The 47,328-nt window shown below is 59.2% G+C and carries 41 protein-coding genes, 1 tRNA gene and 1 other RNA gene; 25 read left to right on the top strand and 18 right to left on the bottom strand.

The window, feature by feature from the left end:
- Positions 1-143 precede the first annotated feature (143 nt).
- Positions 144-638: a hypothetical protein gene (locus BF99_RS0105675; RefSeq protein ID WP_156013180.1), complete on the bottom strand. Its 495-nt coding sequence runs from the start codon at positions 636-638 to the stop codon at positions 144-146.
- Positions 639-788: 150 nt separating this feature from the next.
- Positions 789-1,034 (bottom strand): hypothetical protein, encoded by a 246-nt coding sequence (locus tag BF99_RS0105670; RefSeq protein WP_025770110.1) that lies wholly within the window; start codon positions 1,032-1,034, stop codon positions 789-791.
- A 450-nt stretch (positions 1,035-1,484) separates the two neighbouring features.
- On the opposite strand from BF99_RS0105670, the gene BF99_RS0105660 reads away from it, so the two are divergent.
- Positions 1,485-1,682, top strand: coding sequence for a hypothetical protein (locus BF99_RS0105660; RefSeq protein ID WP_025770109.1), 198 nt, complete (start codon positions 1,485-1,487; stop codon positions 1,680-1,682).
- Positions 1,683-1,983: 301 nt separating this feature from the next.
- Positions 1,984-2,121 carry a hypothetical protein gene (locus BF99_RS22800; protein WP_156013179.1) on the top strand — a complete coding sequence of 46 codons (138 nt, stop codon included), beginning with the start codon at positions 1,984-1,986 and terminating at the stop codon, positions 2,119-2,121.
- A gap of 32 nt (positions 2,122-2,153) precedes the next feature.
- Here the strand turns inward: BF99_RS22800 and BF99_RS0105655 are convergent, their stop codons facing one another.
- The 3 genes from BF99_RS0105655 to BF99_RS0105645 form a co-directional block, all read right to left on the bottom strand.
- Complete coding sequence (locus BF99_RS0105655) at positions 2,154-3,761, bottom strand: carboxyl transferase domain-containing protein (protein ID WP_025770108.1); 1,608 nt, start codon at positions 3,759-3,761, stop codon at positions 2,154-2,156.
- 13 nt (positions 3,762-3,774) lie between these two features.
- Positions 3,775-4,839 carry a phosphorothioated DNA-binding restriction endonuclease gene (locus BF99_RS21865; protein ID WP_197019055.1) on the bottom strand — a complete coding sequence of 355 codons (1,065 nt, stop codon included), beginning with the start codon at positions 4,837-4,839 and terminating at the stop codon, positions 3,775-3,777.
- 80 nt (positions 4,840-4,919) lie between these two features.
- The gene (locus tag BF99_RS0105645) at positions 4,920-6,083 is read right to left on the bottom strand and encodes an isovaleryl-CoA dehydrogenase (protein WP_025770106.1); all 1,164 of its coding nucleotides are present in this window, start codon (positions 6,081-6,083) and stop codon (positions 4,920-4,922) included.
- A 415-nt stretch (positions 6,084-6,498) separates the two neighbouring features.
- Here BF99_RS0105645 and BF99_RS0105635 point away from each other — a divergent pair, with 415 nt between their 5' ends.
- The 8 genes from BF99_RS0105635 to BF99_RS0105595 all read left to right on the top strand — a co-directional run bounded on the left by BF99_RS0105635 (position 6,499) and on the right by BF99_RS0105595 (position 15,654).
- Positions 6,499-8,043, top strand: a complete 1,545-nt coding sequence (locus BF99_RS0105635) for an FAD-linked oxidase C-terminal domain-containing protein (RefSeq protein WP_081759123.1) — start codon at positions 6,499-6,501, stop codon at positions 8,041-8,043.
- Between the two features lie 26 nt (positions 8,044-8,069).
- Entirely contained in the window at positions 8,070-9,230 is a 1,161-nt protein-coding gene (gene glcE / locus BF99_RS0105630; RefSeq protein ID WP_025770103.1) for a glycolate oxidase subunit GlcE, read from the top strand.
- A 33-nt stretch (positions 9,231-9,263) separates the two neighbouring features.
- Complete coding sequence (gene glcF / locus BF99_RS0105625) at positions 9,264-10,553, top strand: glycolate oxidase subunit GlcF (protein WP_025770102.1); 1,290 nt, start codon at positions 9,264-9,266, stop codon at positions 10,551-10,553.
- Between the two features lie 68 nt (positions 10,554-10,621).
- Positions 10,622-11,965, top strand: a complete 1,344-nt coding sequence (locus tag BF99_RS0105620) for an O-acetylhomoserine aminocarboxypropyltransferase (protein ID WP_025770101.1) — start codon at positions 10,622-10,624, stop codon at positions 11,963-11,965.
- Positions 11,966-11,971: 6 nt separating this feature from the next.
- Complete coding sequence (locus BF99_RS0105615; RefSeq protein WP_025770100.1) at positions 11,972-12,772, top strand: alpha/beta fold hydrolase; 801 nt, start codon at positions 11,972-11,974, stop codon at positions 12,770-12,772.
- Between the two features lie 87 nt (positions 12,773-12,859).
- Positions 12,860-13,711, top strand: coding sequence for a prephenate dehydratase (locus tag BF99_RS0105610; RefSeq protein WP_025770099.1), 852 nt, complete (start codon positions 12,860-12,862; stop codon positions 13,709-13,711).
- Positions 13,711-14,952 (top strand): pyridoxal-phosphate-dependent aminotransferase family protein, encoded by a 1,242-nt coding sequence (locus tag BF99_RS0105605; RefSeq protein ID WP_051482797.1) that lies wholly within the window; start codon positions 13,711-13,713, stop codon positions 14,950-14,952. Before BF99_RS0105610 ends, BF99_RS0105605 begins: the two co-directional genes overlap by 1 nt.
- Positions 14,953-15,072: 120 nt before the next feature.
- Positions 15,073-15,654, top strand: coding sequence for a nucleoside deaminase (locus BF99_RS0105595; RefSeq protein WP_025770097.1), 582 nt, complete (start codon positions 15,073-15,075; stop codon positions 15,652-15,654).
- Between the two features lie 76 nt (positions 15,655-15,730).
- On the opposite strand, the gene phbB is transcribed toward BF99_RS0105595, so the two are convergent.
- The 3 genes from phbB to BF99_RS0105560 form a co-directional block, all read right to left on the bottom strand.
- Positions 15,731-16,453: an acetoacetyl-CoA reductase gene (gene phbB / locus BF99_RS0105585; RefSeq protein ID WP_025770096.1), complete on the bottom strand. Its 723-nt coding sequence runs from the start codon at positions 16,451-16,453 to the stop codon at positions 15,731-15,733.
- Between the two features lie 122 nt (positions 16,454-16,575).
- Positions 16,576-17,751 carry an acetyl-CoA C-acetyltransferase gene (locus BF99_RS0105580; protein WP_025770095.1) on the bottom strand — a complete coding sequence of 392 codons (1,176 nt, stop codon included), beginning with the start codon at positions 17,749-17,751 and terminating at the stop codon, positions 16,576-16,578.
- A gap of 547 nt (positions 17,752-18,298) precedes the next feature.
- Positions 18,299-19,081, bottom strand: a complete 783-nt coding sequence (locus BF99_RS0105560) for a hypothetical protein (protein WP_025770093.1) — start codon at positions 19,079-19,081, stop codon at positions 18,299-18,301.
- On the opposite strand from BF99_RS0105560, the gene BF99_RS23705 reads away from it, so the two are divergent.
- Complete coding sequence (locus tag BF99_RS23705; RefSeq protein ID WP_231471314.1) at positions 19,073-19,339, top strand: hypothetical protein; 267 nt, start codon at positions 19,073-19,075, stop codon at positions 19,337-19,339. The two genes, BF99_RS0105560 and BF99_RS23705, sit on opposite strands and share 9 nt — an antisense overlap.
- On the opposite strand, the gene BF99_RS0105555 is transcribed toward BF99_RS23705, so the two are convergent.
- Together BF99_RS0105555 and rpiA are read right to left on the bottom strand one after the other, a co-directional pair.
- Positions 19,327-20,592, bottom strand: coding sequence for an MFS transporter (locus BF99_RS0105555; RefSeq protein WP_156013178.1), 1,266 nt, complete (start codon positions 20,590-20,592; stop codon positions 19,327-19,329). The genes BF99_RS23705 and BF99_RS0105555 overlap by 13 nt on opposite strands.
- A gap of 276 nt (positions 20,593-20,868) precedes the next feature.
- On the bottom strand, positions 20,869-21,522 hold the full coding sequence (rpiA, locus tag BF99_RS0105550; protein WP_025770091.1) for a ribose-5-phosphate isomerase RpiA: 654 nt from the start codon (positions 21,520-21,522) through the stop codon (positions 20,869-20,871).
- Positions 21,523-21,668: 146 nt separating this feature from the next.
- Between rpiA and BF99_RS0105545 the strand changes: the two genes are divergently transcribed.
- Positions 21,669-22,139, top strand: a complete 471-nt coding sequence (locus tag BF99_RS0105545; protein WP_025770090.1) for a Panacea domain-containing protein — start codon at positions 21,669-21,671, stop codon at positions 22,137-22,139.
- Between the two features lie 191 nt (positions 22,140-22,330).
- Positions 22,331-23,860, top strand: coding sequence for a threonine ammonia-lyase, biosynthetic (ilvA, locus tag BF99_RS0105540; protein WP_025770089.1), 1,530 nt, complete (start codon positions 22,331-22,333; stop codon positions 23,858-23,860).
- Positions 23,861-23,996: 136 nt separating this feature from the next.
- On the opposite strand, the gene BF99_RS0105535 is transcribed toward ilvA, so the two are convergent.
- The 4 genes from BF99_RS0105535 to BF99_RS21860 form a co-directional block, all read right to left on the bottom strand.
- Positions 23,997-24,479, bottom strand: coding sequence for an EVE domain-containing protein (locus tag BF99_RS0105535; RefSeq protein ID WP_025770088.1), 483 nt, complete (start codon positions 24,477-24,479; stop codon positions 23,997-23,999).
- A gap of 18 nt (positions 24,480-24,497) precedes the next feature.
- Positions 24,498-25,196, bottom strand: a complete 699-nt coding sequence (locus BF99_RS0105530; protein ID WP_081759121.1) for a 5-formyltetrahydrofolate cyclo-ligase — start codon at positions 25,194-25,196, stop codon at positions 24,498-24,500.
- A 109-nt stretch (positions 25,197-25,305) separates the two neighbouring features.
- Positions 25,306-25,486: non-coding RNA, 6S RNA (gene ssrS / locus BF99_RS24045), on the bottom strand.
- A gap of 2 nt (positions 25,487-25,488) precedes the next feature.
- The gene (locus tag BF99_RS21860; RefSeq protein WP_025770086.1) at positions 25,489-26,121 is read right to left on the bottom strand and encodes a cell division protein ZapA; all 633 of its coding nucleotides are present in this window, start codon (positions 26,119-26,121) and stop codon (positions 25,489-25,491) included.
- A 208-nt stretch (positions 26,122-26,329) separates the two neighbouring features.
- Between BF99_RS21860 and BF99_RS0105520 the strand changes: the two genes are divergently transcribed.
- From BF99_RS0105520 to BF99_RS0105500, 4 genes are all read left to right on the top strand, one after another.
- Positions 26,330-27,643, top strand: a complete 1,314-nt coding sequence (locus tag BF99_RS0105520) for an aminopeptidase P N-terminal domain-containing protein (RefSeq protein WP_025770085.1) — start codon at positions 26,330-26,332, stop codon at positions 27,641-27,643.
- A gap of 93 nt (positions 27,644-27,736) precedes the next feature.
- A complete protein-coding gene (locus BF99_RS0105515) occupies positions 27,737-29,242 on the top strand; it encodes an FAD-dependent monooxygenase (protein WP_025770084.1) in 1,506 nt (501 codons plus the stop codon).
- Positions 29,239-30,513, top strand: a complete 1,275-nt coding sequence (locus tag BF99_RS0105510) for an FAD-dependent monooxygenase (protein ID WP_051482794.1) — start codon at positions 29,239-29,241, stop codon at positions 30,511-30,513. Before BF99_RS0105515 ends, BF99_RS0105510 begins: the two co-directional genes overlap by 4 nt.
- Positions 30,514-30,711: 198 nt before the next feature.
- Positions 30,712-30,891, top strand: a complete 180-nt coding sequence (locus tag BF99_RS0105500; RefSeq protein ID WP_025770082.1) for a hypothetical protein — start codon at positions 30,712-30,714, stop codon at positions 30,889-30,891.
- 133 nt (positions 30,892-31,024) lie between these two features.
- On the opposite strand, the gene BF99_RS22400 is transcribed toward BF99_RS0105500, so the two are convergent.
- From BF99_RS22400 to BF99_RS0105480, 3 genes are all read right to left on the bottom strand, one after another.
- On the bottom strand, positions 31,025-32,986 hold the full coding sequence (locus BF99_RS22400; protein WP_025770081.1) for an ATP-dependent helicase: 1,962 nt from the start codon (positions 32,984-32,986) through the stop codon (positions 31,025-31,027).
- On the bottom strand, positions 32,979-34,916 hold the full coding sequence (locus BF99_RS0105490; RefSeq protein ID WP_025770080.1) for an ATP-dependent nuclease: 1,938 nt from the start codon (positions 34,914-34,916) through the stop codon (positions 32,979-32,981). The genes BF99_RS22400 and BF99_RS0105490 overlap by 8 nt, the downstream gene beginning before the upstream one ends.
- 289 nt (positions 34,917-35,205) lie before the next feature.
- Positions 35,206-35,281 (bottom strand) — tRNA-Lys (locus tag BF99_RS0105480).
- 268 nt (positions 35,282-35,549) lie between these two features.
- Between BF99_RS0105480 and BF99_RS0105470 the strand changes: the two genes are divergently transcribed.
- Complete coding sequence (locus BF99_RS0105470; RefSeq protein ID WP_081759119.1) at positions 35,550-37,250, top strand: DUF262 domain-containing protein; 1,701 nt, start codon at positions 35,550-35,552, stop codon at positions 37,248-37,250.
- The gene (locus BF99_RS23700) at positions 37,226-37,408 is read left to right on the top strand and encodes a hypothetical protein (RefSeq protein ID WP_231471316.1); all 183 of its coding nucleotides are present in this window, start codon (positions 37,226-37,228) and stop codon (positions 37,406-37,408) included. Before BF99_RS0105470 ends, BF99_RS23700 begins: the two co-directional genes overlap by 25 nt.
- A 40-nt stretch (positions 37,409-37,448) precedes the next feature.
- Here BF99_RS23700 and BF99_RS0105460 read toward each other — a convergent pair whose 3' ends face one another.
- The gene (locus tag BF99_RS0105460; protein ID WP_038097432.1) at positions 37,449-38,849 is read right to left on the bottom strand and encodes a multicopper oxidase family protein; all 1,401 of its coding nucleotides are present in this window, start codon (positions 38,847-38,849) and stop codon (positions 37,449-37,451) included.
- 230 nt (positions 38,850-39,079) lie between these two features.
- Here BF99_RS0105460 and BF99_RS0105455 point away from each other — a divergent pair, with 230 nt between their 5' ends.
- From BF99_RS0105455 to BF99_RS20290, 6 genes are all read left to right on the top strand, one after another.
- Positions 39,080-41,866, top strand: a complete 2,787-nt coding sequence (locus tag BF99_RS0105455) for a BPTD_3080 family restriction endonuclease (protein ID WP_038097430.1) — start codon at positions 39,080-39,082, stop codon at positions 41,864-41,866.
- An 11-nt stretch (positions 41,867-41,877) separates the two neighbouring features.
- On the top strand, positions 41,878-42,411 hold the full coding sequence (locus BF99_RS0105450) for a hypothetical protein (protein ID WP_197019054.1): 534 nt from the start codon (positions 41,878-41,880) through the stop codon (positions 42,409-42,411).
- Positions 42,412-42,628: 217 nt separating this feature from the next.
- On the top strand, positions 42,629-43,960 hold the full coding sequence (locus tag BF99_RS0105440) for a YjgN family protein (RefSeq protein ID WP_025770073.1): 1,332 nt from the start codon (positions 42,629-42,631) through the stop codon (positions 43,958-43,960).
- An 80-nt stretch (positions 43,961-44,040) separates the two neighbouring features.
- Complete coding sequence (locus tag BF99_RS0105435) at positions 44,041-45,138, top strand: M48 family metallopeptidase (protein WP_025770072.1); 1,098 nt, start codon at positions 44,041-44,043, stop codon at positions 45,136-45,138.
- Between the two features lie 91 nt (positions 45,139-45,229).
- On the top strand, positions 45,230-46,504 hold the full coding sequence (locus tag BF99_RS0105430) for a YjgN family protein (protein ID WP_197019053.1): 1,275 nt from the start codon (positions 45,230-45,232) through the stop codon (positions 46,502-46,504).
- Positions 46,505-46,884: 380 nt separating this feature from the next.
- Positions 46,885-47,328: hypothetical protein (locus BF99_RS20290; RefSeq protein ID WP_038097420.1), on the top strand; the 444-nt coding region annotated here is incomplete at its 3' end.

Raw genomic sequence — 47,328 nt, 5'->3', positions numbered from 1 at the left:
ACTTCTTTATAAACGAATCCGCCGGCGATCCCTTGCTCCGGATGGGCCAATCGATAGTAATGGGAATTATATCGAATAGTGCCGAAGGATAACCGAAGAAAAGGGGCTCGTACGGAGCCCCATTCTCGGACGCCTATGATGGATTAGTTGCACCCCGTCCCGCCGTTCGTGATTGCGCATACCGCCCCGTATACGAACACGGCAAACAAGAAAGCCGTCTGTTCCGGTGTGCGCACCACGGTCGCATCGTTGTTTGCATAATTGAAGCAAGACCACGGGTCGGTATCGCAAAGCGGGTCGGTGTCCAACTGCGGTTTCAACATCGCACCACCTTCACCGCTCCACGGGTCGGATTGCTGGGAATCGTCGTAGGCCAGCATCGTCGGTTGCTCGGTATCAATGGACGCCTGCCCGCCGTGAAACTTCTCGCAAGTGTCGTAACAAGACTGCGACCCGTCTTCGTATTCGTCGCACTGCCACTTGCATTGACTCAACTGACTACCCGCCGTCATCATCGGCGACTCTTGTTCAACCGAAGCCTGATACTGGATTCCGCCTTGACTCGTCGCTTCTTGCGGGGCGGCATACACCGCACCGACGAAGCCGAAGAGCATCGCAATCATCGCTATCTTTTTCATGGCTACTTCCTCCGTTGTTATCACTTGTGTACCCGTTCCTATACCCTTACTTTATTTCGATCGAAATGTCAAGATATATTTCTCGGCACTATCCGATATAATTTCCTATTTTTACGCTATCGACCGCTTGGGGGCGGGCACCCCTGAGGGTCACCCCGCTCGGTGTGTGGTTGTGTTCGGGTGGATATTCACATGCGCAGCAAGGATGCAAAGGATGCATGGGTCCAACCGACCTTTGATATACCCGACTTCGGCTTTCAGGTTCGCTAGGTCATCCTTGACCGTATCGATGCGCCCATCGACTGCTCGAATTTCTGTGATGACCCGCCAAAAACCCACGATGAGCGTGATGACGATCCCCCCAATACCCCGATGGTTTGCCAATCCATAACGCATCCTGCGCTCGATAGGTGGATGAGTGCAGGTGCTCCGAACGCCCGCGCTCGACTTCGATCATAGGATATCCCAAACGCATTTGTGTGCAGGTAGCATTTTAGATTGCATGGATTTCCCCGGCAAACGCCGACGGAAGCGGGCTAACGCTCGGGGGCTGAATGCGGGTAATCGAGGCGGAGCCGGGACGCAGGTGACACCATCATCGATCGGGGGGTCAGTCGGTCGAGCGGGTATCGAAAACGATATCCATCCTTGCGGGTGCGCTCGATGCGGTATCGGCCCACCTGCACCTCCATCCGTTCGAGTGCGTCCACCTGCGCTATCTGATATAGCGTACAATCATGCTATGAAATCGTAGCACTGAGGGGCGCAGGTACGGGCGGGGTATCGTTGGGTTTCACCTGCGCATCCATACACCGAGCCGAGAGCACCGAGCGAAGGGAGGGCGTTATGGATTTGCGAACTTTCTTAGGGTATGTCGGTGCGATTGCTATTGCGGTCGGGTCGGGGGTTTGGCTCATCAAGTCGGATCTCGACGCGGTCAGGTTGGATATCCGTGATAGCGAACTTCGCATGATCGCCCGCATCGATGCGGTGCGGGTGGACATATCCAACCTTCGATCCGATGTTGACGTACTCAAGGGTTGATTGGACCCGTTGAAAATTGCGGGAGGCGAAGCGGAATAGCACCCCTATCCATCCACCGACCCACATCGATCGAAGGTGAACGCCGCCCGCCGTGACCGCTATGCAAACGACCCCGAGTACCGAGCGGCGAATGCCTCGTCTCGGGCGTGTATGCGCAAACGACGGTCGAAGGCATCGAGCACCTGCGCTGATTGACTGGACGGGTGAGTATCCGCCCACCCTTCGCCAATCCACCTCGTAGCCTGCACCCATCTGCCAGCGCAAACGCCCGCCCCGTGCACTCGACGGGGCGGATGGCTCCATGGCTTCAAGGAAAGACACCTGCGTTGCGACCGAAGCGCTCGACAAAGCCTGGATGATGCGCCGGCGGCTATGGGAAACCGGAAAAGGGCGGCGGTGGGATGGCCTGTCATCCGGGGATTGGTGCTTTTCCGTATAACTGCCTTTTTATCGAGAGCGCTTTTTTCGATATCACATGCGAAACACGCCGTAGCGGGTCTTTTCGATCGGGGCGTTGAGCGTGGCGGAAAGCGAAAGGGCCAAAACCTCCCGGCTCTTGGAGGGGTGGATGATGCCGTCATCCCACAGGCGGGCACTGGCGTGAAGGGGACGACCCTCGCGTTCGAAGCGCTCCTCGATGGTGGATTTGAAGGCCTCTTCCTCGGCTTGCGACCACTTGCCGCCTTGGCGTTCGAGCGATTCCCGCCGGACGGTGGCCAACACCCCCGCCGCCTGCTCGCCCCCCATCACCGAGATGCGGGCGTTCGGCCATGTCCATAAAAAGCGCGGAGAGAAGGCCCGCCCGCACATCCCGTAGTTCCCGGCGCCGAAGGAGCCCCCGAAGATCAGCGTGATCTTCGGCACTTGGGCGCATGCCACCGCCATCACCAATTTGGCGCCGTCTCGAGCGATGCCTCCCGCCTCGTATTTACGCCCCACCATGAAGCCGGTGATGTTTTGGAAAAAAACGATCGGGATGCAGCGCTGCGCACACAGCTCGATGAAGTGCGCCCCCTTTTGTGCGGATTCGGCGAAGAGGATGCCGTTGTTGGCGAGGATCCCGACGGGGATCCCCTCGATATGCGCAAAGCCGCAAACCAGCGTCTGCCCGTAGAGCGCCTTGAACTCGTCGAGACGAGAATCATCGACGATGCGGGCGATCACCTCGCGCACTTCGAAAGGCCGGCGCACATCATCGGGGACCAAGCCCGGGATCTCGCAAGGATCGTAGCGAGGGGGCACCGAGGCTTGCATCGGCAAGCCGAGGGGTTTGGTCCGGGCGGTGCGATGGACCGCGCGTCGGGCCAGATCGAGGGCGTGGGCATCGTCGAGAGCGAGATGATCCGCAACCCCCGATTCACGCACATGGAGGTCGGCACCGCCTAGTTCCTCGGCGCTGACCACCTCGCCGGTGGCGGCCTTGACCAAGGGCGGGCCGCCCAGGAAGATCGTGCCTTGCTTGCGCACGATGATGCTCACATCGCTCATCGCCGGAACATAAGCGCCGCCTGCGGTGCAAGAACCCATCACCGCGGCGATCTGGGGGATCGCCTGCGCCGAGAGCCGGGCCTGGTTGTAGAAGATGCGCCCGAAGTGATCGCGATCGGGAAAGACATCCTCTTGGTTGGGAAGATTGGCGCCGCCGGAATCGACCAGATAGATGCAGGGCAAGCGATTTTGCGCGGCGATCTCCTGAGCGCGGAGCTGCTTTTTGACGGTCATCGGGTAGTAGGTGCCGCCTTTGACGGTGGCGTCGTTGCAGACCACCATGCATTCGATACCCTCGATGCGGCCGATACCGGTGATGATGCCCGCCGACGGCACCTCTCCTTCATAAAGATCGTGCGCGGCGAACAGACCGACCTCCAAAAAAGGAGATCCGGGGTCGAGCAAGCGAGCGATGCGCTCTCGGGGCAGAAGTTTTCCGCGCCGCCGGTGGCGATCGCGGGAGGATTCCGGACCGCCTTGCATGGTCCGCTCGGCGGCGACGGCCACTTCGTCGATCAACGCCGCCATGCGTCGGTCGTTGGCGAGAAAGACTTCCGAGTTCGGGTTGACCGAAGAGGAAAGGACGCTCATCGTTCGCTGGCTCTCATGGCAAAGGCTCCGATGCGAGGGGGCGGCGCCTTCTCGATCTGAAAACCCGATCCAGATGCCATTCCAGATGATCGGGATCCGGTCGATCGTCGGCATTGTAGGGAAGGTGGATCTCCTTGCCCCGAAAGCGATGGAAATATCGCTCGCAGCTATCCCGATCGCCGTTGACATGATCCGAGACCATCACCCTCATCCCCTCGTCGATTCCGATCGCACCGTTATCGAGCGCCCGGTGGTGGATGGTACAAAGCGCCAATCCATTATCGATCCGATCCGGGCCTCGATAGGCGTGCCATCGGATATGGGCGGCCTCGACCCCGAGGGATGTATTGCCGAGTCGAATGTTGTAGTCGCATACCGCACATCGATAGCCGTAGGCGACCAATACCTCTTCTCTAAATCTCGGATCTCGGGGGCGACGCTTGACGATAGCCTCTCGATGGTCCATCTCGTCGAGCGCCTCGTCGAGCCCCACCCGAGCGAGGATATCGGCGTGCAGGGTTTCGGGGAATTCCTTGTCGAGCAGGCGTCGGGCGATTTGGAAGATCAGCCGGTGATTGCCTTTGAGGAGATGGTAAACGGGGGCGGTGAAGCCCGCTTCGACGTCGTGTTTTTTCAACCGGGAAGGGCTTCGAATGAGCATCAAGGGGGATTGGTGCTCGATCTTTTCTCGGGTTGCCGGATCCTCTTTCAACCTTCTTTGGATCTCGTCCCAATCCCGAATCTCCCATAGCCTGCCTTGGCCCGCCCTGTCACCGGAAAGGTGGGTAAAGGGCAGGCAGGGATCGGGCTGCCTTGCATTCAGCCCGTAGTCTTCGATCAACGAGGTGCCCGGTCCTTGGATGTCGCTATAGGCCATGAAACGCCGATCGCCTCGAAGGATCCTTCCCAATGCCAAGAGCACCATCAAGGGTTTATGCGGCGAGGGTCGTTTGGCCGAACGATTTTGGCGCAGGTGATCGAAGGCATGGAGGAGATCTTCGGCGGTAAGCCCAAGATCGCCTTTCGAATCCGACTTCTTCGAATCCGATTTTTTCGAAAAGGGATGTCGATCGTTCATGCTCTTCGTCTCGCCAAGCCTTTTATTTCGCATTGCATTTCGATCGTATCCGCAGGGCGCTTCGCCCTCGCCTTGCCCTTTCAGCCGCTTTCCTCGAAGAGCTCGCGGCCGATCAGCATCCGGCGGATTTCGGAAGTCCCGGCGCCGATCTCGTAGAGTTTGGCATCGCGCAGCAAGCGACCGGCGGGGTAATCGTTGATATAGCCATTGCCCCCCAAAAGCTGGATGGTATCGAGGGCGATGCGGGTGGCTTTTTCCGCGGCATAGAGGATGCAACCGGCGGCGTCGAAGCGCGTGACCTCGCCGCGATCGCAAGCGGCGGCCACCGCATAGACATAGGCGCGGCAGGCATTGGCCCCGGTGTAGATATCGGCCAGCTTCGCCTGCACCAGCTGGAACTCGCCGATGGAGCGACCGAACTGCTTGCGCTCGTGCACATAAGGCATCGCCAGATCGAGGCAGGCGGCCATGATCCCCAAAGGTCCGCCGGCGAGCACCACCCGCTCGAAGTCGAGCCCGGACATCAACACCTCCACCCCCCGACCCTCCTCGCCCAAAACGTTCTCGTAGGGCACCTCGCAATCATCGAAGACCAACTCGCTGGTATTCGAGCCCCGCATCCCGAGCTTGTCGAGCTTGGGAGAAGCGGAAAAGCCGGGGAATTCGCGCTCGACGATGAAGGCCGTGATGCCGCGCGCGGCGGCCTTCGGGTCGGTCTTGGCGTAGACCACCAGCACATCGGCATCGGGGCCGTTGGTGATCCACATCTTCGTGCCTTGCAAGACGAAGCGATCGTTATGTTTCGAGGCGTTGAGCCGCATCGAGACCACATCCGACCCGGCACCGGATTCGCTCATCGCCAGCGCCCCGACATGCTCGCCCGATATCAATCGAGGAAGGTATTTCCGGCGCTGTTCAAGGCTGCCGTTTCGCCGGATCTGATTGATGCAAAGATTGGAATGGGCACCGTAGGAAAGGGCGACCGAGGCCGAGGCGCGGCTTATCTCCTCCATTGCCACGACATGGGCGAGATAGCCCATCCCCGCCCCGCCCGAGTCTTCTTCCACCGTGATGCCGTGCAAACCCAGCGCCCCCATCTCCTGCCAAAGGGCTTGAGGAAACTCGTTGCGGGCATCGATATCGGCGGAGATGGGGGCGATCCTCTCGAGCGCAAATCGGCGAACGCTCTCCCTTAGCGCCTCGATCTCCTCCCCCAAACCGAAATGCATGCCGGAATCGAACATCGAAGCGGGCTCCTTTTGAAAACGAAGGCAAGGACGAGGGGGAATCCGATGCGTATTATCGATCGATGCGGACAATGCGGCATCGCAAAGGCGGGTTGCCGATGGCCCTTGACCGGGTGAACCTTATCACTTGCCATGCGGGTTTTTCATCTCTTTTGGCATCTTATCGGGATCTGTCGGGGCAATCTCTTCGAGTAGGCGAGGCGATCAAGGCGCTGGTCTCATCGCCCATCCCATCGCCCATCCCATCGCCCATCCCATCGCCGCTCTCATCGCCGCGCAAGGATTCGATGTGGATCCGGATGCTGCGGGCAATCATCGCTCCCACCTTTATACTTCGCTTTGCTGCGCACATTGTCTTGACCTTTCGAATCTCGATCTTTCGATGATCAATCCGAAAAGCCACCGAAAAACGATGAACCCCTCTCATTCGACCACGCTCTCACCGGGCAAATCCGCATCGGGCGCATCGCCTCTTGGCACCCCCCCCGATTTCGATCGGAAGGAGCGTCGCCTCGCCTTGCTGCATGCCTTTCGCCGATTCCTGCCGGAATCGTGCCTGATCCACGAGCCCGAGGCCCTCAAGGTCTATGAGTGCGACGGGCTGACCGCCTACCGCCGACTGCCTCTGATGGCGGTGCTCCCCGATACGGTGGAGCAAGTCAAAGAGGTGATGCGCATCTGCTCCAAAGCCTCGGTGCCGGTGGTGGCCCGGGGTGCGGGCACCGGGCTTTCGGGCGGGGCTCTGCCCTTGGAAGACGGGGTGCTGCTGGTCTTGGCGCGCTTCAATCGCATCCTCGAGGTCGATCGAATCAACCGCACGGCATTGGTGCAACCGGGGGTACGAAACTTGGCGATCTCCGAGCATGTCGCACCCTTGGGCCTTTATTACGCGCCGGATCCCTCCTCGCAGATCGCCTGCAGCATCGGCGGCAACGTGGCGGAAAACGCAGGCGGCCTGCATTGCCTGAAATACGGCCTCACCGTCCATAACATCTTGGAATTGAAGGTGATCACGATCGCCGGCGACGAGATCACCGTCGGCGGCGAGGCACTGGACTCCCCCGGCTACGACCTGCTGGCGCTGATGACCGGATCCGAGGGGCTGCTCGGGGTGGTGGTCGAGGTGCGAGTGAGGCTGCTGCCGAAACCCGCCTGCGCCAAGGTGCTGCTGGCGGCCTTCGACGATATTCAAAGCGCAGGCCAAGCGGTGGGGGAGATCATCGCCGCCGGGATCATCCCCGGGGGATTGGAGATGATGGATAACCTCGCCATCCGAGCCACCGACGATTTCTGCAAAGCCGGCTACCCGACCGAAGCCGCCGCCGTCCTCCTTTGCGAGCTCGACGGTATCGAGGAGGAGGTCATGGATCAGATCGTCGATGCCAAAGGGATCTTCGAGGCTTGCGGGGCCAGCGAGCTGCGGATCGCCGAAGACGATGCGGAGCGCGCCCGCTTCTGGGCCGGGCGCAAGGCCGCCTTTCCCGCCGCCGGTCGAATATCGCCGGATTATCTTTGCATGGACGGCACCATCCCCAAGCGCGAACTCCCCAAGGTGCTGAATGCGATGCAGGCGCTTTCGCAAGCATCGGGTCTTCGCATCATGAATGTCTTTCATGCGGGGGACGGCAATCTTCATCCGCTGATCCTCTACGATGCGAACAAAGAGGGGGAACTCGAAAAAGCCGAGGCGGTCGGGGCTCGCATCCTCGAAATCTGCGTCGAGGCCGGGGGAACGATCACCGGCGAACACGGGGTCGGGGTCGAGAAAATCAACCAGATGTGCGTACAGTTCGAAACCCTCGAACTCGCCCAATTCCACGCCCTCAAGGCGGCCTTCGACCCCGAAGGGCTGCTCAACCCCGGCAAGGCCATCCCCACCTTGCAACGCTGCGCCGAATACGGGGCGATGCATGTGAAAGGCGGAGTGCTTCCCTTCGCCGATATCGAGCGTTTTTGAAGGCAAGCAGCGGACGATCTTCGAAAATGGACGGCGATTCGAGCGAGTACCTGAAAGAGCGAGTGCTAGCCGCCGTTTCCCAAGGGGCGCCGCTGTCGATCATCGGCGGCGGCACCAAACATTGGTTGGGAAGCACACCTTCGGGCGAGGCCTTGCCGGTCGGGGATCATCGCGGAATCGTCTCTTATGAGCCCACCGAGCTCGTGCTCACCGCTCGGGGAGGCACCCCTTTGGCCGAGGTGCGAAGCGCTCTGGCCGAGCGCTCTCAGATGCTGGCCTTCGAGCCCCCGGCCTTCGGAGCCGATGCCACCTTGGGCGGAACCGTCGCCGCCGGGCTCTCCGGTCCCGCCCGTCCCTATACGGGGGCGGTACGCGATTTCGTGCTCGGCACCAAGGTGATGAACGGTCGGGGCGAGATCCTTCGCTTCGGGGGTGAGGTGATGAAAAATGTCGCGGGCTACGATGTCTCGCGCCTGATGACCGGGGCTTGGGGCACCTTGGGGATCCTGCTCGAAATTTCCTTGAAGGTCTTGCCGAGACCGAAGGCGATCCGCACCCTTTCTTTCGAGATGGAGGCCGTCAAAGCCATCGAACGCTGCAATGCGTGGGCGGCGAAGCCTTTTCCGATCTCCGGGGCCTGCCATAGCCGAGGGCGTCTTCGGGTGCGCCTTTGGGGAAGCGTGCGCGGGGTCGAGAGCGCGGCCAAGATCCTCGGCGGGGACGATATCGGCGATGTCATCGACCATGAAGGATTCGAGATCGATCTCGATCCCGCTTCCGATCCCGCATGCGAATCCGCCGTCGAGCCCGAAGGGGAGCATTTTTGGGCCGCCCTGCGCGAGCAAAAACTCCCTTTTTTCGCAGCGAGCGATCCCTTGTGGCGGGTATCGCTGCCGCCGGGCACCTCGCTTTTCGATATCGGCAACGGTGATCGATCGCAAGGCGAATGTCTCATCGACTGGGGCGGGGGCTTGCGCTGGATCCGTGGCGGCGCCGACGATGGAAAGGATATCCGCCTCGCCGCAAAGCGGTGCAAAGGGCATGCAACGCTCTTTCGGGGCGGCGATCGCAGCGGTGATATCTTCGATCCCTTACCTTCCGATCTTCGCCTTCTCCACGAGCGGATCAAGGCCGCCTTCGACCCCGGCGCCATCTTCAACCGCGGTCGGATGTATCCGGGGATCTAAGGCCTTTATCATCGATTGAGGAGCCCGTTGTCGATGCGCACTCGTCTTGCCGCTTTCATCCGTGACACCCCCGAAGGGCAAGAGGCCGATGCCATCTTGCGCAAATGCGTCCACTGCGGATTTTGCACCGCGACCTGCCCCACCTACCAGTTGCTCTTCGACGAACTCGACGGACCCCGAGGACGCATCTATCTCGTCAAAGAACTCTTGGAGGGAGCGCCCGCCGGCGAGCGCACCCGCACCCACTTGGATCGCTGCCTAGGCTGTCGCGCCTGCGAGACCACCTGCCCCTCGGGGGTGCGCTACGCCCGCTTGGCGGAGATCGGCAAGGATGTGGTGGAAAAAAGGCTCGATCGCCCGGCGATGGATCGACTCCGACGACGCCTCCTTCTTTGGCTGATCCCCTACCGCCGCCGCTTCGCATTTTTCCTTGGCATCGGGCGGCTCCTGCGCCCTTTCTTACCGCGCGTTTTTGCGCGCCGCATTCCCGCCGCCCGAACCGCCGGACACTGGCCGCCGCCGGTCCACCCCCGGCGAGTGCCGGCTTTGGCGGGATGCGTGCAGGGCCCGGCGGCCCCGGAGATCGATGCCGCGGCGGCGCGGGTGCTGAATGCGCTGGGGATCAGCTATCTTCGGATGCCGACAACGGGCTGCTGCGGGGCGGCGAGCCGCCATTTGGGGGCGCACGAAGAGGCATTGGAGATGATGCGGCGCAATATCGATGCGTGGTGGCCCGAGATCGAGGCCGGGGCCGAGGCCATCGGGATCAGCTCCAGCGCTTGCGCCGCCGAGGTCAAGGAATACGGGCACAGTCTGGCCCACGATCCCCGCTACGCCTCCAAGGCCGAGAGGGTCTCTTCGCTGGCCAAGGATTTGAGCGAGATCTTGGCCGCCGAGGATCTCCTCGGATCGGGGATCTCTCCGAAGGCGATAACGAAAACGAACACCGAGGAAAAGCCGAATCCGGCCGAGACGGCAACGCCGTCCCCTTCGAAATCCGGCCCCCGACGCATCGCCTTCCACTGCCCGTGCACCTTGCAACACGCCCAGCGATTGAACGGCGTGGTCGAGGATATCCTCGTTCGCGCCGGTTTCGATCTCGTCCCCGTCGTCGACGGGCATCTTTGCTGCGGCTCCGCCGGCACCTACTCGATCCTGCAAGCGAAGATCAGCGGCGAATTGCTCGGGCGTAAAATCGCAAGACTCGAGGCCGACGAGCCGGAGGCGATCGCCACCGCCAATATCGGCTGCCTGCTGCACCTTCGAAACGCGGCCAAGGCCCCGGTACGGCATTGGATCGAACTGCTGGACCCCGGCGCGTGATCGAAAAACCCTATCTGTAGATTTTCCGATTTTGCGCGATCAACCCAATAGCGAAGGAGAACGGCGCGATGAGCGCACCCAAACCCATCCGCTTCGATACCTTGAGCCTGCATGCCGGTCAGCAGCCCGATGCCGCCACCGGAGCCCGCGCGACCCCGATCTACCAGACCGCCTCCTATGTCTTTCGCGATTCGGATCATGCCAAGGCGCTGTTCAATGCCGAGCGCCCGGGGCATGTCTATTCGCGCATCACCAATCCCACCACATCGGTGCTCGAAGAGCGCATCTGTGCCCTCGAGGGCGGGGTCGGGGCCATCGCCACCGCCAGCGGACAGGCGGCGCTGCATCTCGCCATCGCCACCATCGTCGGCGCCGGTGAGCATATCGTGGCCTCCTCGGCGCTTTACGGAGGCTCGCATAATCTGCTCACCTATACGATGCCGCGCTTCGGCATCGAGACCACCTTCGTCAGCCCCCGCGATCCGGATGCCTTTCGAGCCGCGATCCGGCCCGAGACCCGCTTGATCTTCGGCGAGAGTCTGGGCAACCCCGGGCTCGATGTGCTCGATATCCCTGCGGTCTCCGCCATCGCGCACGCTGCTGGCCTGCCCTTGCTGATCGATTCGACCTTCACCACTCCGTGGCTCCTGCGCCCCTTCGACCACGGAGCGGATCTCGTCTTTCATTCCGCGACCAAATTCTTGGGCGGGCACGGAGTGGCCATCGGCGGGCTCTTGGTGGACGGCGGCACCTTCGATTGGGAGGCATCGGGCCTTTTCCCCACCTTGAGCGAGCCCTACGCCGGATTCCACGACATGGTCTTCACCGAGGAGTACGGACCGGCGGCGTTCATTTCCCGCGCCCGCAAGGAGGGAGCCCGCGATTTCGGGGCCTGCATGAGCCCGACCACCGCCTTCCACATCCTGCAAGGGGTGGAGACTCTGGGAATGCGGATGGATCGTCATGTCGCCAACACCCGGCGAACGGTCGAATTCCTCGATGGCCACGAGATGGTGAAGAGGGTCGGATATCCGGAGCTGCCGCATCATCCGGATCATGCGCTGGCGAAAAGACTCCTGCCCAAAGGCGTCGGGGCGGTCTTCTCCTTCGAGCTCGAGGGCGGGCGCGATGCCGGGCGCATCTTCATCGAATCCCTGCGAGTGTTTTCGCATCTGGCGAATGTCGGGGATGCGAAATCGTTGGTCATCCATCCGGCAAGCACCACCCACCACCGAATGGATCGCAAGGCTCTGGCTTCGGCGGGCTTGTCGGAAGGCACGGTGCGCCTGTCGATCGGACTCGAAGATATCGACGATCTGCTCGAGGATTTGGAACAGGCCCTCAAACGAGCGCAACGCGCGATCGCGCGCAAGAACAAGGTTTCGTCCACGCCCGCCGGACAAAAGGGATAAAGCATCGTGAATATCGAGATCGACGGGGCATCGACCTTTCTCTATACCGGATCGAGGGCTCACGAGACCCGCCTGCCGACGGTGTTTTTCGTGCACGGCGCCGGGCTCGACCATAGCGTTTGGATCCACCAAAGCCGGTATTTCGCGCATCATGACTTCAACGTCGCGGCCATCGACCTGCCGGGGCACGGTCGCTCTCGAGGCAAGGCGCTGCCCGATATCGTCGACATGGCGAAATGGATACTTCGCGCTGCGGATGCCTTGGGCTGCGAACGATTTTTCATCGCCGGGCACAGCATGGGCTCCCTGGTCGCCTTGGAGGTCGCAGGCACGGCGCCGGATCGAATCGAAGCCGCCGCCTTGGTCGGCTGCGCGGTGCCGATGGCGGTCAGCGATAGCCTGCTCGAAGCGGCGAAGAACAATCATCATGACGCCATCGACATGATCAGCCGCTGGGGGCATCGCAAGGCGGCGCGGATCGGCGGCAACCCCTCACCGGGCATGTGGATGACCGGCACCGCCGAGCGTCTGCTCGAGCGCGCCGAACCCGGCGTTCTCCATAACGACCTCGATGCCTGCAACGAATACCGGCACGGGCTGCAAAGCGCGGCGAAGACCACCTGCCCGGTTCATCTGATCTTGGGCGAAGAGGATGTGATGGCCCCCGCCAAAGGAGCCCGAGCGCTGATCGATTCCCTGCCCGCAGCGCATGTCACCGAACTTGCCGATTGCGGTCACATGCTGATGGCGGAGCGTCCCGATGCCGTGCGCGACGCCCTGCTAAGCGCGTTTCGCAAGTGCTTGTAAATCCTCGGGCACCCAAGTTTTTCGAAAGGCGAAAAAAAGCGCGTTTTTTTTGGATCACTACCGAGATAAAAGGCAATCGATCGAACGATGGCGAGCGAAAAGATTGGATTCCAAGGCGAACTCGGGGCGTATAGCCATCTGGCGTGCAGGCAGGCTCGGCCGCAGATGCAGCCGGTACCCTATGCGAGTTTCGAGGAGACATTCGCCGCCTTGCGCGAGGGGGCGGTCGAGCGGACGATGATCCCCATCGAGAACCCATCGGGCGGACGGGTGGCGGATATTCACAATCTGCTCCCCGACTCCGGGCTATTTATCGTCGACGAACATTTCCAGCCGATACACCACCATCTCCTCGCCGTACCCGGGGCGTCCTTGGCCGATATCAAGAGCGTGAGAAGCCATGTACAGGCCTTGAGTCAGTGTCGGCAACAGATACGCAGCCTCGGATTGAGACCGGTCGCCACCGCCGATACCGCGGGGGCGGCGAAACAGATCGCCGAGAACGGAGATCCGCAAACCGCGGCCATCGCTTCCGACCTCGCCGGCGAGATCTACGGCCTTTCGATCCTGCGTTCGCATATCGAGGATCAGCGCGAGAACACCACGCGCTTCGTCTTGATGTCTCGCACGCCGGAGCATCCGACACCGGATCGGCCGTGCATGACTTCCATCTTCTTCCAAGTCCGCAGCGTGCCCGCCGCCCTCTACAAGGCCTTGGGAGGATTCGCCACCAACGGAGTCAATATCACCAAGCTCGAGAGCTATATCGTCGATGCCCGATTCACCGTGGCCCGTTTCTATGCCGAATTCGAAGGGCATGTCGATTCCCCGCAGGTGAAGCAGGCGCTCGAGGAATTACGCTTTTATTCGAGCGTGGTGACGATCTTGGGGGTTTATCCCATCCACTCTTTTCGAGCCGGCGGGGGAGCGATGGCATGATGGACAGGTCAAAGGATACGAAGCGAAAAAGCGGGCATGGATCCGCCTGCGGACCGCGCTACGGTCGCAATGTTCTGATGACGCCGGGCCCGACGAATCTCCCGGATCGGGTGCTGGCGGCGATGAATCGTCCCGCCGTCGATCTCCTCGATCCGGAATTCGTCGCCCTGGCGGAATCGACCATCGAGGATATGAAAAGGATCTTCAAGACCGAGAGCCACATCTTCATGTATGCGGCGAACGGCCACGGGGCCTGGGAAGCGGCGCTTTCCAATTTGATCGGGATCGGAGATCGTCTGCTCGTCCCCCATACCGGGGTCTTCTCGAAAGCGTGGGCGGAGATGGCCCGCCGGCTCGGGGCCGAGATCGAGGAGATCGCCGGCGACGGGCGAAGCGCCATCGACCTTGATGCGGTGGAAAAACGGCTTCGAGCGGATCGGGAGCGTCATGATCCCATCCGGGCGGTGCTGGCGGTGCAGACCGATACCGCAACCTCGGTGACCAGCGATATCGCCGCGCTGCGACAGACGATCGATGCTGCCGGCCATCCCGCCTTGTTATTGGTGGATGTGGTCGCCTCCCTTTGCACGGTCGATTTTCGGATGGATGAATGGGGCGTGGATGTCGCCATCGCCGGTTCGCAAAAAGGGCTGATGGCGCCCCCCGGCCTTGCATTCACCGCGGTCGGCGAGCGCGCCATCGAGGTCGGCGGACGCTCCGACGCCCCCCGAAGGGCTTATTGGGATTGGCAGGTGCGCACCGGGGACGAGTTCTATATGAAGTTTTGCGGCACGCCGCCGGAGCACTTGATCTGGGGGCTGCGCGAGGGATTGAATATCCTTTTCGAGGAGGGTCTGGATGGGGTGTTCGCCCGCCACCTTCGAATGGCGCGGGCGGTGCATGGGGCGGTCGAGCGCTGGGCATCGAGCGGATCGATCGAGCTCAATGTGCCTTTGCCGCATCAACGCTCGAATGCGGTCACCACCATCCGCATCGATCCCGATTTCGATATCGATCGAATCCGGCAATGGGTCCGCGACGGACCGGGGGTGTCGCTGGGTTCGGGCTTGGGTCCTTTGGAGGGGCGCGCCTTTCGCATCGGACACATGGGCTGGGTCAACGAAGCCATGCTGCTCGGGGCTTTGGGGTCGATCGAACTGGCATTTCAGCATTTCGATGTACCCTACGGCAAGGGCGGGGTCGAAGCCGCCATCGACAGCTTAGGCTTTGATCTTCGATAGTCGATCGATGGCCGATAACGAGCGGGTCGATAAGGATCCGATCGAGGGTCAGGCTCGAACGTCCCGCTTATTTCGGATAAGGAATATCGAGCAAGGAACACCGAGGGAGTGTCGATTGAGATGAATATCAATGGAAAAAAGGACGATCCCCGATTGGCGAGCCGCCTGCTGGATGTCATCGAAAAGGATATCCTGCCCCTGACTGAGCGCGGGGTGGCCGCCGGGGACAAGGTTTTCGGAGCGGCGGTCTTGCTGCGATCGGACCTTTCTTTGGTCAACGCCGGGACCAACGAGGAAAATACCGACTGCCCCTTGTGGCACGGGGAAATGGTTGCCCTTCGAGAATACCACCGACTACCCGAAAGACCATCCCCCGATCGCTGCTTGTTGCTCTCGACCCACGAACCCTGTCCGATGTGCGCGGCCGCGATCAGCTGGTGCGGCATCCCCGAGGTGTATTTCCTCTTCGATTATCGCGATACGGAAGCCCAGTTCGCGATCCCGCACGATATTCGCATGCTAAGAGAGCTCTTCTCGCCGGCAACGGGGCTCAATCGGCGCAATGCCTTTTTCACCGCCACTCCGATCCGTGAACTCGCCGATGACAACAGTGCGCGCATCGACGCCATCAGCCGGCGCTACGATGCGCTCTCCTTGGACTACCAAAGCGGAAAGGGGGATAACGATATCCCGCTTCGCTAAAGCCCGATCCCCATATCGATCAAGCAAGAGCGTCTTTGCGCCAAAGACCCTCTTGCTTGATCGGCAAGAAACGCCCTCAATACATGTGCTGGCCGCCGTTGATCGACAAGGTGGAGCCGGTCATGAATCCCATCTCCTCGTCGGTCAAGAAAAGGACGGCTTTGGCGATTTCCTCGGCCCGGCCCAAGCGACCGACGGGGATGGTGGCGATGATCTTCTCCAAGACCTTCTCCGGAACCGCTCTTACCATATCGGTATCGATATAACCGGGGGCGATGGCATTGACGGTGATGCCTTTATTTGCGCTTTCTTGCGCCAAGGCCTTGGTAAAACCGTGGATCCCCGATTTGGCGGCGGCGTAGTTGACCTGCCCGTATTGACCCGCCTGCCCGTTGACCGAACCGATATTGACGATCCGCCCGAAACCGCGTTCACGCATCCCCTCGATGACGCAGCGGCACATGTTGAAGCAAGAGGAGAGGTTCGTTTGCAGCACCGCATTCCATTGATCGAATGACATGCGGTGCATCGTGCCGTCTCGGGTGATCCCGGCGTTGTTGACCAAGATATCGACGGGGCCGACCTCGGCGCCGATCCTTTGCACTGCGCTTTCGCAGGCGGAGAAATCCGATACATCGAATTTGAAGGTATGGATCCCGGTGCTCTCGGCAAAACGCTTGGCGGCATCGTCATTGCCGGCGTAGGTGGCGGCAACCCGATTTCCCGCATCGAGAAGGGCCATCGATATCGCAGCGCCGATCCCCCGGGTTCCACCGGTAACTATCGCCGTTCGTGTCATCTTTCTTCCTCCGATAAGAAGCGTTCTTCGTTGTTTTTATGAAGCGAGGACAAGCGATCCGCTCTCCCCTCGAGGCGAGGCGGATCATCGCTTTTCTTGGCCTAAGCGAAAAGCGGAGCCGTTCATTCGCGCTCCACGCACATCGCAATGCCCATCCCCCCGCCGATGCACAGCGTGGCGAGTCCTTTTTTCGCATCCCGCCGACGCATCTCATAAAGGAGGGTTGTCAGAACCCGAGCGCCGGATGCACCCACCGGATGCCCCAAAGCGATCGCCCCGCCGTTGACATTGACCTTCTCGACATCCCATCCGAGATCCTTGTTGACCGCGCACGCTTGGGCGGCAAAGGCCTCGTTGGCCTCGATCAGATCGAGATCGTCCGGGGTCCACCCGGCTTTTTCGAGGGCGCGACGACTGGCGGGGATCGGCCCCGTTCCCATCACGGAGGGGTCGACCCCGGCGGTGGCCCATGAAACGATCCGCGCCAAGGGTACGATTCCCCTTTCGGTCGCATTCTTGCGACTCATCAAGACCAAAACCGCAGCGCCGTCGTTGATGCCGGAGGCGTTGCCTGCGGTCACCGTGCCTTCCTTTTCGAAGGCCGGGCGCAGCCGGGCAAGATCCTCGATCGTGGTGCCGTGCTTGGGATGCTCGTCGTCCTTGACGATGCTCTCGCCCCGGCGACTCTTGACGGTGACCTGCACGATCTCCTCTTCGAAGCGACCCGCCTTTTGCGCATCCTCGGTTTTCTTTTGCGAATCCGCGGCGAAGCGATCTTGTTGATCGCGGGTAATTTGCCACCTCTTCGCGACGTTTTCCGCGGTATTGCCCATGTGATAGCCGTTGAAGGCATCGAGCAGACCATCGCTCAACATGGTATCCACCAGCTCCGCCGAGCCCATTTTCTTGCCGTTGCGAAGGTGGAGGCAGTGAGGCGATTGACTCATGCTCTCCTGCCCCCCGGCAACGACCACTTCGCTATCGCCGACTCGAATGGCCTGATATCCGAGGGCGACGGTGCGCAACCCGGATCCGCAAAGCTGGTTGACTCCGTAGGCGGTGCGTTCGACCGGGATCCCGGCGTTGACCGCCGCTTGGCGAGCGGGATTTTGTCCGGCACCTGCGCTCAATATCTGTCCCATGATCACTTCATCGACATCCGCCGGTTCGACGGTGGCGCGGCGCAAGGCCTCTTCGACGGCGATCCGGCCGAGCTCATGGGCGGGCAGGGTGGAAAGCCCCCCGCCGAAGGCGCCGATCGGGGTGCGAACCGCAGCGGCAATCACGACATCGTTCATTGGAATCCTCCTGTGATAAGGGGTTCTCGATCTTCGAATCGAGAACGAACCGAATAAGGGATCGTCTTGGCTTTTGGCCGAACCGCAGCGGCGAGCGCTTCGACCTCGACCGATCTTCGAAGATTCGATCGCATGCCGTGATCGTTGCCCCGCGATCTTTGGCCGGGTTCTTTGGATGGCATCGCTTGGCAATCCACTATCGAAAAGCGATATGGCAAAGACCGTGCCAAGACCTGACAATAACGATCAAGCGGCGAAGATGCCCGCCTTGACCCTCTCGGTGCAAGGCGACTAAAGACACTCGGCCGGAAAGAAAAGCGGGATCGGCGAAGATCGCTCGAAGGCGAGGGGCGAGTGCGTAAAAGCGGGTGCGCTTTGCACCGAGAACTGCGGATTTCGGTACCGAGCCTTTCGACGAAGGAGAGAAACGATCCCTCGTTTATTTTGCGATTGGAAGAACATTCGCCCAAAAAAAGAAAAAGCCGGTCACTTCTCTATGGTAAGTGACCGGCTTTTCAAAGCCCGCTAATCGATAGGGGACTCGATATCAGCTCTCGTTTCCGGTTGCGCTGTTATTGACCAGAGCGCCACCGCCGCCGGTACGAGTCAGCACCTGAACTGTGAAGGGCTGGGTCGAGATGATGCGGCAGGAAAAGCCCATCCCGCTCCAAGTATGGTCGATGATTTCGGACAAGGTGGATGTCTGGAAAAACATCACCGCGCCCCGGGCGATGGTATCGAGGGTTCCGGTATACCTCATTCCCTCGTCATCGGTGCACTCGAGCCTCGTATTCGTGCAATCCGCCGAACCACCCTCGGGGGTGCAACGAATACGGATATTCGAGATATCGGCCATACCCGGTGCCGGAATCGATTCGATATCGGCCTGGTTGTTGACGCTGCGGATCGCGGCGCTGTTGTTGACCAGCACTCCATCGCCGGAGCGGGTCCAGATCTGCGCGCTCACCATCTGCTCGCTTCGCACGGCGCAGGCCAAACGGCCTTTGCCCGCCCAGTTGCCTCCGGCTGAGATATCGACGATATCCTGAGCGTAGAGGGTTTGGGTACCTTTGGCCGGGATCGTGCCGTTGAGCAAGCCGCCATAGGTCGAGCCATCATTTTGAGCGGTGCAGTCAAGCCAGACCGAGCAGGCGGTATCCGCTTCCTTGCAGCGAATACGCATGGTGGCATCGTCCTGAGCCGTCGTCGGTGGAATGGCGAAGATATGCGCTCTGACGGGCGAGTTGCTATTGCTTTGCGCCGAAGCCCCGCCTGCCAACAGCAACAAGGCCAAACCGGCGCCGGAGAAAGCCATCTTGATGTGAGTCATTTTTCGTTCTCCTCTCCCTGCGGATTCAGGGGGATTGGATTTAGGGATTCCGCCTCCGGCTTTCCGGGGAAGAACTACCGCAATTGTTCCGTGGGATTCTACGCTCGTCCCGAGGAAAGTGCAAGCAAGAACGTCATCTTGGACGATGTCACTTCGACCAAGGCGACCGGTCTAAGTGCGATCATGCCCGTAAAAGCACCGGCGGTCAACCCCTGCGCATTGCATCGTCGTCTCATGCTTCGATGTCACGCACTTTGACGCTTGCCCGTCGCAAGTGCCGGTATCAGCCAAAACCAAGCCATCCCGAGCAAGGCGGATGTCATGGAGAATGCGAATATTGCCGCATAACCACCGGTCAAGTCAAATAGCAATCCCGATACGATGGAGCCGGCGCTCGCCCCGAAGCCCATCCCGAGAACCAGCATGCCGTAGATCCCCCCGCCCCGACCGCCCGGATAGAGTCTGGCCGAAAGCTCGGAAACGATCGGACCGCGCGATCCCATCGATACCCCGAAGAAGGCGACCGCGAAGACGAGGATGCCAAGAGCGGGCCACAGCGCCATCGACCAAAACAGGGCGACGCCCGCAAGCGTGAGGATGTAGGCGGCGGTGGCGGTCGAGCGCCTTCCGATCCGATCCACGGAGCTCCCGGAAAGCACCATCCCGGCGGTCGAGAGCAAGCCCAGCGCGCCGAAGGCGATCGCGGCGGCGACCGCGGAATATCCGAGCGAAACGAGATAGGCGGGGAGCTGGATGGTCAGCGAAAAGATCGAACAGGAGGTGAAAAACAAAATACCGAACAGACCCCAGAAGATCCGCTCCCGCATGGCCGTGCGCAAGGTCCTGACCTGCGCCCCGGCGACCTGCGATCCGGGTTTGCGATCCACGCTCATCGCCGGCGATGCCGAAATCGGCGCTTGCCTTCGCTTTCGCCACCATCTATCCCACGGCGCGATCACGATCGGCAGCACCAAGCCGAGCAGCGTCGCTCCCAGCAGGGCATACGCGCCCCGCCAGCCGAGACCGTCGATGGCGATCTGGGTCAAAGGCACGATCAGGATGATCCCGCTACCGAGCCCGGCGTAGGCAACGCCGATCGCGGTTGCCAGCCGCGTGCGAAACCAACGGCTGATCAGAACCTGAGTCGGGATCATCCCCAAACTTGCGGCCCCGATCCCGCCGAGAACCCCGACACAAAGATAGAACTGCCACAGGGAATCGAGTCGGCTGGCCATCAAATAGCCGCCGCCGAGACAGACGAGACCGAAGAGGTAGGCGCCTTTGGGGCCGAAGCGATCCGCGATCGATCCCGCCAAAGGGGCCCCGAATCCTTGCGCGATCATGAGCACCGAGTAGACGCTGGTGAGCTCCGAGCGCGACCAGTTGAATTCATCGCCCAGCGGTAGCAGGAAGATGGCGTAGGTCTCGCCCACCCCGCGCGCCAGGAGATTCATACCGAATGCCACCCCGAGGACGGTGATCGCGGTCGATGGGGCGAAGGTGGTGAACACGGACAGGAAGTCGAGGTCGAAGAAGGAGGGAGTGAAGCAAGAAGTTAAGGGAGTGATCCGTCGCCGCTGCAAACCGAGCGCGGATCTTTCGGCGGCTCCAAGGATTCGGATCCGCGAAAAGTGTATATCGCTTTCCCCTGTCGCCCTTTGAAAGAACGCCCGGAATCGTAAGCCCCGGGAGGCGAATTCGCCGATTTCGATATCGATCCCAAGCGATGCCGGTTCGAACGATCTTGGATGCGAAAGAGCGATCTCGGGCGCCCTTCGCCGCAACCCTCAAAGACTTTCGATCCCTTCTTCGGTGGCCATCAAGATCACATCCGCCCCCCGGCGGGCGAAGATCCCGTTGGCCACCACCCCGGGGATCTGGTTCAGATCGGCCTCGAGGGCCGGGGGATCGAGGATGTCGAGATCGTGGATATCGATGATCTCGTTCCCGTTGTCGCTCAGAAAACCCACTCGACGCTCGGGACGCCCTCCCAATCGCACCATCTTGCGCGCGACCAAAGCGCGGGCCATCGGGATCACCTCGATCGGCAAGGGGAAGCGGCCGAGCCGTTCGACTCGCTTGGAATCGTCGACGATGCAGATGAATTTCCCGGCAGCCTCGGCCACGATCTTCTCGCGCACCAGCGCCCCGCCCCCGCCCTTGATCAAATGGCGATGACGGGTGCACTCGTCGGCGCCGTCGATATAGACCGGCAAATCGGAAACGGCATTCAGATCGACCACCCGGATCCCGGCGGCGGCAAGCCGACTCGCCGTTTCTTTGGAACTTGCGACCGCAGCGTCGATGCGCCCGCGAATCCCGCCTAGCGCCTCGATGAAGGCGTTGGCGGTAGAACCGGTGCCCACTCCCACCGGCTCCCCGGGGATCACGAACTCCAATGCCGCGCAAGCCGCCGCGCGTTTTTTCTCTTCTCGATTCATTTCGATCCTCGCTCGTACTCGTAGATGCCCGCCCGAAAACCCTTCGGATCGCATCCCGAAGGGTTACCATTACCGATACACTTCCTGAAAAACAGTCCGACATAACGGACTGATATAACCTGCGATGGATAAAAGGGAGCCATCCGATGAATCCTTCCGTTTTCGATGTCGCTCGATACATCCTCGAAAAGCGATCCGATATGACCGCGATGAAGCTGCAAAAACTGGTGTATTACGCACAATGCTGGTCGTTGGTCTGGGATGAAAGGCCGCTCTTCGACGAAAGGATCGAGGCTTGGATGAATGGCCCGGTCTGCCCCGCCCTCTACCGTATCCATCGCGGGAAATTCAAGGTCGGCATCGACGATATCGAGGGCGATTCCGATCGATTGGATGACGAGGCGAAGGCGACCATCGATGCCGTCCTTGATTTTTACGCAGACCGCAGCGCCCAATGGCTCAGCGATCTCTCGCATCTGGAAGATCCGTGGAAAAAAGCGCGAGAGCGGGCGAAGGTGGCACCCGCCGAGAACAGCGACGAGATCATCACCTGCGCCGACATGCACGAATATTATTGCGGGATCCGGCCGGCGGATGATCATCGAGCGAACGCATGAGCCGAAAACGAGCCCGGATCGAGTGTCGATTTCGCGGCTCGATACGATGACCGAGGATCGATTGCCCAAAACCCCAAGGATTCATGGCCGACGCTCATCTTCCATTATGATCCGGTGAAATCTCAGGAGTCGTCGAGCGACGACTCAGAACGTCTTTGATTCTTGATCGGATAAATTCGTAGACTCTTCGCATGAATATCGACTACATCGCGGAAATTCTGCGGGCCCGCGTCTACGATGTCGCCCGCGAAACGCCCTTGGATCCCGCCCCCAAGCTCTCCGAACGCTTGGGCTGCGACATATCGCTCAAGCGCGAGGATCTGCAATCGGTCTTCTCTTTCAAGATCCGGGGGGCGTATAACAAACTGATGTCGCTCGAAGAGTCGGAGCGCGCCCGGGGAGTGGTGGCTTCCTCCGCAGGCAATCACGCGCAAGGGGTGGCATTGGCGGCGCGCCGCTTGGGAGTGCGGGCCATGATCGTGATGCCGAAAAACGCATCGCTGATCAAGGTGGAAGCGGTCGAGCGCTTGGGGGCGCAAACCATCCTGCACGGCGAATCCTACGACGATGCCAAAGAGCGGGCGCTGGAGATCGCCGCCGAGCGCGGACTGACCTTCATCCCTCCTTTCGACGATCCGAAGATCATCGCCGGCCAAGGAACGGTGGCGATGGAGATCGCTCGGCAACACGCCGACCCCTTGGATGCAATCTTCGTCGACGTCGGCGGCGGCGGATTGATCGCCGGGGTGGCGGTCTATATCAAATCCCTATGGCCCCAAACCCGGGTCATCGGGGTCGAACCCTCAGACGCCCCCACCCTCCATGCCGCGCTGGCCGCAGGAGAGCCGGTGGTTTTGGATCATGTCGGCAGCTTCGCCGACGGCGCCGCGGTCAAACGGATCGGAGCCGAGACCTTCCGCCTCGCCCGCGAATATGTGGACGAAGTACTGCTGGTATCGACCGACGAGATCTGCGCTGCGATCAAGGATATTTTCGAAGATACACGCTCCATCGCCGAACCTGCGGGGGCCCTTGCGGTTGCGGGGATGAAGCGCTACGCCGCCAGACACGCCAATGCGACCGGCTCCCGCCGCCCGTGCTATGCGGCGATCATCAGCGGGGCGAACGTGAACTTCGATCGCCTGCGTCATATCGCCGAGCGGGCGGTGCTCGGCGAACAACGAGAATGCCTGTTTGCGGTGACCATCCCCGAACGGGCCGGTAGCCTGCTCAAATTCTGCGAGTTGGTCGCAACCCGCACCATCACCGAGTTCAACTATCGCTATGCCGACGATCACGATGCCCATATCTTCGTCGGGATCGAGGTGCAAAATTCGAACGAGGATAAAAAAGCCTTGGTCTCCTCCTTGCGCGATAACGGCTATCCGGTCCTCGATCTCACCGATAACGAAATCGCCAAATTGCATGTCCGCTATATGGTGGGGGGGCACGCCCCCCAAGTGGACGACGAGATCGTCTACCGCGTCGATTTCCCGGAGCGCACCGGGGCGTTGATGAACTTTCTCACCCGCATGGGGCGAAAGCCGTGGAATATCAGCATGTTTCACTATCGAAACCACGGCTCCGATTACGGCCGGGTGTTGATGGGCCTGCAAGTGCCGCCCGATGAACGGGGCGATTTCCAATCGTTCTTGGATGAAGTGGGTTATATCGTGGCCGAGGAAACCGACAACCCCGCCTATAAGATTTTCCTGCGCTAGCCAAGCGGACTCGATATCCCCCTGAGATCATCTTGAGATCACCGATTTGAGATCATCGACTCGAAGTCATCGACGAATCGACCCTTCGACTCTTTCGATGATATCGTCCGCTATCGTCGATCCTCTATTTTTAGCCTCATTCCAGCGATAGGATATATTCCCAGTGCCGCTCGTCGACCGGCATCACCGATAGGCGATTGCCCCGCCGCACCAACGCCAAACCCTCCAAATACGCCGCCTTGTCCTTGAGATCGGACAAGGTGATGGTGCGCTTGAGCTTGCGCTCGTATTTCACATCCACCAGATACCAGCGGGGGTTTTCGGGATCGCTCTTCGGATCGTAATGCTTATCCTTGGGATCGAATGCGGTCGGATCCGGATAGCCCTCCTTGACCACTCGAACGATCCCGACGATCCCCGGCGTCTCGCAGTTGGAGTGATAGAAAAAGACGCGATCTCCCTTTTTCATCTCATCGCGCATCATATTGCGCGCTTGGTAGTTGCGCACCCCATCCCAAGGCTCGGTCTTGTTCGAAAGGGCGATCAGATCGTCGATACCGAATTCACTCGGTTCGGTCTTCATCAGCCAATAACGGCGGGGTTCGCGTTTCGAAGGCATCTCGCACTCGATCCTCGATCACAGGTGATGGCTTATCCGCAGGCCTTCGATCGGGGTGAAAAAGGCATCGCTTGCGATCGCATCCAAAGGAATATCCCAAGGCGCGCGGTTAAGCCTTGACACCCGTTGGAAAGCATAGCCGGTACCGACCAACTTCGGCCCTCTCAAGAAACGATGACGCTGCCGGGCGGCGAAGCAGCGATCATAATAACCGCCGCCCCGCCCGAGGCGATTGCCCTGCGCATCGAAGGCCACCACCGGCAGCAGCGCCAGATCCAAATAAAAAGGGTGGATTGCACGGGCGATCGAAAGCGAGGGCTCCAGGATCGCAAAGCGATTTCGAATCAATCGGGTATTCGAATCGAAGGGCAAAAAGCGAAGACCGCGCCCGTGCATGATCGGAAGATAGACGCGCTTGCCTCGCTTGCGGGCGATATCGATCAGCGGCGAGAGATCGATCTCCCCCTCGCTTGGAAGATAGGCGGCGATACGACGACTGCGGCGAAACCAAGGGCTTTTGGCAATCTGCCGGGCCAAGGCTCTGGACGCCCGAAGGCGAAATGCCGCCGGGAGCGCCCGCCGACGCCGACGCAGCGCCCGCCGAAGATTCGCCCGCTCGATCCGCTCCTTTCGGGCAATCGTCCCCGGCGAGGCATCGAGGCCGTTCGAAGGGGCGCTGCGATTCACCGAACGCTCGGATATCCCTTGGAGAGCCATCCGAGGATCGACGGTTCGCCATTCGATCCGACGACGAGGCCCGAGATCGGGGAATCTGCGAAAAGAAAGGCTCGCATCGATGCCCAAGGAGAAGAAGAAAAAAATGACGCACCCTGCAAACATCCTCGTGCGCAATGACCTCTGAACCTCTTCGGTTCAGGTGGGCGCCAAGTGATACGCATCAGGCCTTGCGCGAAAAGCGCGTTGCACAACAGCGCATCAGTCCCGGCTCCCGTTGTCATTGGAATCAGGCTCGAGAGGTGGTTAGCGCAGTCGAATGCCCGCAGGGGCGTCATGTCGGGCGCACCGGGGGATCATCGTCTCCCGGCGCGGGAAAAAGGGGATCCGGTGATCGGCTCGGATCGAGACCGAAATCATCCGGATCGAGAATATCAGGGCTCGAGAGCGAAGCGTCGGCGGGCTCGTCTTGGGCTTTGTTCGCCTGCGAAGCGTCGGCCGCGGACGGCTCGGATCCCATCGAAGGGGCCTCGGGCTCGGCAAGCGTATCCGATATCAGCGGATCGGGCGATGCCAGACCGAACCATTCCGGATCGGTCGAGCGATCCCGGTAGGAACGATCCGGATCCGCATCGACCTCCGTCCCCTCGTCCTTGTTCGAGGCCTTGAACCGAGCGATGGCCTCGCTCAACCGAGCCTCCATGCGCTCGACCTCGCTTTGGGCCTTGGTGACGATCTCGGCCTGCTCGGACTTGATCTTCTCGACCTGATGCATCGCATTGAGGGCCGCCATCACCGCCATCCGCTCGGTGCCGATGATTTTTCCGCTTTTTCGCATCTCGCGAAAACGCTCGTCCAACAACGATGCACTGGACAACAGCCCTTCGCGCTCCCCGGGCGGACAGATCACCGAATACTCCTTACCGAGCACCCGGATAGTAACCACTTCGGATTCATCACCGCTCATGGCTTATCCCCTTCGCCTCTTTTTGACGGGGCGAGAACGAATCATCGCATCATCCGATCGTTATCCTTCGCTACGATTCCCCGCAACGCAGCGTATCACTTCGAGAACCGCACCGAAGGCAAGTGATAGCATAGCGGTTTCGAATTCTGCACGATCTTTCAAAGCCCCATCGGCTACCTATCCACTCCAACCGGCGACGATCAATCCCATGCATCGGAACGAATACCGACAACGCCGAAAGCGGCTGCTGGGCATGATGCCCGAAAACAGCATCGCTATCTTGCCGACTTCCCCCGCCCACCCGCGCAATCGCGATGTGGAATTTCCCTTCCGCCCCGAAAGCACCTTCCACTACCTCACCGGATTCGACGAACCCGAAGCGGTGGCGGTGATGATCCCGGATCGCGAAGAGGGGGAGTTCTTGATGTTCTGTCGCGACCGCGACGCCCACGCCGAGCGTTGGGACGGACAGCGTTTGGGGCTCAAAGGCGTGCGCCGTCGCCACGGCGTCGAGCAGTCGTTCGATATCGAATCGATCGATCGCCACCTTCCGGATCTCATCGACGGACGATCGTGCATCTTCTACACCATCGGCAATCATCCGGCGCTCGATCGGCGGATGATCGAATGGATCTCCGCGCTTCGTATTCGATCTCGCATGCAGCCCCCGGCGGATATCGTGCCCGTCGATCGATTGGTCGACGAAATGCGCCTTCGCAAGAGCGAGACGGAGATGGACGCGATGCGCGAAGCGGCCCGGATCAGCGCCCGGGCTCATGAGCGCGCCATGCGTATTTGCCGCCCGGGGATGAACGAGTGCGAGATCGAGGCGGAGTTGATGCACGAGTTCATGCGCTCGGGTTGCCGCTCCCCCGCCTATCCCTCGATCGTGGCCGGCGGGGCCAATGCCTGCGTCTTGCACTATGTCAGCAACGACTGCGTGCTCGAAGACGGCGGACTACTGCTGATCGACGCCGGGGCGGAGTATCGATATTACGCCGCGGATATCACCCGAACCTTCCCCGTCAACGGCAAGTTCTCGCCGACCCAACGCGATCTCTATGCTCTGGTGCTGGCGGCGCAAGAAGCGGCGATCGCCGCGGTCGCCCCGAAAAATACCTTGGAGGATGTCCACCAAGCGGCGGTGGAGACCTTGGTGGACGGATTGACCGGCATGGGGCTCATAAAGGGTCGTCGCAACGATATCTTGAAAAACCATCGCTACGCCCGTTTCTATATGCACCGCACCGGTCATTGGCTGGGGATGGACGTGCACGATGTCGGCGACTATCGGGTGAAGGGCGAGTGGCGAGGGTTGGCCCCGGGGATGGTGACCACGGTCGAGCCCGGGCTTTATTTCGCGCCGGACGAGCGCAATATCCCGGATGAATTGCGCGGCATCGGCATCCGCATCGAGGACGATGTGCTGGTCAACGAAGACGGGGGCGAGGTATTGACGGCCGCGGCCGCGAAATCCATCGAGGAGATCGAGGCCATCACCGGTACCGGGAGCGCCTCTTAGAATCGCATCCGCGCATCGGATCGCCCGGGGCTTGGCCCCGGCACCGGCCTTGGAATCGAGCCGGATTTCGCCGAGCCCACCCGACCACGAACGATGAATCGGAACGATCCCGTCGAACATTACGATGTCGCCATCGCCGGCGGCGGCGCCATCGGAGCGGTGCTGGCATGCGCATTGGCCGATGGCGGGGCCAAAGCCTTGCTGGTCGATCCATCCTTCTCCTTGGCGGCGAAGACCTGCAACGAATCCGATCCCGAAACCGGGTCGGCGGGGGCATCGACAAGGGATCGGCGAGCACCGGATCGATCCGGATCCTTCGCTCCCGGGGCCTTCACCCCCCGCCCCCTGGCGCTTTCCTTGGCTTCGTGGCGGATGCTCGAAGCCCTCGATATCGAAAAATCGCTGACCGAGCGAGCGACCCCGATCCGCTCGATCCATATCTCCGAGGCCGGTCGCTTCGGCGCGGCGAGGTTGGAAGCGGGGCGTTTCGATCTCGAATGCTTCGGCAAGGTGATCGATGCCGCATCGTTGGGACAAGCGCTGGACAAGGCCTTGGGGCGGCGGGATCTCTCACCAGGAGTTCAAAGGCGCTCCGTCGATTCGAAGTCATCGGGCGGGGTGCATCGCATCGGCGGGCGCATCGAAGGCGCTTGCCCGCTCGCCCACGGGATCGCCCCGCATGTGGTCTTTCCAAATGCGATCGGGCAAGACCCGCCGTCGATCCCGAGATCCCTTTCGCATCCACCCCCGGGCACCCGCCCGACTCCCCCGTCCGAGCGCGCCGATACCCCCTTCGTCGCTTCGCTTTTGGCAATCGCCGACGGCGGTCGTTCGGGCTTACGGCAATCCTTGGGGGTCGCTACCTGCGAGCGAACCTACCCCCAGCGAGCCCTGGCCACGGTCGTCAGCGTTCGCACCCCGCATCCCTTCACCGCCTTCGAGCGCTTCACCCCCGAGGGGCCCGTCGCCTTGCTACCGATGGGAGGACCTCGCTACGGATTGGTTCTTTGCGCTTCGCCGGATCGCATTCACCGGCTCGGCACCGCCTGCGAAACCGACTTTCTCGCCGCCTTGGATAGCGTTTTCGGCGGGCGAATGGGCGGATTTCGCGCCGCGGATCGACGCCGCATCTTCGATCTGAAACTCGAATACGCCCGCGATATCATCGGTCGGCGCAGCGTGTCGATCGGGAATGCCGCCCACCGTCTGCATCCGGTGGCGGGGCAGGGATTCAACCTCGGACTGCGCGACGCCGCCTGTCTTTCGCAAATGGTGATGGCGGCGCGATCGCAAGGCCGAGACGGCGGCGATCGACAAACGCTTTTCGATTACCGGCGTTGGCGCGCCCCGGATCACGCCCGCACCCGGCGCTTCACCGATGGCTTGGTGCGCCTCTTCGGCCACCGCTTTTCTCCCATCGCCCTCATGCGCGCCCCCGGCTTGGTCGCCTTCGACCTCCTGCCGGGGTTCAAAAGGGCCTTGACGCGCCAAGCGACGGGGCTCGCAGGCAAGGTGCCGGATCTCGCGCTGGGGATCCGGCCGACGCCCGCGCCATCGCTCGAAGGCGAAGACGATCAAGACCTTGAGGGATCTCGATGAAATACGACGTCATCATCGTCGGCGGCGGCATCGTGGGGGCGACCTTGGGCCTCGCCCTCGGAAGCGATGGCATGCACGTTGCGATGATCGAACGCCGCCGGGAAAGGACCCCGCCCCCGTCGGAGCGTCTCGGGCTGCGGGTGAGCGCACTGACCCAAGCCTCGATGCGCATCCTGACCTCCTTGGGAGTCCGCTTGCCCCCCGATAGAGCGGGACCCATCCGCGGGATGCGGGTTTGGGAAAATCGACACCCGGTTCGCTTCGACAGCGCATCGATCGGCGAGGCCGCCTTGGGCTACGTCATCGACAACGAGAGCGTGCAATGGGCTTTGGAGGATCGTCTCGAGGGCATCGAAGGGGTGGAGACCATCCGGGGAGAGGCTCCTCAATCCCTCGTCCTCGACAAGGGTCAAGCGATTCTTCGCTTGACGGGAGGGGAACGCTTGCGAGCGCGATTGGTGGTGGGAGCGGACGGTGCGGATTCGGCCGTGCGCCAGATCGCGGGGATCGAGCATCGCTCGGGCGACTACCACCAACGAGCGCTGGTGACCGAGGTGCGAAGCGAACTGCCCCATCGCCGGATCGCATGGCAACGCTTTTTACCGAACGGTCCGCTGGCCTTCTTGCCGCTGGCCGACGAAAGCGCCTCTTCCATCGTCTGGTCGACCTCGCTTGATCATGCCGAAACCCTTTGCGCCCTCGATGACGAGGCCTTGGGCGAGCACCTCGCCCAAGCCTTCGATCATATTTTGGGAAAGGTGGAAGTCACGGGGAAAAGGGCGTCCTTCCCCTTGCGCCATCTGCATGCGCGATCCTTGATCGGCGAGCGCATCGCCTTGGTCGGGGACGCCGCCAAAGTCGTGCATCCCTTGGCCGGTCAGGGGGTGAATCTGGGGCTTTTGGATGCCGCGACCTTGGCGCAAACGCTCATCCGCGCCCGCAAAAAAACCCAAGACCCGGGCAGCACCGCCGTACTAAGGCGCTACGAACGCCGCCGCCGCGGCCATAATCTGGCCATGCAGCTGACCCTCGATGGCTTCCACCACCTCTTCACCCATCCGGCGGCCCCGATACGCGCTTTGCGCGAAGCCGGGCTCTTTTTGGCCGAACGACTCCCGCCCTTCAAAGCCTGCACCATGCGCTTGGCCTCCGGCATCGTCGGCGACCTACCCCCATCGGCACGAAAACCGGCAAGCGGCTCGGACGAGAAAGAGCGACCGCCACAGAGCGAAAGCGATATCGGCAACGAAACAAGCCCCGACGGAATATGATCCCCCGATGGCGAATCGGCGCTTTGTCGACGATCGTTTTTCGATCCGAAAAGGCATCGGAAAACGCAAAGATAGCGTTCGAGATTCAGCCACATAAAAAGAAATGAACGACGATGGATCAAGTTGGCTTTGCTAAAAAGTCAAGCCGCCAAAACGCGCCAATATCGGCGCAAGTCCTCGAAGCAGGCACCTTCGTCAGTGAAACTCCGCATCACCAAGGCCGGGAAAAAAGCCGGAAAAAATCTCGTGGCCGGTGACGGCCGGCGCTTTTATTGCAAGTCATCCGAAAGTATGGAAGAACTCGATAACGACAGCATCGCGCTGACAATCACCTCCCTCCTTACCGGGATGCCATCGACTACGACCTGTATGCAATGACTCTTGCAAATGAGCGTCGTTTTCAATGAGGTCTATAGGGTCACGATGGACGGTGGGTTTGGGTTTTATACGAGAAAGCACCAATCCCCCGAATGCCATTCACCCCCGAACGACGACTACCCGCCCCATCCGATCAAAGAAGGGAATAGGGGATAACCCCCATCTCCTTAAGAAAGCGAGAAGAATTCTTTTCCCGACCCCGATAGCGCCGCGCATAGCTCAATACCAAGTGGTTTTCGGCCCGGGTGATGGCGACGAAACAGTTCCTGCGCTCTTCTTCCAGTTCGGGGCTCTCATCGCCTTTTTTCAGGCTTTGCCACGAGGGCAATACCTCCTCGGCGAGTCCGATCAGAAAAACGGTATGAAACTCGTTGCCCTTCGCCGAATGGATGGTCATCAATGCCACCGCATCTTTTGCCGGCGGCGGCTCTTTTGACCGAAGTTCGAGCTCTTGCAAGAACATATCGAGGGAGGGGTTTTCACCGAGGGCTTGATGAATCTCGGTCTCGATGGCCTCCCAAGCCTTCTTGTCCTCCTCGTATTTAGGCAGGGGATCGTCGGGCGAGTCGATACAAGCGCTTTCGAAAAAATCCATCGCCTCGTTCACGAAGGTTCGATAGTCGATGCTATCGATCAGCGTTGATTTGACGCATTGCACGAGCGCTTTGGCCTCTTGCGACAACGGTTGAAGCATCATCTGTTGAAACCAGCCTCGAAGATAATCACCATGCTCGGCTTGCGCCGCCACCAGCACATCCTCCAACTCCAATGTCACTTCGCGATCGACGGCGGCCGAGAAAGCCCCCACGAGATCCTCGACGAATCGCTCATCCCCCCGGGACAGACTTTGATGGAGCGCAGCATCGATGAATCGAAAGGCAGGGCTTTCGAATTCATCTCGCCTTTGGGCAATGAAAGAAGGAATGCCTCCACGATCCAACTCCTCTTTGACCCCTTCCAATAACGCTCGAGATCGTCCCAAAACCGCAATGGTGGGCGTGGACGATGCTCGGATATCGGCGATCCTGCTCGCAACCCCTCGAAACTCGTCATCATCGGAATCGAAGCGAAGCAGCTCATAAGAATCGATAGGCCCCTCGTCGTGCTCTCTCTCGCCTTCGTCCTTCATCGAGATCAATTCTTGTTTATCCGAGGAGCGATGCGAGTTGTTAGTGATCAGATGATTGGCAAGCCGAACCACACCGCCGGGACATCGATAGTTGGCGGGTAGTTGAATTCGATCGGCCGAGAAGTCCTTTTGAAATTGCTCCAAACGCCGATAATCGGCTCCGTTCCACTGATAGATGATTTGATCGTCATCCGCCACGGCGAAGACATTCCGAAAACCACCGGTCGCCATTCGAGCGATCAACCGGTATTGCGCCTCGTTGGTATCTTGAAATTCGTCCACACACCAATAGGGGTAGACCCGTTGATATCTTTCGGCTAGTTTGGGGTAAGTACTAAAGAGCGTATAGGTAAAGAATATGAGCGATGAAAAATCAACGGCATTATTGCTCTTCATCCCTTCATGATACGCTTCATAAGCATGAGCAAGGGCTTTACTCCCATCCTCGCTTGTTCCTTCTTGTAGGAGATGGTCGTAGGCGCTTGTCGGAGGGATAAGGTGTTCATGGAGTCGATCGATATAACGGAGAATCTTATAGCGTCGTAGCAATTGCCTCTCGTCATTTGGTACAGCGGACTGAAGACAGCGTTGGAGAATGTGTTCTCGGTCTCGATCGAGAGAATAGATTCTGAAATCGCTCTTGATGCCGACATGCAATCCATCTTGCCTTAGTACATCGACGCAAAATGAGTGAAAAGTCCCGATAAACAACCTATCTTCCAGTTCTGGATTCAATTCCAATAATCGCTGCCTCATTTCATCGGCAGCGCGATTCGTAAAAGTCAGCCCCAGCACACAAAATCGCCTATCGGGGGTATCGAGAAGCAACCGAGCGATGCGAAGGATGAGTGTTCGCGTCTTACCCGAACCCGGACCGGCAAGAACGAGCAATGCACCGTCTTGCCAGTTGACGGCGCATCGTTGGCTCTTTGATAGAGTATCGAGGGCGGTATCAAATTCACTCATCGGCATCGAGAGTCCCTTGATTTTTTCGGCGAATCGCCTCGTAGATATCGGTGAAAAATTCCGGCAAGGAATGTTTTTCGATCGTCTTTTGGTATGCTCGTTCAGCTATTCTAGTGGCAAATTCGCTTTTATTGCGTTTCATCGACTCCGCTAGATCCTCGTCGCTGACGCTCGCATCGATTGACAGGTTCAACTCTCCGGCGATCTCCACCAAAGAGGATCGAAGATGGGAGTGAATCAGCGATTCCTCCAAGTTCCGATGTGGATTTCGGATGACATTCCTGTCAATGTCTTCGTCGGTGAATCCTCGGTTTTTCAAAGACGAGATAAATCCATCTCCCGCTTGATCGCCATCGCATGTCATGATCCACGGGAAGCCGAGAGCACGGGCCAATACGGCAAATGTACTCGCCGATTTCCCGCTGTTCTTGAAATCGATGACGCTGACTCCGTTGACGTCGAGAGGATAGTCGAATAATGTCAAGAAGGCATGAAGGAGCAGATATTCGGTCATACCCTCGCAGAGTACCCAAATACGGGAGAAAAAGATCTCGCCTCGAATTCTCCTCACCGGATCTTCAAATGCACGGATCTCGTCATCCGAGAAATAGTCTTGACTCTCCCGGTATAGCCTCTCCAAGGCCTCGAGATTTTTCTCATCGATGGATTTTCCACCGAAGAAGCCTCTCAGTCTTGCAAGATCGTTTTTCTCGACTCGCCCTCTAACGACGAGATATCCCTTGGTGGTATCGAAGGAATAATCGGGATGCTCCCTTACGAAGTCCAAGAGTGCATCGTTTGCGGGCAACTCGGCATGGAATTCGTCTCGTAGATGGCGGATCACTGTCCCCGATGCGCTTTGGCGAAGTACCCTAAGGGCCCTGATCGGTATCTTTTCAACGAAATGCGAGGAATGAGAGGCGATGATTTTGGTGCCCGCGATCCCCATGACTTCTCGGCCGAGGCCTCTGGCCGCTTGAGGGTGCAGATGCGCTTCGGGTTCTTCCAAGAGCAGCACGGGGGTGATATCCGACTTGTCCGATGCTCCGATGAGATGATCGACAAAGGCCTGAAAGAGGTAGATCACCGCCAGACTTTGAACCCCTTGTCCGTGATTGGCCAGAGGCAGCCACGGTGCGGTATTCGATGAACGGAGTATTACCTCGGCGCGGGAAACGAGATCCCACTCGTTGAGGGGCATGGCGCGAAGATCAAGGGATTCGGCGCTCGCTTTCGATACGATATTGCGAATCTCGGATAACTTGTCGGTGATGGATTTCATCTTCGGGTCGGCATCGAGTACCCGTTTGTTCAGCTGCTCGATCTCGGCAGAGATCGAAGACCACTCATCCTCGGGTACTTTTACGGAGCGCAGGAGACTGCGCCAAAAGTGGGCTCTTGGTTGGAACTCCTGCTGAGAATCTCGTAGGGCATTGAGCGAGAAGACAGGCACATGGTCGAAAAAACGGCTCGTATTTGCAGATCGCCCGACCCTCCTGATCACTTCCTTTTCATCTTGTCCGATGAATCGAAACGTGGTTTGGATATCGCCTGCAGTGCTGTCAAATTGACACTTTACGCGTAAACATACGGAATTCAGGTTGGCTTGAGCGTCATACCGCAGATATCCAGTCATATTAGCGAGAGTCTTCTCGGACCACTCTCGGGCCTCGCTCTCTGCGAACTCCAACTCGACACTGATGGCTTCGTCGGGACGAGATTCGGTTGCCGGCTCCTTCGTAAAGAAGTCTTTTTCGCCGAAGCCGCCCCCTCTTTGCCCCCAGCGGCGGCTCAGAGCGATTCGCACCGCCTCGAGGATGGATGTCTTGCCGACATTATTCTCCCCGATGAGCACCGTGGTGGGGTCGACGCAGAGCTCGACATCCCGCAGGCATCGGAAATTCCTGATATGTATTCGCGTGAGTTTCATCGCTACCCCACCTCGCAGGCGCTCGACGCAGCGCCCGCTTCACACTCGTCGCACACGGGGCGATGGTGTCTCGCCCACCCCTCCTCCCATTCGAGCGACTTGCGAGAAGGCGCTCCGCATTTTTTTGATGGATTGAAGGTGTCGGCGCTTCGTTCGGGGTCGGGGGCGCATCGGCAAGAGGAATCTCGCCTGCCCATCGAACGCCGAAAAGAAAGGGGTTTTCGTGAAAAACGACCGAGGCCGAGGGGGAGGGCTCAAGGCTTGTAAGCGATTGATTTTCGGGGTGTTTTGGTGGGCCGTGCAGGATTCGAACCTGCGACCACCTGATTAAAAGTCAGATGCTCTACCAACTGAGCTAACGGCCCGGAACGAGGGTCAACGAGAAGGTTTGGAAGTCATGCTCCCGATCGAGGGTGAAGGCGAGCGAGATTCAAAGGGAATGATAACACGAATCGAGCGGAGGGCTCTTTATCTGGCGCATTTCGCTTGTTTTTCAGGCTCTTGGTCGTATGATCGGCGATTTTTCGAGTCCCCCAAGGCCAACCAAAGCCTCGAAGCCGAGTGTCGAGGTGTCTTGGACGGGTACGATCGAGGCTCGCTTCTTTGCTGGTAATTATCTGGAGTCATTCATCGATGCAACTTCGCCGGATAGCCATCGAGACCGTCAACAGCGCGTATTCGGAGGTCATGTCGAACGACAAGAGGTATATCGTGCCGAAATTCCAACGAGATTATTCTTGGGATCTCGAGCAATGGGAAGCGCTTTGGCAGGATATTCAATCGATCTCCGATGATCGGATGCAGCACTTCATGGGCTATATGATCTTGCAAGAAGATCCTGATGATATGAAGGTTTTCAGTATCATCGATGGGCAGCAGCGATTGACGACCCTATCCATCGTTATTTTGGCGGCGCTGAGTCGGTTACGGCACCTGATCGATTCGGGGAATGATATCGAGAGAAATACAACCCGCATGGATCTATTTCGGAAGAGATATTTCGGTGTCAAGGATCCGGTTACTTTGAGGGATTTTCCCAAACTCGAACTGAATCGCATAAACAATCGATATTTTCAAGATCTATCAAGCGATAGAGACGTTGACGATCGAAGGAGTATGAGGGATTCGAACAGGAGGATCGAAAAAGCGCTCGAATATTTCAAAAAGCGATTCGACTCTTTGGAAAGCGGAGAGAGGGTTGCCGAAATTCTTGAATACATATCAGGTGGTCTGGTATTCACCTTGGTCAAGGTCAAAGACAGTCTGAATGCCTATACGGTATTCGAAACACTCAATGCTCGGGGCTTGCGCTTGTCGGTTTCCGATCTTTTGAGGAACTATCTTCTGTCCACATTGGATGCAGACGATGACGGATCGGAAGAAGCGTTCGATCGTTTCGATGTTTTATGGGAAGAGATAATTCAAGAGTTGGGGGAGACGGGCTTCTCCGAATTCATCAGACGTCATCGATCCATGACGAAGAAGATCGTAAGAATGAAGGATCTATTCAGACATTTACGGAATGATATCGATCGCAAGGATAAAGTCTTTCCGTATCTTGAGGACATCAAGGAATATGCGCCGATATTCGCGGCATTGCATAGCCACAATGATGATTTATGGGGAAGATGGGGTGCAGATAGAGAATCGGAGTTGAGGGATTTGGTTAAATCGATCAATTTATTAAATATAAAGATGCCGCTCGGGGTGATGATGGCCGGACTCGATCGAATGGATATTGAGCAATATATCAAGTTGATGAAGAAGGTCATCGATTTTTCGGTGCGATATATCGTAATATGCGGAAAATCCCCGAGTCCTTTGGAGGATTTATATAATGAAATGGCGATGAATATCACAAATGAAAATGTCGATCTGAGACATTCGATTCTCTCGTTGAAAGATGTTTATCCGACGGACGATGAGTTCAAGAACGGTTTTTCCAATAAGACCTATCCTCAAAAATCCCGCCGTCGGGCCTCGTTTTTTCTAAGAAAAATCGAGGGCTATCTCAGCGGATCCGAACCGCCGGAAGATATCACCTTGGAGCATGTGCTTCCCTATTCTCCGAGTGTCGAGTGGCAAGAATATTTCGGGGTCTCGGACTATTCGAATGCGATCGATCGATTGGGTAATCTCGCCTTGTTGCCTGAGAGTCAAAACCTTGCGCAAGAGTCCTTCGAAGAAAAAAAGAAAGTGCTCAAAGCGAGCCCCTACGAGATCAACCAAAAGATCGCCTCCTATCCCAAGTGGGATATGGATACGCTGATCAAGCATCAAAGATGGCTTGCCGATCAAGCCAATACTGTATGGAGGATTTCGCAGTTGAGCTGACGGTTTTTATGGTATTACGAGTCGGCTTCGATGGCCCCATGAAAATGACCGAAAAAGTCGTCCGCATCGTAAAGAAGATAGTAGGGGAGTGGATGCCGGTCTTGCCGCTCGCCTTGACGGGCTCTCATCGCTATTCGACGAATAAGGGCTTTTCTTGAGCTTCGGCGTTATCGATCGGCTGTTTCAATGCGGTCGGATCTACGACACCCTCACAATCGAGCCCATGCCTGCGGCGTGGTGTTCCAAGATGTGGCAGTGGAATAGCCATTTGCCGGGGTTGTCGGCGACGAAGGCGAATTGCAACTTTTGTCGAGGCATTACCAAGGGGCTGTCGACCCAATGGGGTTGCGGGACGGGATGGTCGTCGATCGAAAGCAACTTGATATGATGGCCGTGCAGATGCATCGGGTGAGGAAAGGCGGTTCGGTTGTCGATGGTCAGGCTGATGTGGGTGCCCAAGGGTACGTCGATCAGAGGGGGCATGTCGAGTCGGTTGCCGACGATATCGTTCAATGCCCATGCGTAGCCTTGGCGGGCGATGTCGAACAAGTTCATCCATTTGCCGTCCATCATCGCCCGCTCCAAGCCTCCCATGGCTCCGCCGTCCAAGACGACCTCGTAGCTTTTGGCATTGGAGAGGTCCGGCTCCGGGAGTTGCGCCGGGTTCAAGGCGATGGCGGTTTCCAATGGCGATTGCCTGAGCGGCTCATCGCCGACCGCGAATTTGATGAGGCTAAAAGGTCGGCGGTAGAAACTATCGCTCACTTCGAGCATCGATCCGGGATCTGCGAAGATATCGACGATCAGATCGACTCGGCCCCCGGCGGCGATGACAATTGCATCGTCGGGGCGGTAAGGGGTGATCGGTTGGCCGTCGATGGCGATGACATCGGGCTTCAAAGGGGCAAAATCGAGGGCGAAGTTGCGGGCGTTCGAGGCGTTGATCAAGCGTAGCCGGAGGCGCTCGCCGTATCGTACTTCGAGGACATCTCGAAAGCGTCCGTTGACGGTCGGAGCGTTGCCGATGCGTCCGGCGTGCGAGCGATCATGGCCCGATTCGAAGTCCTCTTTGATCGAGGCGTCGTCGAGCAAGCGCCAATCGTCGATCATCAAGACGAGATCGCGATCGACGACGGGCGGCTCCTTTTCCTCGATCACCAAGGGACCGTATAGCCCTCGGCCGACCTGCTCGTGGGCGTTGATATGCGAGTGATACCAAAATGTCCCGGCATCGGGCGGGGTGAATCGGTAGTCGAACGAATCACCGGGGGCGATGGCGGGCTGGGTCACGCCGGCGACGCCATCCATCGCATTGGGCAATCGGATGCCATGCCAGTGCACCGAGGTCGGTACGTCGAGATCGTTGTGGACGCTCGCTTCCAAGGCTTGTCCGTGCACCAGCCGGATCGAAGTGCCGGGGACCTGGCCGTCGTAGCCCCAGATCGCCGTGGCGGGAAAATCGGGCCCGACGATATGCACCCGACCGGACTGGGCGCGGATCGCCAATCGCTTGATCGATCCGATGTCGGCGGCCACCGATGGGCATAAAGCGGCCACTGCGCCGCCGCCGGTGAGTTGGAGAAACTGCCGTCTGTGCATGATCATCTCGTGATGCTCCAAGCCCTTTTTCTAAAAGGGGGAGTCGGGAGCGGCTCGGTATCCCGGGCTCGGTACCCGGCACTGGTAAGCGAGGATAGAAGATACAGTTTAATGCGCCTTCGATGTCGATGCCCCCGGATGTTCGTCAGGCGTTTTTCGAACCCAAGCCGACGCCGGCTGCGGAAGTCTCTGCCCAAAGTCGTCGCCCGAAAATCAAAGGTCGATCAACCATGCTCGATAATAACCGAAAACTCATCATCAACAAGCCCTTCGATGCCCCCGAGGGGCATTGGGTATTCGATGAGAAAAGCGATCGCTTGATCTTGGAAAGAGATCGCCGCCGCCCGGCGGGCTATTACGTCTCCGATCCCACGGCCCCGGCGCAACAAGATCGCGGGCGGTTCATCGAGCTGGAGTTGGTCAATCGGATCCGAGGGCGGGTCGATGCTTGGCGCGAAAAGGGCTATCCCGGGATTGGCGGCACCACCAAAAAACTGCTCGATCACTGGCGCGACGAGGAGCGAGCCCCGCGTTTTTTCTTCTGCCAGCTGGAAGCGATCGAGACGCTGATCTGGCTCATCGAGACCCATGAGGCCGAGCAGAGCGGCATTCATATCGAAGGCGACGGCGGACCCTTCCGGCGGCTGTGTTCCAAGTTGGCCACCGGTACCGGCAAGACCGTGGTCATGGCCATGCTGATTGCCTGGCAGCTATGCAACAAGGTGGCCAATGCCTCGGATCCCCGTTTCGCCAAGCGCTTTTTGATCGTCGCTCCCAATCTGACCGTGCGCCGCCGGCTCGAGGTGCTGGATCCGAGAACCCAAGGCAATTACTACCGCGAGTTCGATATCCTGCCCCGCGGTTGGGAGGACGATCTCGGCAACGCGCAGGTGGTGATCCACAACTGGCATGCGCTCAACTGGGAGACCGGCGAGGCGATGGCCCGCAAGGTCGGTGTCGACAAACGCGGGGCCATGAGCGATCGAGCCTATGTGCGCCGGGTACTGGGCGGGATGTCCGGCACCTCCAAAATCGTGGTCATCAACGATGAGGCGCATCATGCTTGGCGCGTTCCGGCCGGAGCCCGCCCCAAGGGTATCGAAAAGGCGCAAGTCGAGGAGGCGACCAAGTGGGTCGGGGGGCTCGATCGCATCCACAGGATCCGCGGTATTTCGAACTGCTTCGATTTTTCCGCCACCCCCTTCGCCCCGAGCGGCAAAAAGACCACCGAGGAGGCTCTATTCCCTTGGATCGTCAGCGATTTCGGTTTGACCGATGCCATCGAGACCGGATTGGTCAAGACCCCGCGCGTCGTGGTCCGGGACGATTCCAAGGTTGATCCCGCGCCTTTCAAATCGAGGCTCTACCACATCTATTCCAGCGACGATGTGAAAAACGACCTCAAAAGCGGGCGCCCCCCTCATACCCCCTTGCCCGATCTGGTCAACCAAGCCTATATGCTGCTGGGGGAGGATTGGTTGGAGGCCAAGAAGGCTTGGAAGCACGGCGACACCCCGCCGGTGATGATCACCGTAGCAAATAGCACCGAGACCGCCGCTCGCATCAAATACGCCTTCGAGCATGGCGCTTTGGCGGTCGATCCCGCCCTTTGCGATGCCGATAGCCTGTTGCATATCGATTCCAAGGTGCTCAAAGACGCCGAGGAACGCACGGTCGAGGAGGCGGATGTCGACGCGATCGATGCGCCGCCCGACCCCAAGAATAGAAGGCAGCGGGCGGAGGCGATGCGGCAGCGGATCAACACCGTCGGGCGTGTCGGGGAGCCGGGGGAGAAGATCCAGAATGTGATCTCGGTCAACATGCTCTCCGAGGGCTGGGATGCCAAGACCGTCACCCACATCATGGGTCTAAGGGCCTTTACCAGCCAGATGCTTTGCGAGCAGGTGGTCGGCCGCGGGTTGCGGCGCGCCTCCTACGATGTCAATCAGGATACCGGCCTGTACGAGCCGGAATATGTCAATGTCTTCGGCGTGCCGTTTTCCTTTTTGCCGCACGAGGACGATGGGGCTTCCTCGTCGCCTCCGGCGCTCAAACACTGGATCGAGGCGATCAAGTCAAGGCGCGGGGAATTCGGTATCGAATGGCCCAATGTGCTGCGCATCGAATATATCCAAAGGAGTCGCTTGGAGGTCGATTGGGACAATACCGAGCCCTTCGATATCGATACCCTCGATACCGTCACCGCCGCCGAGTTGGCCAAGACCTTGGGAGCCCGATTGGAGGACGAAGGTAATTTGCTCGGTATCGATCTCAAGCGCGTATTGGCCGATCGCTTGCGTTTGCAGACCCTGACCTTCAAAGCCGCGATCGAGGCCTACAAGGAATTCGGCGAAAAATGGCAAGGCGGTCAGGGGCATCTGATCGGCCAGTTGGTCCTGTTGGCGGAGGAATTCATGCGCTCGAAGAAGGTGCGCTTCATCCCCGAGCCCGATGAACCCGATCGCAAGCGGCTCTTCGTCGCCTTGTACATGACCAGAATTGTCAACTTTTTTATCGATGCCATTCGCCAGAGCAATATCGCTTGCCGGGAGTTGGTTTTAGATCGCAAGCGGCCTTTGTGTCGCACCGACGATATGCTGCCTTGGGGAACGTCCAGACCCAGCGAGCGGACCTTGAAAAGCCATATCAATCGCTGCGTTTTCGATAGTGCATGGGAAGAAACGGAGGCTTGTTATTTGGATAAAAGTTCGCTGGTTCAGGCTTGGGTCAAGAACGATCATCTCAAATTCGAGATCTTCTATGCCTATAAAGGAGTGGTGCGCCGTTATCGCCCCGATTTCCTGATTCGGCTCCATAACGGCACGATGCTGGTATTGGAAGTCAAAGGAGTGATGCGCTTTGCCGACGGCGCCAAGCATCGAGCGATGGGCGAATGGATCGATGCCGTCAACGAGGATGGAAAATACGGCCGCTGGGCTTTTGCCGTTTCGACGGATCCTGCCGATATCAAGGGCATCTTGGAACGACATGCCGCCTTCGAATCCGTGGCCGCTTGATCGAGAGCAAGGTGGATCGATCGGTGCATCGATTGATGATCGGCGTGATTGCCGCTGCGCTCATCGTGTCGATTCTGTTTGCCCCTTCGGCAAAAGCACGAACGCGTCATATCGGCTTGGGATGGTGGTACGGCGAAACCATCGATCCGGTGACGAGGCAGGGAACTTCGTTCATCGCTCGCGCCGCGAAGGGGCATCTTGACAACGGGAGCGGCGCAGGTTTGATGATCGTGTGCCAAAGCGATGTCAAGACCCTCGGCCTTGCGATCGATTGGAATGAATTCATCGGTTCGGGCGGTTTCGTCGAAGTGGTGTTGCAGGTCGATGAACGAGCCTCGATCACCTCCCCTTCATGGTATGTGGATCGATCCACATCCTCCATCTTCGATGAGGGGGCGCAAGAGATCGTGAACGAGATGCGGCAAGGCAAGAGGACGATGCACGCCCGCATCGACGATGAGGGTGGTAAGACCCACGCCCTCGCATTCGATCTTTCGGGGTTCGAAGAGGCGATTTTGCAAGTATCGGGACATTGCAAGGATTGATCCCGCTTCGGTCTTTATATCGTTCCACCCCTTGGACGCCCCGCCTCGATTCGGCTCGGCAAGAGGTAAAGGGGGTAGAATATGTCATCGAGATATCGATCCGTCAATCCTCGATTTTGCCGCCGGCCAACGATACCCGTCCAAACCCTTCGATGCCGCATCCCGCTTAGGTCGGCGATGCGCCGTTCCTTTCATTGTCATATCGAACCTTCGAGCCATGAGCGATCCAAACCATTTATCCACCCGAGATCGAAATAGCGAGGAAAGCGCCGCGGATGTCGTTCCAAGCGCCGTTTCGGAGGTCGTTTCGGATACTGCTGCGGATACCGCTTCGGCCTCGAACACTCAAGATGCCGCCGTGGCCGCAAATAGCGCAGATGCCCCGGACGTCAAAAGTACCCAAGAGACCCGAAATATCGTTCCCATCTCCTTCGATGGCACGGCCAAGCAGTATTTCAAGTTATTCACCGTCAACCTGCTGCTGACGATCATCACCTTGGGTATCTACAGCGCTTGGGCGCGCATTCGCACCCGACGCTTTTTTTCAGGAAACACCTATATCGGCAAGCACAACCTGGAATTCGACGCCCACCCCGTCAGCATCCTGGTCTCTCGCATCCTCGTCGTCATCGTCTTGGGGGGCTTGCTTTTCGCCGAGATTCGTTTCGAGTTCATCTGGTCGGGTGTCGGCATCTTCCTGGTCGGGGTTTTGCTGTTGATGCCTTTTGCGCTGGTGCGAGGGCGTTCGTTCATCGCTCGGCATACCATCCACCGCACGGTTCGCTTTCGCTACCGCTTGGCATATCGGCGGCCGGTGATCCTGTACCTCGGTTACGCCTTTTTCGCCATCCTCATCACCTACACCGCGACCTTGGTGACCACGACCTTGGTGACCACGACCGAGGACACGACCTACTGGACCCCGTTCTTCGCCTCCCTCGTCGGTGCTGCGCTCGCCTATCCGCTGTTGATTCACTTCGACCATCGCATCCAGATCGACCAACTGCTCCTCGGCAAACTACCCTTCTCCTACGAGGGCCGTATCGGTCCTTACTATCGGGGGATGATGAAGGCTTCACTGTGGTCGATCGGCATATCCATCGTCGTGACCGCGGCGATCTTCATCATCGACTACATCGTTACTCTCCTTATCCGTGCCGATCCCGGAAGTGAATTGCTCGTCGGCGCGGTGATCGCTGTCCTTTCCACCTTGCTTTATGTGGTGTGCATGGCTCCCTATCGCTCCATTCTCACCTGCTTGTACTGGCGTTCCTTTCGCATCGGCGAGGACAGCGCGATCGAATCCCGTCTCGAGTGGTTGCCTTACGCGCGGCTGCTGATCGACAACTACATACTGATCATCTTGAGTCTGGGTCTTATGTATCCTTGGGCTCGGGTGCGGGCTTACCGCCATGTCGCCGAACGCCTGCGAGTCAGGCTCGGACCGGCAACGGCGGCCGCGTACTTCTCCTCTTCCGACGATCTCACCCCCTTGGCCGGTGAGTTCGCCGATGTCGCCGGCTGGGACGTCGATTTCGGCGCGATCTAGGCAAGACGCACCCCGCAGGCGGCGGATCGCAGTAAAAACAGGCCTTGCGAGCCCCCGCCACACCCCGGATAACGACCTGCATGGAAGAAGGCTCCTGCCCCGCCGATTGGTTTGCCGAAGGAGAGATCGATTCCGTCGATGTCACCGTGAGCACGGACAGTCCGCAGATGCTGCGGATTGTCTTCGCCGACGGCACCTCTCGCCTCCTGCCGCTGGATCGATGCCGCGTGAGCGGCTATATCGAGGGCGTCCCGCTGAAGGTGGCGGTGCCCGGGATGGGCACGCTGTCGATCCCCGACGGACCGATGGCGCAAAAGATCGCCCGAAGAGCCATCCCGGTGGGGGCGATCATCGAGCGGCGGCTCTATCTGTGGCTGCCGGGGCTGCTGCTCGGCGGCGCTTTGGTGCTCGCCTTGTTGTCCCTCGTCGTGGTGCCGCGCGCCGCCGACCGGCTGGCGCCTCATTTACCGCAGGAATGGGTCCATAGCCTGGGGAGTCTCGTCTACGGGCAGATCGATTGGTGGTTCGATGTCGAACCCGTGGGGCAAGAGGAGATCGCCGCCGCGAAGGAGATCGAGCGCATCGGTCGGGAACTGGCGGCCCCGCTGGGCGACGACTACCCCTTTCGCTTCTTGTTGGACCGAACCGAGGATCGTCTCAACGCCTTTGCGCTGCCGGACGGGACCATCATCTTCACCTATGACCTCTACCAGAAGCTGAACGAGAACGAAGTGGCCGGTATCTTGGCGCATGAGATCGCGCATGTGACCGAGCGCCACGGTGTCGAGGCGCTGCTGGCATCGTCGGCTTGGTTCGTGCTCGCGGCTTTTTTATTCCCCGACCCATCGCTTTTTGCCTACATCCCGAGTTTGGCGGAGTTGACGTATTCGCGGGAGGCGGAGTACGAGGCCGATTGCGTCAGCGCCGCGATCCTGTCCCGCGCAGGTTATCCCGCCACCTCGACCACCGATGCTCTCGATCGCCTCGAAGGGGTGGTAAGGAGTGTCGATGACGAAAAGGGGCCAATCGAAGAGCAAGCCGAGGAGCGAGCCGAAGGTCGGGGCGAATCGCAAAAGGAGAGCGAGAGCGACGGGTTATGGGATTTTTTGAGCACCCACCCCGATTTCCCCGAACGGATCGCCCATGCGAGAGAGTGCGCAGCGGCCCTCGAAGGCTGAAATCGCCTCGGCTCGCAAAGCCTCGAATAGCGGTGCGCCGTTCATAAAAGAAAGTGCCGGTCATGAAAAACCATCGCCTTGCCAAGAAACCATGAACGATTCAAGCCATTCAAGCCATTCAATCGATCGAACCGAGATCACCCGAGGCCTCGTTCCCGAAGCCGCCACCCTCGATCCTTCGGAAGGCGCCTTGGAAGAAACGCCCGAATCCGACTCAAAAGCCGCCCCGACCGCCATCCCGATTCGCTTCGACGGCTCCGCCGATCAGTACTTCGAGCTCTACATCGCCAATACGCTGCTGACGATCATCACCTTGGGCATCTACAGCGCTTGGGCAAGGGTGCGCGACCGGCGTTTTTTCATGGGGCATACCTATATAGGCCACCACAACCTGGAATTCGACGCCCAGCCCATCGACATCCTGATTTCCCGCGCCATCATCGTTGCGATCTCGGTGGCCTTGATCAGCGCCGAGATCTTCTTCGATCTCTACTGGTCCGGCATCGGCATCTTCTTGATCCTCACCTTGCTGCTGATGCCGATCGCCTTGGTGCGCGCACGCACCTTCATCGCCCGGCATACGATACATCGCACGGTTCGCTTTCGCTACAGTCTCGAATACCGATGGGCGGTGGTACTCTTCCTCGGCTACGCTCTATTGATCATCACTTACAGCTACTACCCATCGGAGGGTCTTTGGAGCGATTATTTCACGGGTTTTTACATCGCCGCCGCCATCGCCCTGTTCCTCTTTCCGCTGCTGCTGCACCTCGACCATCGCATCCAGATCGGCCAGTTGCAGTTCGGAGGCTTGCGCTTTTTTTTCACAAGTTCCCTCAAGAGCTATTACGCCGGCTGGGGCACGCTCCTCTTGGCGACCATCCTTTTTACCATCGTCCTCTTCGGCGTTATCGGCATGTTGAGCGATTACCCGCTCTCGCAGTTCAATATCGAGGAGATCGGATTCAGATACTCGCTCGGGTTTTGGTTCATCGAAGCCGGCAGATGGGGTTTGGTGGCGTTGGCGCTCTATGCGATATGCATCTTCGCCATCTACCGCTCCGTATTTGCCTGTTTGTACTGGCGATCCTTTCGCATCGGCGCAGACAGCGCGATCGAATCCACCCTCGATTGGCGGCTCTACGCCCGATTGCTGGCCACCAACTATGTGCTGATCGTCTTGACCGTTGGCCTTATGTACCCTTGGGCCCGCGTGCGCGCCTACCGCTATGTCGCCGAGCGCCTGCAGCTTCGCCTCGGACCCGAAACGGCGGCCGAGTATTCCTCGGCGGGCGACGATCTCACCGCTTTGGCGGGCGAGTTCGCCGATATCGGCGGTTGGGATTTCGACTTCGGGGCGACCTAGCAGGATGCGAAGGCAAAAAACCCTGCATCCTGCGGACCTTGGATGTATCGCCCCTGTCAAGGGTGATGGATTGGGCGATAATTGAAGGATGGGCGACGGGGTCGGCGCAAGGGCGGATCTCTCGTTTTTCCCTTGTCTTTCCCCTTCCGCCGGATCGTCGCCCCTTCGAGAATTCGCCCGATATCATGCCGGAGCATGCGTGCCTCAATCCTTCGGCTGGTGGATGAAAAGACGATTCAACAACTTTCGGAGGCGAAGGGTCGGGCTCGGATCTCCAGAGCGGTGGTGTTGACAAATATCTCGTTTTAATCTAATGGTGGAATCAAGGACGATATCTTGACCCTTTCTCTTCAAGCGTTGATTTCGACGAGGTGCAAGCGATGAAAAAAACAATCTCGACGATGATCCTATCGGCCGGTTTTCTCCTTGCCGGGCCCGGTTCCGCCATTGCCGGCGAAGTGAGCTGCACCAAAACCGCCACCGCTCCCTATATCGCCTGTCAGGACGAGAAGGGGCAAGCGATGTCGCTGCGGGCGGCGTTGGAGGCGGTCGGCTGGGAGCCCGATCCGGAGGAAGAACTGAATTTCGCCACCGTGCGGGAAGGGTTGGGTTTCGAGCCCGACCCCGAAGAGGAGTTGGATTTTGCGACGGTCGAGATGGATTGCGTCAAGACCGCGCTCGCCCCTTATGTCCTTTGTCGCAACGAGCAAGGTCGAGTGATGTCGTTGCGGGCGGCGCTGGAAGCGATCGGTTGGGAGCCCGATCCGGAAGAAGAACTGGATTTCGCCGTGGTGTTGAAATCGATGGGCTGGGAGCCGGATCCG

It is taken from the genome of Thioalkalivibrio sp. HK1, from assembly GCA_000583135.1.
Classification (GTDB): domain Bacteria; phylum Pseudomonadota; class Gammaproteobacteria; order HK1; family HK1; genus HK1.
Note: the sequence above shows the minus strand (reverse complement) of the source record. Positions and strands in the feature narration are given on the sequence as shown.

Excerpts from the sequence above, each read along its gene's own strand:
- BF99_RS23700 (WP_231471316.1), top strand. The coding sequence starts at position 37,226 with ATGGAGGATTTCGCAGTTGAGCTGACGGTTTTTATGGTATTACGAGTC.
- BF99_RS0105660 (WP_025770109.1), top strand. The coding sequence starts at position 1,485 with ATGGATTTGCGAACTTTCTTAGGGTATGTCGGTGCGATTGCTATTGCG.
- BF99_RS0105460 (WP_038097432.1), bottom strand. The coding sequence starts at position 38,849 with ATGCACAGACGGCAGTTTCTCCAACTCACCGGCGGCGGCGCAGTGGCC.
- BF99_RS0105635 (WP_081759123.1), top strand. The coding sequence starts at position 6,499 with ATGAACCCCTCTCATTCGACCACGCTCTCACCGGGCAAATCCGCATCG.
- BF99_RS0105610 (WP_025770099.1), top strand. The coding sequence starts at position 12,860 with ATGGCGAGCGAAAAGATTGGATTCCAAGGCGAACTCGGGGCGTATAGC.
- BF99_RS0105620 (WP_025770101.1), top strand. The coding sequence starts at position 10,622 with ATGAGCGCACCCAAACCCATCCGCTTCGATACCTTGAGCCTGCATGCC.
- BF99_RS0105440 (WP_025770073.1), top strand. The coding sequence starts at position 42,629 with ATGAGCGATCCAAACCATTTATCCACCCGAGATCGAAATAGCGAGGAA.
- BF99_RS21860 (WP_025770086.1), bottom strand. The coding sequence starts at position 26,121 with ATGAGCGGTGATGAATCCGAAGTGGTTACTATCCGGGTGCTCGGTAAG.
- BF99_RS0105580 (WP_025770095.1), bottom strand. The coding sequence starts at position 17,751 with ATGAACGATGTCGTGATTGCCGCTGCGGTTCGCACCCCGATCGGCGCC.
- BF99_RS0105520 (WP_025770085.1), top strand. The coding sequence starts at position 26,330 with ATGCATCGGAACGAATACCGACAACGCCGAAAGCGGCTGCTGGGCATG.
- glcF (WP_025770102.1), top strand. The coding sequence starts at position 9,264 with ATGCGCACTCGTCTTGCCGCTTTCATCCGTGACACCCCCGAAGGGCAA.
- BF99_RS22800 (WP_156013179.1), top strand. The coding sequence starts at position 1,984 with ATGGCTTCAAGGAAAGACACCTGCGTTGCGACCGAAGCGCTCGACAAA.
- BF99_RS0105560 (WP_025770093.1), bottom strand. The coding sequence starts at position 19,081 with ATGACTCACATCAAGATGGCTTTCTCCGGCGCCGGTTTGGCCTTGTTG.
- BF99_RS0105675 (WP_156013180.1), bottom strand. The coding sequence starts at position 638 with ATGAAAAAGATAGCGATGATTGCGATGCTCTTCGGCTTCGTCGGTGCG.
- BF99_RS0105470 (WP_081759119.1), top strand. The coding sequence starts at position 35,550 with ATGCAACTTCGCCGGATAGCCATCGAGACCGTCAACAGCGCGTATTCG.
- BF99_RS21865 (WP_197019055.1), bottom strand. The coding sequence starts at position 4,839 with ATGAACGATCGACATCCCTTTTCGAAAAAATCGGATTCGAAGAAGTCG.
- BF99_RS0105435 (WP_025770072.1), top strand. The coding sequence starts at position 44,041 with ATGGAAGAAGGCTCCTGCCCCGCCGATTGGTTTGCCGAAGGAGAGATC.
- phbB (WP_025770096.1), bottom strand. The coding sequence starts at position 16,453 with ATGACACGAACGGCGATAGTTACCGGTGGAACCCGGGGGATCGGCGCT.
- BF99_RS0105605 (WP_051482797.1), top strand. The coding sequence starts at position 13,711 with ATGGACAGGTCAAAGGATACGAAGCGAAAAAGCGGGCATGGATCCGCC.
- BF99_RS0105515 (WP_025770084.1), top strand. The coding sequence starts at position 27,737 with ATGAATCGGAACGATCCCGTCGAACATTACGATGTCGCCATCGCCGGC.
- BF99_RS0105430 (WP_197019053.1), top strand. The coding sequence starts at position 45,230 with ATGAACGATTCAAGCCATTCAAGCCATTCAATCGATCGAACCGAGATC.
- BF99_RS0105510 (WP_051482794.1), top strand. The coding sequence starts at position 29,239 with ATGAAATACGACGTCATCATCGTCGGCGGCGGCATCGTGGGGGCGACC.
- BF99_RS0105645 (WP_025770106.1), bottom strand. The coding sequence starts at position 6,083 with ATGTTCGATTCCGGCATGCATTTCGGTTTGGGGGAGGAGATCGAGGCG.
- BF99_RS22400 (WP_025770081.1), bottom strand. The coding sequence starts at position 32,986 with ATGAGTGAATTTGATACCGCCCTCGATACTCTATCAAAGAGCCAACGA.
- ilvA (WP_025770089.1), top strand. The coding sequence starts at position 22,331 with ATGAATATCGACTACATCGCGGAAATTCTGCGGGCCCGCGTCTACGAT.
- BF99_RS0105455 (WP_038097430.1), top strand. The coding sequence starts at position 39,080 with ATGCTCGATAATAACCGAAAACTCATCATCAACAAGCCCTTCGATGCC.
- BF99_RS0105595 (WP_025770097.1), top strand. The coding sequence starts at position 15,073 with ATGAATATCAATGGAAAAAAGGACGATCCCCGATTGGCGAGCCGCCTG.
- BF99_RS0105530 (WP_081759121.1), bottom strand. The coding sequence starts at position 25,196 with ATGGCTCTCCAAGGGATATCCGAGCGTTCGGTGAATCGCAGCGCCCCT.
- BF99_RS0105545 (WP_025770090.1), top strand. The coding sequence starts at position 21,669 with ATGAATCCTTCCGTTTTCGATGTCGCTCGATACATCCTCGAAAAGCGA.
- BF99_RS0105670 (WP_025770110.1), bottom strand. The coding sequence starts at position 1,034 with ATGCGTTATGGATTGGCAAACCATCGGGGTATTGGGGGGATCGTCATC.
- BF99_RS0105655 (WP_025770108.1), bottom strand. The coding sequence starts at position 3,761 with ATGAGCGTCCTTTCCTCTTCGGTCAACCCGAACTCGGAAGTCTTTCTC.
- BF99_RS0105490 (WP_025770080.1), bottom strand. The coding sequence starts at position 34,916 with ATGAAACTCACGCGAATACATATCAGGAATTTCCGATGCCTGCGGGAT.
- rpiA (WP_025770091.1), bottom strand. The coding sequence starts at position 21,522 with ATGAATCGAGAAGAGAAAAAACGCGCGGCGGCTTGCGCGGCATTGGAG.
- glcE (WP_025770103.1), top strand. The coding sequence starts at position 8,070 with ATGGACGGCGATTCGAGCGAGTACCTGAAAGAGCGAGTGCTAGCCGCC.
- BF99_RS0105535 (WP_025770088.1), bottom strand. The coding sequence starts at position 24,479 with ATGCCTTCGAAACGCGAACCCCGCCGTTATTGGCTGATGAAGACCGAA.